At 59.7% G+C, this 57,671-nt stretch carries 52 protein-coding genes (1 of these 52 running past the window's edge); 34 read left to right on the plus strand and 18 right to left on the minus strand.

Going from position 1 to position 57,671, the window contains the following annotated elements; genetic code table 11:
* The coding region (locus RFA01S_RS19985; protein WP_072692152.1) for an MBL fold metallo-hydrolase at window positions 1-475 on the plus strand (475 nt) is incomplete at its 5' end.
* A gap of 603 nt (window positions 476-1,078) precedes the next feature.
* Here RFA01S_RS19985 and RFA01S_RS19990 read toward each other — a convergent pair.
* The gene (locus tag RFA01S_RS19990; protein WP_072692171.1) at window positions 1,079-1,786 is read right to left on the minus strand and encodes a FadR/GntR family transcriptional regulator; all 708 of its coding nucleotides are present in this window, start codon (window positions 1,784-1,786) and stop codon (window positions 1,079-1,081) included.
* Between the two features lie 309 nt (window positions 1,787-2,095).
* On the opposite strand from RFA01S_RS19990, the gene RFA01S_RS19995 reads away from it, so the two are divergent.
* Window positions 2,096-3,145 (plus strand): zinc-binding dehydrogenase, encoded by a 1,050-nt coding sequence (locus RFA01S_RS19995; RefSeq protein WP_230597395.1) that lies wholly within the window; start codon window positions 2,096-2,098, stop codon window positions 3,143-3,145.
* Window positions 3,146-3,594: 449 nt separating this feature from the next.
* Entirely contained in the window at window positions 3,595-4,539 is a 945-nt protein-coding gene (locus tag RFA01S_RS20000) for a DMT family transporter (protein ID WP_032389333.1), read from the plus strand.
* 570 nt (window positions 4,540-5,109) lie between these two features.
* Here the strand turns inward: RFA01S_RS20000 and RFA01S_RS20005 are convergent.
* The 3 genes from RFA01S_RS20005 to RFA01S_RS20015 all read right to left on the minus strand — a co-directional run bounded on the left by RFA01S_RS20005 (window position 5,110) and on the right by RFA01S_RS20015 (window position 7,817).
* Window positions 5,110-5,430, minus strand: coding sequence for a WhiB family transcriptional regulator (locus tag RFA01S_RS20005; RefSeq protein WP_307718874.1), 321 nt, complete (start codon window positions 5,428-5,430; stop codon window positions 5,110-5,112).
* A gap of 673 nt (window positions 5,431-6,103) precedes the next feature.
* On the minus strand, window positions 6,104-6,940 hold the full coding sequence (locus RFA01S_RS20010; protein WP_032389332.1) for a fumarylacetoacetate hydrolase family protein: 837 nt from the start codon (window positions 6,938-6,940) through the stop codon (window positions 6,104-6,106).
* Window positions 6,941-6,986: 46 nt separating this feature from the next.
* Complete coding sequence (locus RFA01S_RS20015; RefSeq protein WP_032406810.1) at window positions 6,987-7,817, minus strand: alpha/beta hydrolase; 831 nt, start codon at window positions 7,815-7,817, stop codon at window positions 6,987-6,989.
* A 981-nt stretch (window positions 7,818-8,798) separates the two neighbouring features.
* Here RFA01S_RS20015 and RFA01S_RS20020 point away from each other — a divergent pair.
* Together RFA01S_RS20020 and RFA01S_RS20030 are read left to right on the plus strand one after the other, a co-directional pair.
* Window positions 8,799-9,236, plus strand: a complete 438-nt coding sequence (locus tag RFA01S_RS20020; protein ID WP_139278478.1) for a nuclear transport factor 2 family protein — start codon at window positions 8,799-8,801, stop codon at window positions 9,234-9,236.
* A gap of 93 nt (window positions 9,237-9,329) precedes the next feature.
* On the plus strand, window positions 9,330-10,292 hold the full coding sequence (locus RFA01S_RS20030) for a cyclase family protein (RefSeq protein WP_080731111.1): 963 nt from the start codon (window positions 9,330-9,332) through the stop codon (window positions 10,290-10,292).
* 814 nt (window positions 10,293-11,106) lie between these two features.
* Here RFA01S_RS20030 and RFA01S_RS20040 read toward each other — a convergent pair.
* A complete protein-coding gene (locus RFA01S_RS20040; protein WP_032389592.1) occupies window positions 11,107-11,793 on the minus strand; it encodes a FadR/GntR family transcriptional regulator in 687 nt (228 codons plus the stop codon).
* Between the two features lie 382 nt (window positions 11,794-12,175).
* Here RFA01S_RS20040 and RFA01S_RS20045 point away from each other — a divergent pair, with 382 nt between their 5' ends.
* The 9 genes from RFA01S_RS20045 (at window position 12,176) to RFA01S_RS20085 (ending at window position 22,992) form a co-directional block, all read left to right on the plus strand.
* Window positions 12,176-13,753 carry a bifunctional 3-(3-hydroxy-phenyl)propionate/3-hydroxycinnamic acid hydroxylase gene (locus RFA01S_RS20045; RefSeq protein WP_032389326.1) on the plus strand — a complete coding sequence of 526 codons (1,578 nt, stop codon included), beginning with the start codon at window positions 12,176-12,178 and terminating at the stop codon, window positions 13,751-13,753.
* Between the two features lie 46 nt (window positions 13,754-13,799).
* Window positions 13,800-14,969: a CaiB/BaiF CoA transferase family protein gene (locus RFA01S_RS20050; RefSeq protein ID WP_032389325.1), complete on the plus strand. Its 1,170-nt coding sequence runs from the start codon at window positions 13,800-13,802 to the stop codon at window positions 14,967-14,969.
* Window positions 14,930-16,621, plus strand: coding sequence for an aldehyde dehydrogenase family protein (locus tag RFA01S_RS20055; RefSeq protein ID WP_230597394.1), 1,692 nt, complete (start codon window positions 14,930-14,932; stop codon window positions 16,619-16,621). Before RFA01S_RS20050 ends, RFA01S_RS20055 begins: the two co-directional genes overlap by 40 nt.
* 158 nt (window positions 16,622-16,779) lie before the next feature.
* Window positions 16,780-17,115 carry a cupin domain-containing protein gene (locus tag RFA01S_RS20060; protein ID WP_072692155.1) on the plus strand — a complete coding sequence of 112 codons (336 nt, stop codon included), beginning with the start codon at window positions 16,780-16,782 and terminating at the stop codon, window positions 17,113-17,115.
* A 63-nt stretch (window positions 17,116-17,178) separates the two neighbouring features.
* Window positions 17,179-17,979: an enoyl-CoA hydratase/isomerase family protein gene (locus RFA01S_RS20065; protein ID WP_080731110.1), complete on the plus strand. Its 801-nt coding sequence runs from the start codon at window positions 17,179-17,181 to the stop codon at window positions 17,977-17,979.
* A gap of 137 nt (window positions 17,980-18,116) precedes the next feature.
* On the plus strand, window positions 18,117-19,292 hold the full coding sequence (locus tag RFA01S_RS20070) for a DUF3500 domain-containing protein (protein ID WP_230597393.1): 1,176 nt from the start codon (window positions 18,117-18,119) through the stop codon (window positions 19,290-19,292).
* 343 nt (window positions 19,293-19,635) lie between these two features.
* Window positions 19,636-20,832 carry a CaiB/BaiF CoA transferase family protein gene (locus tag RFA01S_RS20075; protein WP_032389591.1) on the plus strand — a complete coding sequence of 399 codons (1,197 nt, stop codon included), beginning with the start codon at window positions 19,636-19,638 and terminating at the stop codon, window positions 20,830-20,832.
* On the plus strand, window positions 20,832-22,334 hold the full coding sequence (locus RFA01S_RS20080) for a carboxyl transferase domain-containing protein (protein WP_032389320.1): 1,503 nt from the start codon (window positions 20,832-20,834) through the stop codon (window positions 22,332-22,334). The genes RFA01S_RS20075 and RFA01S_RS20080 overlap by 1 nt, the downstream gene beginning before the upstream one ends.
* A gap of 145 nt (window positions 22,335-22,479) precedes the next feature.
* A complete protein-coding gene (locus RFA01S_RS20085; RefSeq protein ID WP_032389319.1) occupies window positions 22,480-22,992 on the plus strand; it encodes a MarR family winged helix-turn-helix transcriptional regulator in 513 nt (170 codons plus the stop codon).
* 251 nt (window positions 22,993-23,243) lie between these two features.
* Here RFA01S_RS20085 and RFA01S_RS20090 read toward each other — a convergent pair whose 3' ends face one another.
* A complete protein-coding gene (locus RFA01S_RS20090; protein WP_080731109.1) occupies window positions 23,244-23,966 on the minus strand; it encodes a TetR/AcrR family transcriptional regulator in 723 nt (240 codons plus the stop codon).
* Window positions 23,967-24,042: 76 nt separating this feature from the next.
* On the opposite strand from RFA01S_RS20090, the gene RFA01S_RS20095 reads away from it, so the two are divergent.
* Entirely contained in the window at window positions 24,043-24,357 is a 315-nt protein-coding gene (locus tag RFA01S_RS20095) for a DUF1330 domain-containing protein (protein ID WP_032389318.1), read from the plus strand.
* Between the two features lie 159 nt (window positions 24,358-24,516).
* Here RFA01S_RS20095 and RFA01S_RS20100 read toward each other — a convergent pair whose 3' ends face one another.
* Together RFA01S_RS20100 and RFA01S_RS20105 are read right to left on the minus strand one after the other, a co-directional pair.
* Window positions 24,517-25,851 (minus strand): HupE/UreJ family protein, encoded by a 1,335-nt coding sequence (locus RFA01S_RS20100; protein WP_032389317.1) that lies wholly within the window; start codon window positions 25,849-25,851, stop codon window positions 24,517-24,519.
* A 1-nt stretch (window position 25,852) separates the two neighbouring features.
* A complete protein-coding gene (locus RFA01S_RS20105; protein WP_202902197.1) occupies window positions 25,853-27,037 on the minus strand; it encodes a DUF3500 domain-containing protein in 1,185 nt (394 codons plus the stop codon).
* Window positions 27,038-27,445: 408 nt separating this feature from the next.
* Here RFA01S_RS20105 and RFA01S_RS20110 point away from each other — a divergent pair, with 408 nt between their 5' ends.
* A complete protein-coding gene (locus tag RFA01S_RS20110) occupies window positions 27,446-27,706 on the plus strand; it encodes a hypothetical protein (protein WP_072692158.1) in 261 nt (86 codons plus the stop codon).
* A 184-nt stretch (window positions 27,707-27,890) separates the two neighbouring features.
* Here RFA01S_RS20110 and RFA01S_RS20115 read toward each other — a convergent pair whose 3' ends face one another.
* Window positions 27,891-29,024 carry a hypothetical protein gene (locus tag RFA01S_RS20115; protein ID WP_032389315.1) on the minus strand — a complete coding sequence of 378 codons (1,134 nt, stop codon included), beginning with the start codon at window positions 29,022-29,024 and terminating at the stop codon, window positions 27,891-27,893.
* 528 nt (window positions 29,025-29,552) lie between these two features.
* On the opposite strand from RFA01S_RS20115, the gene RFA01S_RS20120 reads away from it, so the two are divergent.
* Window positions 29,553-30,080, plus strand: coding sequence for an Lrp/AsnC family transcriptional regulator (locus RFA01S_RS20120; protein WP_052060591.1), 528 nt, complete (start codon window positions 29,553-29,555; stop codon window positions 30,078-30,080).
* Complete coding sequence (locus RFA01S_RS20125) at window positions 30,080-30,712, plus strand: LysE family translocator (RefSeq protein ID WP_032389314.1); 633 nt, start codon at window positions 30,080-30,082, stop codon at window positions 30,710-30,712. The genes RFA01S_RS20120 and RFA01S_RS20125 overlap by 1 nt, the downstream gene beginning before the upstream one ends.
* A 240-nt stretch (window positions 30,713-30,952) precedes the next feature.
* Here the strand turns inward: RFA01S_RS20125 and RFA01S_RS20130 are convergent, their stop codons facing one another.
* Window positions 30,953-31,945: an NADPH:quinone oxidoreductase family protein gene (locus RFA01S_RS20130; protein ID WP_032389313.1), complete on the minus strand. Its 993-nt coding sequence runs from the start codon at window positions 31,943-31,945 to the stop codon at window positions 30,953-30,955.
* Between the two features lie 52 nt (window positions 31,946-31,997).
* Complete coding sequence (gene ccrA / locus RFA01S_RS20135; RefSeq protein WP_230597391.1) at window positions 31,998-33,281, minus strand: crotonyl-CoA carboxylase/reductase; 1,284 nt, start codon at window positions 33,279-33,281, stop codon at window positions 31,998-32,000.
* A 341-nt stretch (window positions 33,282-33,622) separates the two neighbouring features.
* On the opposite strand from ccrA, the gene RFA01S_RS20140 reads away from it, so the two are divergent.
* The 15 genes from RFA01S_RS20140 to RFA01S_RS20210 all read left to right on the plus strand — a co-directional run bounded on the left by RFA01S_RS20140 (window position 33,623) and on the right by RFA01S_RS20210 (window position 48,707).
* The gene (locus RFA01S_RS20140; protein WP_032389312.1) at window positions 33,623-33,913 is read left to right on the plus strand and encodes an ArsR/SmtB family transcription factor; all 291 of its coding nucleotides are present in this window, start codon (window positions 33,623-33,625) and stop codon (window positions 33,911-33,913) included.
* Between the two features lie 275 nt (window positions 33,914-34,188).
* Window positions 34,189-35,475 (plus strand): PucR family transcriptional regulator, encoded by a 1,287-nt coding sequence (locus tag RFA01S_RS20145; protein WP_032389311.1) that lies wholly within the window; start codon window positions 34,189-34,191, stop codon window positions 35,473-35,475.
* Between the two features lie 224 nt (window positions 35,476-35,699).
* Window positions 35,700-35,981: a DUF3311 domain-containing protein gene (locus RFA01S_RS28555; RefSeq protein WP_080731107.1), complete on the plus strand. Its 282-nt coding sequence runs from the start codon at window positions 35,700-35,702 to the stop codon at window positions 35,979-35,981.
* The gene (locus RFA01S_RS20155; RefSeq protein WP_032389310.1) at window positions 35,978-37,588 is read left to right on the plus strand and encodes a sodium:solute symporter family protein; all 1,611 of its coding nucleotides are present in this window, start codon (window positions 35,978-35,980) and stop codon (window positions 37,586-37,588) included. The genes RFA01S_RS28555 and RFA01S_RS20155 overlap by 4 nt, the downstream gene beginning before the upstream one ends.
* A gap of 34 nt (window positions 37,589-37,622) precedes the next feature.
* A complete protein-coding gene (locus RFA01S_RS20160; protein WP_032389309.1) occupies window positions 37,623-38,429 on the plus strand; it encodes an enoyl-CoA hydratase/isomerase family protein in 807 nt (268 codons plus the stop codon).
* Window positions 38,426-40,534 carry an acetate--CoA ligase family protein gene (locus RFA01S_RS20165; RefSeq protein WP_230597390.1) on the plus strand — a complete coding sequence of 703 codons (2,109 nt, stop codon included), beginning with the start codon at window positions 38,426-38,428 and terminating at the stop codon, window positions 40,532-40,534. The genes RFA01S_RS20160 and RFA01S_RS20165 overlap by 4 nt, the downstream gene beginning before the upstream one ends.
* 101 nt (window positions 40,535-40,635) lie before the next feature.
* Window positions 40,636-41,856 (plus strand): MFS transporter, encoded by a 1,221-nt coding sequence (locus RFA01S_RS20170; protein ID WP_032389308.1) that lies wholly within the window; start codon window positions 40,636-40,638, stop codon window positions 41,854-41,856.
* Window positions 41,857-42,621: 765 nt separating this feature from the next.
* Window positions 42,622-44,163: an amidase gene (locus RFA01S_RS20175; protein ID WP_032389307.1), complete on the plus strand. Its 1,542-nt coding sequence runs from the start codon at window positions 42,622-42,624 to the stop codon at window positions 44,161-44,163.
* Window positions 44,160-44,858, plus strand: a complete 699-nt coding sequence (gene nthB / locus RFA01S_RS20180) for a nitrile hydratase subunit beta (protein WP_032389306.1) — start codon at window positions 44,160-44,162, stop codon at window positions 44,856-44,858. Before RFA01S_RS20175 ends, nthB begins: the two co-directional genes overlap by 4 nt.
* Window positions 44,855-45,454, plus strand: a complete 600-nt coding sequence (nthA, locus tag RFA01S_RS20185) for a nitrile hydratase subunit alpha (RefSeq protein WP_032389305.1) — start codon at window positions 44,855-44,857, stop codon at window positions 45,452-45,454. Before nthB ends, nthA begins: the two co-directional genes overlap by 4 nt.
* Window positions 45,451-45,876, plus strand: a complete 426-nt coding sequence (locus RFA01S_RS20190) for a nitrile hydratase accessory protein (protein WP_032389304.1) — start codon at window positions 45,451-45,453, stop codon at window positions 45,874-45,876. The genes nthA and RFA01S_RS20190 overlap by 4 nt, the downstream gene beginning before the upstream one ends.
* 63 nt (window positions 45,877-45,939) lie before the next feature.
* On the plus strand, window positions 45,940-46,653 hold the full coding sequence (locus RFA01S_RS20195; protein ID WP_052060589.1) for an energy-coupling factor ABC transporter permease: 714 nt from the start codon (window positions 45,940-45,942) through the stop codon (window positions 46,651-46,653).
* Window positions 46,650-47,009 (plus strand): energy-coupling factor ABC transporter substrate-binding protein, encoded by a 360-nt coding sequence (locus RFA01S_RS20200; protein ID WP_052060588.1) that lies wholly within the window; start codon window positions 46,650-46,652, stop codon window positions 47,007-47,009. The genes RFA01S_RS20195 and RFA01S_RS20200 overlap by 4 nt, the downstream gene beginning before the upstream one ends.
* 4 nt (window positions 47,010-47,013) lie before the next feature.
* On the plus strand, window positions 47,014-47,769 hold the full coding sequence (gene cbiQ, locus RFA01S_RS20205; protein WP_032389303.1) for a cobalt ECF transporter T component CbiQ: 756 nt from the start codon (window positions 47,014-47,016) through the stop codon (window positions 47,767-47,769).
* Window positions 47,766-48,707, plus strand: coding sequence for an energy-coupling factor ABC transporter ATP-binding protein (locus tag RFA01S_RS20210; RefSeq protein WP_072692159.1), 942 nt, complete (start codon window positions 47,766-47,768; stop codon window positions 48,705-48,707). The genes cbiQ and RFA01S_RS20210 overlap by 4 nt, the downstream gene beginning before the upstream one ends.
* A gap of 586 nt (window positions 48,708-49,293) precedes the next feature.
* Here the strand turns inward: RFA01S_RS20210 and RFA01S_RS20215 are convergent.
* From RFA01S_RS20215 to RFA01S_RS20230, 3 genes are all read right to left on the minus strand, one after another.
* Complete coding sequence (locus RFA01S_RS20215) at window positions 49,294-50,520, minus strand: carbon-nitrogen hydrolase family protein (protein ID WP_230597389.1); 1,227 nt, start codon at window positions 50,518-50,520, stop codon at window positions 49,294-49,296.
* A gap of 399 nt (window positions 50,521-50,919) precedes the next feature.
* On the minus strand, window positions 50,920-51,732 hold the full coding sequence (locus RFA01S_RS20220; RefSeq protein ID WP_052060586.1) for a TrmB family transcriptional regulator: 813 nt from the start codon (window positions 51,730-51,732) through the stop codon (window positions 50,920-50,922).
* 614 nt (window positions 51,733-52,346) lie between these two features.
* On the minus strand, window positions 52,347-52,793 hold the full coding sequence (locus RFA01S_RS20230) for a hypothetical protein (protein ID WP_139278479.1): 447 nt from the start codon (window positions 52,791-52,793) through the stop codon (window positions 52,347-52,349).
* A gap of 972 nt (window positions 52,794-53,765) precedes the next feature.
* On the opposite strand from RFA01S_RS20230, the gene RFA01S_RS20235 reads away from it, so the two are divergent.
* A complete protein-coding gene (locus RFA01S_RS20235; RefSeq protein WP_032389300.1) occupies window positions 53,766-54,689 on the plus strand; it encodes an alpha/beta hydrolase in 924 nt (307 codons plus the stop codon).
* Window positions 54,690-54,701: 12 nt separating this feature from the next.
* On the opposite strand, the gene RFA01S_RS20240 is transcribed toward RFA01S_RS20235, so the two are convergent.
* From RFA01S_RS20240 to RFA01S_RS20255, 4 genes are all read right to left on the minus strand, one after another.
* On the minus strand, window positions 54,702-55,361 hold the full coding sequence (locus RFA01S_RS20240; protein ID WP_032389299.1) for a GntR family transcriptional regulator: 660 nt from the start codon (window positions 55,359-55,361) through the stop codon (window positions 54,702-54,704).
* Between the two features lie 119 nt (window positions 55,362-55,480).
* On the minus strand, window positions 55,481-56,470 hold the full coding sequence (locus tag RFA01S_RS20245) for a transketolase family protein (RefSeq protein ID WP_032389298.1): 990 nt from the start codon (window positions 56,468-56,470) through the stop codon (window positions 55,481-55,483).
* On the minus strand, window positions 56,467-57,297 hold the full coding sequence (locus tag RFA01S_RS20250) for a transketolase (protein ID WP_230597428.1): 831 nt from the start codon (window positions 57,295-57,297) through the stop codon (window positions 56,467-56,469). The genes RFA01S_RS20245 and RFA01S_RS20250 overlap by 4 nt, the downstream gene beginning before the upstream one ends.
* Before the next feature lie 71 nt (window positions 57,298-57,368).
* Window positions 57,369-57,671, minus strand: partial view of an MFS transporter gene (locus RFA01S_RS20255; protein ID WP_032389297.1) — the 3' end only. The gene runs 1,056 nt beyond the window's last position; 303 of the gene's 1,359 nt are visible here — the last part of the coding sequence; its start codon lies off the right edge, out of view; it ends in the stop codon at window positions 57,369-57,371.

Here is a 57,671-nt window from a genome sequence, read left to right on the forward strand (position 1 = left end):
TGTCGCGGGTCGGCAGGTGCGGGCGATTGTGTGTACGCATGGTCACAACGATCATGTGACGGTTGCGCCGCAGTTGTCGGGGGAGTTGGATGCGCCGATTCTGTTGCATCCGGCCGATGATGTGTTGTGGGAGCAGACGCATCCGGGCGTCGGGCATTCGGTGCTCGAGGACGGTCAGCGGATCACCGTCGCGGGGACGGAGATCGTGGCGTTGCATACTCCTGGTCATTCGCCGGGGTCGAGTTGTCTGTATCTGCCCGAGGCCGGGCAGCTGTTCTCCGGCGACACCCTGTTCTCCGGCGGCCCCGGAGCCACGGGCCGCTCCTACTCGGACTTCCCGACGATCATCGGGTCGATCCGGGACCGGTTGTTCACGCTGCCGGCGGAGACAAGGGTGAACACCGGCCATGGGGACGGGACCAGCATCGGCGACGAGTCACCGCACTTGGAGGAATGGATTCAACGGCAAAGCTGACGCGGTTGCAGTCGAAGGGCTGAGGATGTCGGAAACATCGATGGGCGGCGACTGACAGTAATCCGACTCACCCAGCTATGGGCAAAATTCAACTGCGCCAACATCATCGATGCAAGTTGCCAGACTTGACCTACCTAACCACCGCACCGCCGCGCAGGCCGATGAGGATTGAGCGCGGGGGAACTCGAGCTCGAGGCGTGGGAAGCGAGGGCTTCGCCCCTCACACGGTTTTGGACACGGAGGAAGACAACGTCCGCGCCCACGACGCCCAGATCTGTAGCGCAGTTTCGCAGATCACATGACGATTCGCCGACATGATCGTCGCCCACGCATGAGAGCGCGTTCACAACGCCCCTGAGGGTGCGGCTGTGAGCCGTTCTTCCACCTTCGAGAACGAAAACTTGCGTCTGGAGTTTTCGCACAGTCCAGGAGACTTCGCTCTGCCCAAGACTGCAAGTCACATCGCAGTGTGGCTCGCGCGAATGGGCCGGGCCACGTGGTCCAGATATCAAGGTGCAACGCCCTCAATCGATCACCGCAGCGTTTCCATGCGGATGAACGCACTCCAGATTCGTCAGCGCGATAGCTGTCGCGCCGTCGAGTTCACTCGACGCTGGCCTCGAGTGGTCTTAGTAAAGCGACATCGGAAACAAGGCGGATGTGCTCGGCCATTGCTCGACCGGCCGCCATCGAATCTCTTTGGCGCACTGCTTCGGCGATGCGGCGGTGGCCTTCGAGCGACGCTTTGGGGCGTTCGGACTGGGACAGTGATTCGATTCGTGTTTCTCGGATTAGTTCGGCGATTTCGCCCATCAGCCGTGCAAGGAGTGGGGAGTGCGCGGCTTCGGTAATTGCACGATGGAAAAGTTCATCACCAGACACACCCCGGTCGCCTTCGGTAATCTCGGACTCCATCACGGTGAGGGCACGATCGATTGCAGCCATTTCAGCGTCACTTCTCCGAGTCGCAGCCAGTTCGGCAAGTTTGACCTCGAGAGCCTCACGCGCCTCGATAACTTCCGGCAGCCTGTCCGCGTGTTCCCGAAGCGCGCGAATCGCCGTATCTCCTACGGGGCGGCGAACGAGGACAGCACCGTCGCCGTGGCGGACGGACAGTATGCCTTGAACCTCGAGAGCAACGAGCGCTTGACTCAGGGACGCGCGGCTGACTCCGAGTTGACCGGCGAGTTCGCGCTCGGCCGGCAAGCGTTCACCGGGCCTCATGTCGCGGTCGGCTATGTGTGCGCACAATTGTTCGACAATCATCTCATACAGTCGCGGCCGTGCTACCCGACGTATGTGCTCAGCCACTGTGTCACTCGCTCTCTGATCCTCTGATTCCACGAGCCTATCGCGTCGACGCACAAAGTCGCCGACACTTCATGGTTGACAAGCAATCCACTTCACTGATTAGGTTCTTACTGACTCAGTGACTAGTCCATTTTGCCACGTGTTGCTCGTGGCAACGCTCAGTGAAGTTCGCACCGGGCAGCAGGCGGTTGCTGTCAGGTTCAGTGGTGCAACATCAGCCGACCGACGTCGCCTCGGAGGGAGGACTAGCGTCGGCTCGAAATTAATTCTCGTGCAAGCTGATCCAGATCCGACGTCCACGATCGTTCAGTGAGGTACACAGTGCATGCGGTTTTGCTCACCCAGATCGACGGGGTTATCACCCCATCGTTGTCCGTGATCGACAGACCTGAGCTCGTCGCGGGGAGCGTGCGTGTCCTAGTTCGCGCCGCTTCAGTCAATCGCGCCGATCTGTTGATCCGTGCTGGCAAGTACATCTCAGCGGCGGGAGGTGGCGAAACCCCTGCCGTTGCTGGTATCGACGCATGCGGTGACGTCATCGAAGTCGCGCCGGATGTCAGCGGCATAGCCGTCGGCGACCGGGTGATGGCAATGGTGCCCGGTGGCCTCGCCGAGGAAGTCGTGGTTCCGGCCGCTGCTCTGGTGCCGGTGCCGAGGTCGTGGTCCTACGCCGAGGGAGCCGCTGCGGTTGTGGCATTGATGACGGAGCATAATGCCCTCGTCACTGCAGGTCGGCTCCAACCCGGTGAGAGCGTGCTCGTACACGCAGCGCCGGCAGGCGTTGCAACGCAAGCGATCTCGCTTGCGAGAGTACTCGGAGCCGGGCGCGTGTACGGCACCGCCCGGTCGGGACTGCACCGAGAGTCGTTGCTGCGACACGGTATCGACGAATTGATCGACGTCACCAAGACCGATTTCGCGGATCGTACCGACGAGTTGACGGGTGGGCGGGGAATCGATGTAGTGCTGGACCATGTCGGTGGTCCATATCTCGAGCAGAACTTGCGGGCGGCCGCCATCGGTGGTCGGATCGTTGGTGTAGGCCGATTGGGTGGCTCCAACGGATCGCTCGATATGGAAGAGCTCGCTCGTAAACGCGTCGAACTCATCGGAGTGACGTTTCGAACGCGCACCGACACGGACAAGTTCGATATCGCTCGCGCGTTGCGAACGGTCGATCTCGAAGGAAACGCCGACGCACTCCGCCCCGTGGTCCACGGCATATATCCCTGGCATGAGGTTGCCGAGGTACAGAATCAGTTAGCGGACAACAAGCACGTCGGAAAGCTGGTTCTGGAGGTGCAGAGAGCCGTCGGGCACCGAGACAGGACAGACTCCGTCCCGACGGCTCGTTCTTAGACAAACCCGCTAGCTCGATCTTCCGTCCAGCCCACCCATGTGTGCTCCACGCCAGATCTGCAATTTCTTGTCGAGGCGAGGTCTCACTTGATGAGCTGCGCACCCAGCTGCAGGACCTCGCGAAGGCCGCTCACTGAGCACGAGGCCTCGGCCGCGCAGCCCCTGTCGACAGGTCTTGATGAGCTCAACCCAATCTGACTGCAAACGGTTCGATCGATTCGACTGGACCTCGGCACCGGCCGATCAGATCATCGGTATTCACTGCTCGAGGAAGTATTCGGTGCAATGCCGATCCATCAAGAGAGAAATTGGAGCTGACGTACGAGCATCTGCGTGAGGTTTGCCGTGCACTTGCGGCAACAAGCCACCGCGGGCTCGACCCAGGCTGGCAAACCCTCACGTCACGGCCGTATATATCCCTACCTTCTAATCTAGAGAATTGAGGACACGTGGCTGACAAAGCTCGCTCGACCGCGTCTGGATCCGACCAACGCGCATACCTCAATTTACTTGTCGCCATGGCGCTCTTCGGCACTGGGTTCGTCAGCTCGAAACAAGTGGTGGGTGAGATCCCGCATCAAGTAGCGGCCGTCCTACGTTTTGGCGGCGGGGCTTTGATCCTGCTCCTCATAGTTCTTGCCATGTCTCGGCGTGGCTTCACCCTCAGTCGTGGCGCGGCAATCCGTGCCGGCGCAGTCGGACTGTTAGGGGTATTCGCTTACAACGTCTTCTTTTTCTGGGGGTTATCGCTCGCGCCCGCGCTCGACGGCACGGTGATCGTCCCGGTCATGAGCCCCGTGATAACAACCACCTTCATGGTGATCACTGGCCGTGAACAAGCTTCAGGGATGCGAATTACGGGGCTGATACTGGCGGTGTGTGGGGCGATCCTGTTCTTCGTCTGCGTCGGAGGTGCCAACGCTGGGCTCAGCGACTCGCGGCTGGGAGGTGATGCGGTCTTCCTTGCAGCAGCGGCCTGCTGGGCCGCCTACACGATTACGTCCAAGAACGTCTTGAAGGGAACCGACCCACTTCAGGCTACGGCGGTGGGCACGGCGGTAGGAGCTCTCGCGCTGGCAGTTCTCGCTGCACCCGCCATTCCGGATGTTGAATGGAGCGCTGTGTCCTCGACATCATGGTTGAATATCGCCTACCTTGCGATCGGACCGACCGTCTTGGCATACCTGTTCTACTTTCGAGGATTGCGTCACGTCAGACCGACCACCGCGACTATCTTGATGTTCGCTACACCTATCTTCGGATCTGTCTGTGCCGTGGTGTTTTTGGGCGAGACATTTACGGGCCCGCAGTTATGCGCCGCGATAGTAACTGTGGCTGGCGCTCTTTTGGCGGTCACCGATCGACGCCTCCCGTCTATTCGTCGGCGGCGTTGATCGTCTGGAATTGGTTGTTAAGCTCTCGTACGCCTGGGGTGTGCCTCCATTCGTCGATGAGCAGATGTGGGAGCAAATCTAGGATGTAGCCAATCCTGCGGTTTCAGCGCGAGCCAGCACTGATGCCTGCGGTATGAGAGCGCCCTAAGGCCCTGTCCCCGTGCGCCACCGTGGACAAGGGCAGCTGGAGACTGGGTGTCTCACGGACAATCAGGCACTTCTGTAAAGGCGAGCATTGACACGCTACGAGAAGAGACAGAAACATGCACAGAGAATCGATGTCAGACAAACGTCAGCTGAGCCTCATCGACACGAACTCCAGTGGCCCGCACCCTGCGCGGAGACTGAGCTACCTTCGTGTGCAGTAGCGGCGGGGGAGTGGGGTCGACCATCACGAGGCTAGCACCCGCGCGGCGCACCAATTGAGCTCGAACCCAAGACCGCTCGACGGCGGGGGCTCGGCCGATCGTCGAATCGGCCTCGCGCCATTGCGATTTCCAGCCAGTCGACCCCGGTGTCGGAGCGCCCAACGCCCGGTCGGTCAACCGATCCAGAAGCTGGTCGAGCGTTTCAGATTCCGTCGTCCGAGCTACTTTGACGGCTACCCAACAGACGCAAACGCTCCTGGGCAGTCATTCCGCCCCAAACTCCGTGCGCCTCGTGCGTGTTGAGTGCATACTGACGACAACGGCCGATAACCGGACATACAGAACAAATCCGTTTCGCATCGCGCTCACGTAGCGCGCGGGCGTACCCGCCGATACCGGTGGGCGGGAAGAACATGCTGGCGGGCATCGCGTGACACGCCGCATCCATTTGCCATTCCCATTCTTCGCATTTCGGAGGTGGGAGTACGAGTGTGGGAAAGACCTTTCGCATCTTCAGTGTCATCCTTCGTTCGTAAACATCAACCCGACGTTCAGCAATTGGTTACGTTTGTACGGCGGCTACCCGCGGAGACTGTTGGTCCAGTACTGCATCCAAGTGGTTTGAATTGCGGTGATGCAACGGTATTCGTCTCGTGAGATTTTGATCAAGGAGCAGGTTACTAGCGTCATTTTCAGCGCGGTCCACTCCGCAGCACGTTCTCTGCCGGTGACGTGCATCAGCGGCTTCGGCACCGTGGAGCGGCGAGCTGTCCGCCGCCGAGCGCATGGGTGAGTCGCTGGACGGTATCCGCAGCCACAGTAAGAACGGCCTGGCTCGCCGCCGACGGTTCTGCGCGGGCTCATATCAATGTTTGGCCACGGCACGGTTTCTTCGGCGACTCTGTGGAAGCATCCCACGCCAACGGCTGACTCGCACTCCGAAATCAATGCGGGTAACGGGCCGCGGGGACGCAACGCCGAGCAGAGAAAGGGGACTACAGACTACGTTTCTCACCCCCGGGTTACCTGCCACCGAGAAGCGTTGTGGTGCAACAGGTATCAACTTTGCGATCCGCCAGAGAGTCGATACTCACTCGGGTTAATTCGCGGTGCAGTGGGATACTCCAATTGCCATCCCGATGAGGCGCGAACAGGAGGTTCGCTATCGGAATGACGACCTGGCTGATGGCTCCGCCTCAACGCGCGGACGAGCCCACGATAGGAGTCACAAGAGTTCCGAGTCTGTCGATTTCGACCTCGACGGTGTCGCCGTCGTTCAAAAGCCACGGGGGGTTTCTCACGTAGCCAACTCCCGCGGGCGTACCAGTGGCGATTACGTCACCAGGGTTGAGGGTCAAGGTACGGCTGATAAGAGACAGAACGTCGCCCAGCTCGAAAATGTGGTCTCGCGTATTGCCGTCTTGCACGATGGATCCGTTGACACGGGTCATAACCCGGAGTCCGTCGCGGAGGTCTCCAACCTCGTCCGAAGTGACCAGTGGGCCCATCGGACCGGTTCTGTCACCATTCTTGCCCAAGGTCCACTGAGCAGTGAGTTTTTGAGCTTTCCTGGCAGTCAGGTCGTTGAATGTCGAGTAGCCCAGAACAGCAGCACGAGCGGTATCCGCGTCGACGTCACACAAAGTGGAACCCACGTACGCGGCGACCTCGCCCTCCCAGTCGAGGCCGGCTTCGTCGGCCGGCACCGGGGCGGACACTCCACCGGCCGTCAACGACGAGGTCCATCGTCCGAACAAAGTCGGGTAGTCGGGTACGTTGAATGATCCTTCCGCGGCATGTTCGCGGTAGTTGAGACCGATGCAGACGACACGAGCTGATTCGGGTACTGGCGGCACCAGTTGGACCGAGTTGAGAGGTAGGCGTACATCGGTGACGTCATGCGCCTTGGCTGTCCACGCGCGCGGGTTGGTCCAAAAGGTTTTGAGATCCGTGATGGGTTGAACACTGTCGTCATCCAGTCGCCCCACCGTGACGCCGACGTCCCCTGTCAACCTGAAGCCCACAATTTTCATGACTCTGCTTCCGTTTTGTGATGAGTAGCTTTGCCGGGTGTGACGGTCAGACGGCTGTTTGGAGATGGGAAGAAAGGAAAGCCGACGTCAGTGCAAGGTGATCAGGTCGGTCGAAATTAGGGTCTTCATGCCCGCATCCTCCAAGGAGGACGAGCGTCGATTCGGCACCGGCTCGAACGAGCGCGTCGTGCAGCGCAATACTTTCGCTCGCTGGAAGGACGCGGTCGCGGTCGCCGTGCGCGATGAGAAAAGGCGGTGCGTCTGCCGTAACTCGAGCCAGAGGACTGGCGGCTCGCACCGTCTCCGCAATCGATTCGACGTCCTCCACACCGAATAGAGCCCCCTCGACAGGTGGGTTGAGAATCTCCTTCTCGAGCCAAGTTAGGCGCGAGTTCACCACGAGATCGGACTGTCCGAACCAGTGCACCGCGGCGTCGACGGCAGTCGACTGGTCGAGGTGGTCACCTACACGACCTTCGAAGGCGGGGTCATTTGGTGTCAACGCTGCCAGGCTTGTGAGGTACGCACCGGCAGATGCTCCCCAGACTCCGATCTTGTCGGTCGACAGTCCTAGTTCCGACCCGCGAGCACGCAACCAACGAATGGCTGCTTTCGTGTCGTGAATCTGAGCGGGGTAAATCTGGTCAGTGACTAGACGATAGTTCGCCGAGGCCACCGCTACCCCGCGAGCGGCGAAGGCGCGCAATCGCTCGTCTGCACCGTCGGATTTGTCTCCAACCCGCCAGCCACCACCGTGGAGGTACAGCACAACTGGAACAGATTCCGATTCGGATTCGGGTCTGTACAGGTCGAGACTCAAGGCTAAGCCGTCGACGACGGCGTAGGTGATATCTAGCGTTACGTGCACAGTCTTCATGTGTATCCCTTTCGACGTGGACAAACAGGTCACGATCCAGAGTCCGCAGGCGCAGCCGCAGGAGCGTCGATGGACTTCGACACTGCCACGCGTCCTACGGCCTGCTATCTGGAAACTTGAGCAGGTTGCAGAAGATGCATCACAGTTCGCGCCACTCAGCAATCCACGATGAAACCGTTACGGTGAGGTGTGAGGACTGTTCTACGGGCCTGGGACGTCACTGACTGCTGAATCTCCGATGCTTCCCGCGGAGAGCCACGGTCCGCTCGTCACCCAACGTGCCGCGTTCCCCTGCCGGCTTTTGCAACCTGCCTCAAGGCTACATCAAACCTACTAACCCTTCGACTGTTTAGGCATTTAAGCCGGTTCAGCGATCCGATGGTCGTAGTCATAGGTCAGCTGCAGGGCGCCCGCCTACCCGCCCCGTCGATTTTCGACGCGTCGGCAGTCCGCTACCCGCGGACCGCGGATTCAACGGTGCAGAAGGACCCTGTGCTGGCCAGCGACCTTGAACCGGTGAACCGGCCTGCCCGTCGAGTATGCGCCTTGGCAACCGCATCCCTAGGTCGATCGAACGAGGCCTTGACGTTTTCTGCCGTAAGGGTGAAGCTGTCTATGCGAAAGGTTCGCCTGTTTACTCGCCGTGCAATCGAAAGCCTGTTCCAGCCGATGGAAGTGAGACCTGCAATGACATGTTTCGCCCGACCCCGTTCCATGGCACCGATGCAGCACAGTCGTCTCTTTGCTGCCGCGCGGGACAGCTGCACTAGTCAGGCCAAAAAGCCGCGCTTACAGGCGCATTGATGTACTTCTCGGGTGTCATCGCCAACGCAACCGTTCGTCAGCTGACGCTCAGCAGGCGGGGCTGCGTGGCAATGACAGCCGAATCGATCAGTGTCAGTGCTTCACCTCGACCTTGTTAGGTCCGAAACATTGAAAGTTCGCGTATTGCCACCCATCATCACAAAGGAGATTGAGCCAGTGAACGACACCAGCCTGAACGACGCGCGAGTCGAGGATCGCTGTCTGATTACTGCCGTTATGCATCGGTATTGCAACCTGGCCAGAGAAAATGCCGACTTCGCGGGGATGAGCGTTCTGTATACGGAGAACGCACGAATTCGCCTTCCAGACGGGACAGTGGTGGGGCCGACACAAATGGGTGAGGTGGTCAAGGGTGATGAAGCCAAGTACATCCGCCATCACGCGACCACTCTCGATATCGAATTCGCCAACGCTACCGAAGCCGTCGTGACGACGATGTTTCTCGCAATCACGAACGAGGCGGTACCCGACCACTGGGGCCGGTGGGACGACAAGTTCGTCAAGCAGGACGACGGTCGCTGGCTCATCGACGAGCGCGCGCTCATGGTTGAGGGCGCGAACCCCGATGGTTGGCTAGCTCGCGTTTACCAGTAACGGATTGCACCCTGAGATTTTCCAATCTCGGTTCTTTTCAGCCAGCTTCTCGTGTCAACAGACCAAGCAATACCAACCAAAGAGTGAGAGATAATGACCCCGAGTGACCTACCCAAGTACCACGAGCTTCCAGAATTGCCGGGAGGTGGCCGCAGTGGTTGGGGCCAGTTCGGCGATGCGGATGAAATCGGTCGCGTCAACCTCGCGACTCCCGACCGGATAGTTGAAGCCGCCCGGTTGGTTCAACGCGGCGTCGCTTTCCCGATGGATCTGCCATGGGGAACTTTCGATCCACCCCTGAACGCCGCGCGTGGAAATCCACGTCAGCACGTGATCGAGCAACCCGGTGGTATCGGCCTGGACGACGTGTGGGACAACTTTTTCGCTCAGGCCGGCAGCCAATGGGACGGCCTCGCGCACATTGGCCTGACACGCGACGTCTACTACAACGGTGCCACTCACGAACAAGTCCGCGACACGGAGCGCAATGGCGTCCATCGTTTGGCTGAGCATGGAATCAGCGGCCGGGGCGTCCTCCTGGATATGCCAGAGGTGTTTGCCCGGAGCGGGCGTGACCACGAGTCGGGAACTGCGATCGAATACTCCGTCGAGGATCTCGAGGCTGCTCGCGAAATTGCAGGCGTGGAGTGGGAGAAGGGTGATATTCCTCTGTTGTATACGGGATTCACACAGTGGTACCGGCAGCTTTCGCTTCAAGAACGTAAGCGTCTACCGAATAATTACCAGTCCCCGGGTCTGGAACATTCCGAAGAAATTTGCGCCTATTTGTGGGACTCCCAGGTATGCGCCTTCGCTGGTGACGCCGCGGGCGTGGAGGCGTGGCCCGCAAATTTGTCTCCCGACCAGGCGCCGTTCGCGTTCATCCACCAAATTTTGATTGGTAGTTTCGGACTTCCGCTTGGGGAGCTTTGGTGGCTACACGACTTGGCAATGGATTCCCGCGCCACCGGGACGTACACCGGACTACTGGTCAGTACCCCTGCACCAGCACCCGGTGGCATTTCGTCACCTGCCAACGCAGTAGTCCTGAGGTAACAGGGTGTCGGCGTACCTATAAGACTTCGGGCTGCGCGGCGATTTCGCTTCTCGAGATTGGAGCGTGGGAGTGCAACGATGCGATGAGGATCAACAATGACGATGGAAGTTCGCCGGGCAACACAAGCCATAGCGATCGATGCGCCGGCCCACCGCAATGTCCAACCTATGGTCGTGGTGGGCCCTCCCGTCTCGAGGGCCGAGAACTTCACCGTCATGTACTCGCACTACTTGCCGGGCGGTAGAGCGGAAATATCCGAAGTTCCCGCAGACACCGTATACATCGTCACTGTCGGACAGTTGACGTTCGAAGCAGACGGCGAGGTGGCTCGCCTAGGTCCGATGGATACAGTCCGGATGAAGGCACAAACCGTTCGATCAGTCGTCAACGAAACAACTTTTCCAGCCAGCATGATTGTGATCCGCGCAGTCACCGAATCGCCAACATACGCGGATTCAGCGTTGTCATGCGGCGATGGCCCACGGAAGAAATAGAACAAGGAACAAAGGTTTGGGCCTCCCACGTCAGGCGTCGAACGCCCTGTTGTGGCGCGTTTCGACGTGGGAGGATCCAAACTGTTGGCAATGCATGGCCCGCCGCAAACCCAAATCGATCCGCGGTTGTTCGTTCGATACCGGCATGGTTTCCGAATGCGCGGATCCATATGAACGATCATGGCTGGCAGCACTAGTTGTTCGGGCCGGGCAGGTCGTCAAAGTCAAAGCGCCGAAGCTTGTTTCATCTCCATGGCTGCCGGCATCGTGACAGAGCGTGGCAGCATCCGGCACCATTCAACGAGCTCCCGTGGAAATCTTATGAGGACCTCAAGCCGCGGTGGAGATGCACAACGCGAACCGTCTCGTCTCGATCGCCCGCAGTTATGGCCGCCACCAGATCGGCGTGGACGTCAACTCGGTGCGAGGTGTAAGCACGTTCATCGACATCGATTGCGCTGTCGGCGTGGCTCGCAAGTCCGCTTACGTACTTCAAGGTACCCAGGTAAACACCCCTTGCCATCTGATTCGGTGTAATTTGCGCTATCCGTTCGTGCAAGAGCCAGTTGACGCGCATGAACGCATCTCGAGTTACCGCCTCAGCGCGCATCCGTCCGATGATCTGGTTGAGATCGGCAATATCGTGTGTAGTTCGATGCAAAGCGGCGTCGACATCGATCAGCTCCTCCAACGAATCACGTACGGCGATTGCATCGGCGACAGTCGCGCCTTCGTTATCGACGGCAAGGAGTGTGTGACGAAGACGGACCACCGGGCCGACCTCGGCAACGAAGAGACCGCCACCGCGGCCCGGCCTGATGTCCACGGTTCCCCGCTCAGCAAGTAGCCGAGCGGCTTCGCTGATCGTGGCCCTACCAAGCCCAGTCTGCTCGCGCAATCCATCCATCGTGTCGATGCGCTCACCCGGATGCAGGCCCCTGTCGACAATCAGACGCTCGATGTCGTGAACCAGAGATTGCGCCCGGGTTTGGGGTGAAGTGAACATGCGAAACATTATAGGGGTTATTTACTCGCGCTAGCAGCCCCGCGGGCAAATCGATCTGGGCTTGACGTTCAGGATATCGACGCAGCTCATGGATCACGGTCTGTGGCCACCGCCAGTCAGCCATCGAACAGGACCGCCATCGCATCAACCCCACACAGAACTACAGGCTCACAACGCGCTCGTCGCGTGGGTCACGGTTCCAGCTCGAAACCGGTGAAGGGATGTCAGGCGGCCAGTGTTTCGACTTGACGGCGCAGGACGGGCAGTGGTCGCGCAGGAGCCGTCTCGGCCAAAACCTTGCGCTGGAATGTGACGAGCAATACTATCTAGCGTAAAGGTTCGGGTGGTTTACCGAGCTCCGATCACTACTCAGGGAGAAACTATGTCGATTGAATACGACGTGGCCGTTGTGGGCTACGGCCCCTCAGGTGAGGTCACCGCGTCCACGATCGGAGGTGCTGGCCACCGCGTCGCCGTATTCGAACGGCACGAGGTTGCGTACCCGCTGCCCCGGCTTGGACACATCGACGGGGAGACGTGTCGAACGATTCAAGCGACCGGGACAGATGTGGACCACGCTCTACGCAACGCTTCGCCGATTGCCAGCCTGAATTTCGGTGATGCAGAGGAAGATCCGTTGATCTCCCTGGACTGGAGCACCAGAGAATGCGGATTCGACGCGCACTACGCCGTCTTTCAACCGGACTTCGAGGCTCATCTACAGGAGTGCGTAGCCGGCATGACGAACGTGGATGTCTTCAGAGGCACAGAAGTCGTCGGCCTGGAGCAGTACGACGATCACGTGCAGTTGACCGTCCGCCCGAAAGGATCGACGGACGAAGCAGATCACCGGACCGTTCGCGTCCGATACGTCGTCGGAGCAGACGGGACGAACAGCGTCGTGCGGCAGCTTGCCGGAATCACTATGCGCGACTACGGCATGCACGAACGCTGGATCAACTACGACATGAACAAACTGGTAGAGCTACCCGACCAGTATCGGGACAAAGCCATGATGGTTATGGACCCCAAGCGGCCACGGATGTACATGCCACTAGGGGGTAACCGATACCGGTTCGAGGCGAGGGTAGACGACTCCGAAACAGACGAGGAAATGCTCGCCCCCGGTAAGGTTTGGGAGTTCTTGGAAGAGCATCACGGCCTCGGCTCGCAGGAGCTCTCGGTTTGCCGTCAAGCCGTCTATCACTACCACACTCGCGTCGCCGATCGCTGGCGCAACGGGCGAGTCTTCATTGTCGGCGATGCCGCACACACAATGCCGCCCTACATGGGCCAAGGCGGTTGCTCGGCAATGAGGGACGCACGCAACATCGGTTGGAAACTAGCCCTGGTACTCGACGGTGCTGCCGGTGAAAGTCTGTTGGACGAGTACCAAACGGAGCGAGAACCGCACGTCTCCACACTCGTCTTCGTCAGCCATGAACTGGCGAAAATGGTCAACATCACTGATCGGGCGCTCGCAGAAGAACGCAATGCGAAGCTGCGCAGCCCCCTGACAGCCCCGCTGCCCAATTTCCCAAAACTCGAGCACGGCGTACTTCATCGGGAGGCCGACGGGACTATCGCCGCGGTTACCGGTTCTCTGTCGCCTCAGGGGCGCTTGCGCAGTGCTGACCGTGAGGGCAGGGGAGACGACGTCCTCGGCCACAATCTGCAACTGATCAGTCGTCGAACTCCTGACCTCAGTGACAAGCAGCGAGAATTGCTGGATTCGATCGGATGCGCTGTGGCTGTTCTTGATGACCCCACGGATCCGAACGCCGTCGAGGATATCGAAGGTGTTTATCACGACTTCCTCACCAAACACGATGTCGACGCATACATCACCCGACCGGACTGGTACGTCTTCGGCGTCGCACAAGCCGTGGATCTACCCGCTCTGGTCGACGAGCTCGGTCACTTGCTGAAGGCCACGGCTGGCTCTGTCGCGAGCTATTGACCTCCGAAATGCCAGATGACCAACAGTTCATAGCAAAGGTAATTGCATGAGTACAAAACCGTCAGATGGCCCGCTCAGTGGGCTCGTCGTAGCTGACTTCTCGAGAGTTCTCGCAGGTCCCTACGCCACTATGCTGATGGCCGATCTGGGAGCGGACGTCATCAAGGTGGAAGCACCCGAAGGCGACGACAGTCGCAGTTGGTCACACCCCGCTCGCGACGGGGTTGGCACTTACTACCTGGCAATCAACCGGAACAAGCGATCTGTTTCCCTGGACTTGAACAATCCGTCCGACCTCGAACTCGCTCATGAGCTGTCTGCGAGGGCAGACGTCTTCATACAGAATTTCAAACCCGGCGGCCTCACTCGCTTCGGGCTGGATTTCGAGGCAGTTCAAGCCCGTAATGACGCGGTCATTTATTGTTCGATCAGCGGATTTGGAGCCGCCGGCGGTGCGCGTTTACCGGGCTACGATCTTTTGGTTCAGGGAATGTCGGGGCTCATGAGTCTGACCGGAGACCCTGACGGTCAACCCCTGCGGACGGGGATGTCCGTCTTCGACGTCACCACGGGAATGCACTCCGTCATCGGTATTCTATCTGCGCTTTACCATCGTCAACTTACCGGCGAAGGCCAACACGTCGAAACAAATCTCTTGTCGACAGCAATGTCCACACTGGTCAACCAAGCATCTTCTTATGTAGCCGGCGACGTGGTGCCGCACAGGATGGGAAATTCACACCCCAGTATTTTCCCTTACGAACCATTCGCGACCGGTGACGGGGATCTGATTGTGGTGGCTGGTAACGACGGACAGTTCCGCCGACTCGCCGCGGCCATCGGCCGCCCTGAACTCGCCAGTGATCCGAGTTTCGCTACGGCAGGTAAACGGAGTGCTAATCGCGAACAGCTGCGGCCACTCCTACTCGATGCGTTATCGACGAAGAGCGCGCGAACCTGGTTCGAAGTTCTGACTGAAGCAGGTCTACCTTGCGCACCGATCAACACTGTCGCTGGAGGTATTCAGCTTGCTGAGGAATTGGGATTGGCCCCGGTGGTCGAGGTAGGTCGCCACGCAGTTCCGACAGTGCGCAATCCAATTCGGATGTCGCGTACTCCACCAAGTTACCGGCTCGCCCCTCCATCCCTGGACGAACACGGCGTTTGGATTCGCCAATGGCTCACAGCGGCACGTGGGGGACGCGACCATGTCTGACGTACTGGGATGTTGACTATCGACGGGAAATCGACAGAAAGTACACCTGCGGAACCAACTACTGGACGCATGCACTGATCACACGATCCCAAAAAGGATTTCAAGATGCACCAGCACAACGAACACGCGACCAATTTCACGGCGAAGGGTATGCGCTTCGCCCAGCGGGTACGGAAAGAGACAAAATGCACGTAATTGATGGTGAACCGCAGGTATGGAAGATGTTCATCAACGGCGAGTGGGTAGACTCCACGGACGGAGAGACCATCGATGTCATTACCCCTATCGACCGGAACCTCGTAATCGCGACGGTTCCTCGAGGACGAGCAGTGGACGCCGACAGAGCTGTCCAGGCCGCACGCACGGCATTCACCGACTGGTCGCAGCTGACTTTTCCACATCGCCAGAAGGTGCTGTTGAACATTGCGAACCTGCTCGAAGAGAAAATCGAAGACTTAGCGCAGCTCACCGCACTCGACACGGGCAACGCAATCCGGACACAGGCTCGACCTGAGGCGAAAGCGCTGGTCGACTGCTTCCGTTACTTTGCTGGGCTGGCAGGAGAAGTCAAGGGACTGACCCTACCTGGACCCACAGAACAGCTCCAGTACACGCGACGACAGCCGCTCGGTGTGGTAGCGGCAATCCTCCCGTGGAACAGCCCTTTGATGATCGCCGCATTCAAGGTCCCCGCCGCTCTCGTCACCGGGAATACAGTCGTCGTCAAAGCCGCCGAAGACGCACCCCTCACAATTCTGAAGATGATGGAGATCTGCGCGTCGGTACTTCCACCGGGAGTCCTCAACGTCGTGACAGGTTACGGTGCAGAGGTTGGTGAGGCTCTAGTTGTCCATGAAGATGTAAACAAGGTGTCCTTTACGGGCTCGACCCCTGTGGGGAGGGGGGTTGGGGCTAAAGCTGGTGGTCGCCTCGCGCACTTCTCACTCGAACTAGGCGGAAAATCACCGACCATCGTTTTCCCGGACTCGTGCACGGATGACGTGGTCGACCAAGTCCTGCTCGCAACCCGATTTGCCCGCCAAAGCCAGTCCTGCACGACCGGCTCCCGCCTCTTTTTGCATCGGGACATTTCTGAAGAATTTTTGGACAAACTCGCTCTGCGAGTTGCACAACTCAAAATAGGTGACCCGCGAGACGAAGATACGGACATCGGCTGCATCATCAACGACAAGCAATGGCGTCGTGTCCAGGAATACATCGACGAAGGAACGAGCCATGCAGGAGCGCGGATCGTTTACGACGGGCGTCCTTCCATGAAAGTTCCTTCGTCTGGTTTTTACCATGCACCCATGATCTTGGCGGGGGTCGATAACACTTGGCGTGTCGCGCAAGAAGAGATCTTCGGCCCAGTTCTATCCGTTATCGAGTGGAGCGACGACGCTGAAGTCATTGGCATGGCGAATGACTCCGACTATGGGCTTGCTGCGTTCGTCTTCTGCCAGAACCTGGGCAGGGCACTTCGGACCGCCCACAGCCTCGACGCCGGTTGGGTGCAAGTAAATCAAGGCGGGGGACAGGTGATCGGGCAGTCGTACGGTGGCATGAAGCAAAGTGGCGTAGGCCGTGAGCTTTCGCTAGAAGGAATGCTGGAAGGTTTCACGCAAATCAAACAAATAAACGTCAAGCTGTAATCCGGACATTATCCATTCGGCATCAACCCGGCGCAATAGACCAGATGCATGCCGACAAACCCGTCGACAGTGGTCAAAAGTTCATTTAAGTGAATTTCGTTTCGAGTAATATCTGGCACTGCCCACTGAAACCGACATACGTAAAGGATTTTTAGAAGATGAATATTGTTCTTCGTAAGGACGCAATACCGTACAAGCCGATTAATCATCTGACAATATCGCCTGTCAGGCTTCAGGGTGAAGAAGCAGGCGGCCCAGACCGGATGAGCGTCGGACTTTCCCATTACCCTCCTGGTGCTACTGGAGAATTGGACGCAGCCAGCACCGAGATCATCTACATCGTCACCGTGGGCGTTCTCGACGTCGACTTCGAAGGCGACACCTGCACTCTCGGCGTAGGCGACTCCGTCTACATCGAAGCCGGCGAGAAACGGTGCGCTGTGAACAGATCCGGCCACGATGCAGAGTTGCTGGTAATTCGACGTTGGGATTAGCGTCCTGATTGAGTGGTTATTTCGTCTCGCCCCGCCGAATGCACAGCAAGGAAATTGAACAATATGAAGTCTGATCGAGCCGTCGATACCAATGTGAACAATGGTACGGTAACGGTACAATTTGAAGACGAGATTGCAATTGTCGAAATAAGTAATCCACGTTCCCGCAATTCCATTACTAGCTCGATGCGTAGGCAGCTGGTGGAAATCTTCGACAAGTTGTCGACCGACCGGATCGCCTTGGCTGTGGTCCTTACTGGGTCTGGCGCACATTTCAGCTCAGGGATGGACATCAAGGAGATCACTGCATCAAATGCAAACGCCATAGCGGACGATCTGGCTCTCGTGGAGCGCCGAATTTCAGCGGCCCCGATGCCAACCATTGCTGCAATTGACGGCTATTGCTTGGGAGGCGGCGCACAGCTGGCGTTAGCATGTGATATACGGATTGCGAGCGCCAGGAGTTTTGTTGCTATAACTCCTGGCAAACTAGGAATAGTATATCCTGCTGAATCCATCAGTCGGCTGACATCCCTGGTTGGGGCCTCTGCAGCAAAATGGATGTTGTTCTCCGGCGACCCCGTTACGCCTGAAGTAGCACTTCGGCTCGGTCTCGTCCAACAAGTCACTTCGGATGAGGATTTGCGACCGGCAGCTATGGAGTTGGCTCGCACAATCTGCTCGAGGTCTCCAATTTCGGTCACCGCCGCTAAAGCCATGATCACTGCTTCCACCAGGTCTCTAGGAGAAGTCCAAGAAGTTGAGCGTTTCTGGCGTAGCCTCCCAAATGCCGATGTCGAGATTGGAATAAATTCTTTCATCAACAAAGTGCGACCCGCGTTTCCTCGCAACAAACTGCCGTAAACAAGAGTATTTTCTACTTCACGTTCAACCCACGATCAGTAGTTTCTACGTCTACGAAAGGACTTCTGTAGATGGTCGGCGAATTTCGCAGATATTTATTCCCTCACAATCATCCGCGCCTAAGCGAGATTCGGGGCATGGATGCATACTCCTATCGCGACAAAGCCCGCGAAGAGGGAACTTTCACCGGAAATCTCATCGCGGGATGGCGTCCTTTATACCTAAACGAGTTTCGAGGAATCACTGAAGATGGTCGTCTTCGAAACGATGTTCATCGATATGACCCACCGTTGGAAGGTGAGCAAGCACCCGTAGCAGCGATGGTTGCTGCTGCCAACGAGCTGCTCGTTTCGCTTGACCAGGAGAGCCGAACCAGATTTCGGTACTCGGTTGATGCCAGAGAGTGGCAGACCTGGGCCAACCCCGAATTTATGCAATTCGACACCGGTATTCGTCTCGAATTTCAGCCGCAAGAGGTTCGAGACAATGCACTTGCATTGGTAGCTGCATCACTCAGTTCCGATGGGTATCGACTTGTACGCGATACAATGCTGATTAACGGATTCCTCGGTGACATCCTTGATTTGCAAGGTGTATTGAACCAATACAGCTATAACATGGCTTTGTATGGTGACCCCCATGAGACGGAACCGTGGGGATGGCAGTTGTACGGGCATCATCTCGCAGTGAATTGCCTGGTGATCGGTGGAAGGATGGTCATCGGACCGGTTTTCTTCGGTGCTGAACCCAATGAGATTGACGAAGGACCACACCGGGGAGTCGAATCCCTTTCGCGAAGAATTGATCTCGGAAGACAATTGATGTCCGAGCTGACACCGGAACAGCGTGTTTCGGCAACCGTGTACGACCAGATGGTGGACCCGGCTATGCCCGAGGGGAGGGTCCATTCCGGTGACGAGCGTCATCTCGCAGGAGCCTTTCAGGACAATCGAATTATTCCTTTCGAGGGCGTTTCGGTTTCGTCGCTTTCCGCACGCGCGCAAGGGTTGGTTCTCGACATAGTCGAGCAATTTTATGCCCTGTTGCCAGATGGCCCACGATCTGGTCGACTGAGGGAGGTGAGGCGATTTCTCGACGAAACGTGGTTGTCATGGATAGGCGGTCATGGCCCTGGAGATGTTTTCTACTACCGAATTCAGTCACCGAGTGTGGTTATTGAGCTAGATCACCATTGTGGGGTGTTTCTCGACTACGCCAGTCCGCAGCCGTTTCACATTCATACTGTTCTCCGCACTCCGCATGGAAATGATTACGGTAGGGCATATCTTCGGCAATGGCAGGCGCTGCAATAGCTTCAGGGGCGGATCACATTCGAGCGATACTCCTTGCCTGTCACCGGCGTGAACCCAGGAGCTGATGCACATACAACCACTGCGGCGCGATCTGTCGAGGAGGCTGCTACACAACACACGGTCGCTCCCGGGCCTTCGCGTGCAACTACTTGCGCTCTGTCCCATTCCATTCCTGGGCCCCCGGATCAACGAGGCCCAGCCATCGAGCTGGTTGCGGCCCTGATAGTTCGATGAACGCTTGACAATCCAACACGAGGCTGGTCCAATCTAATGGCTAGGCCACTGGCTCACTAGCCCACTGCGGACTTATGTGCCGCACTCCAGCAGAAGGATCGTGATGTGGATGCCTCTCAACACCTCAGGCAGAACCGGGCCGCTGGAAGGAACTGTGGTGGTCGATCTGACACGCGCACTCGCGGGACCGCACGCGGCGATGATGTTGGGGGATCTTGGTGCGGACATCATCAAGGTTGAGACGCCGAACGGTGGAGACGATACCCGCGGGTGGGGCCCACCTTTCGTGACTCCCGAAGCAGCGGAACGGGAGTCGACCTACTTCCTGTCTGCTAACCGGAACAAGAGGTCGATTGCGCTCGATCTAAAGAATGACGACGGCAAGCAAGCTTTGCGCGCAATTATCGAACGCGCTGATGTGCTGCTGGAGAACTTTCGCACCGGGGTGCTGGACCGGCTCGGGTTCTCACCTGCACGCTTAGCCGAAATCAATCCTCGTCTCGTCGTATTGTCCATCAGTGGTTTCGGGCACGACGGACCTGAAGGCGGCCGATCCGGATACGATCAAATCGCACAAGGCGAGGCGGGCTTGATGTCCGTCACGGGGTCCGGTCCCGACGATGTTCAACGCGTCGGTGTTCCCATCGCGGACCTTCTCGCAGGTATGTACGGAGCGTTCGGCGTCCTGGCTGCGCTACGAGAGCGAGACCGGACCGGGCGCGGCAAGGTCGTGCGTACATCGCTGCTGGCCAGTGTCGTCGGTGTACATGCGTTTCAGGGAACGAAGTGGACAGTCGCAGGCCAGGTCGGACAGGCTCAGGGCAACCACCACCCGTCGATCTGTCCGTACGGGCTGTTCCCCACCTCGGACGGCGCAGTCCAGATCTCGGTAGGAAGCGAGGGTCTGTGGCACCGGTTCTGTGATGGCTTCGGAATCGACCCCCTCCGGGAAGGCATGGCAACCAACCCGCAACGCGTCGATTCGCGTCTCGAGGTGATCGAACTCGTATCCGAAATATTTCGCACCTACGCTACCGAACCTCTCCTGGCACTGCTCGCCGAAATCGGCGTTCCTGCAGGGAAAGTGCGCAATATCAAGGAAGTATACGAGTGGGAGCAAACGAAGTCGCAGGGCTTGCTCGTGGACGTCGAGCACGAAACGTTGGGTACGGTGACTCTTCCCGGCCCGCCTTTGCGGTTTTTCGAGTCCGACGGCACCGAGGTCACCGAAACCCGGCATCTCGCACCTCCCGTTCTCGGCGCCGACGACGAACTCGTCCGTGCCTGGTTGAAGGAGGTGATCTGATGCCCAGGATGACAGCGTACGAGTTGCTCGACATCGTGGTCGATATTGGCAGTTTCGTTTCCTGGGACTCGACAGCTGCTGAGTACCTCGTCGACGAGGCATACGCCACCGAACTGGCAGCAGCCCGTGATCGGACCGGACTCGACGAAGCTGTGATCACCGGGTTCGCCACCATCCGAGGACGCAAAGTCGTAGTTCTGGTGTGCGAATTTTCCTTCATGGCCGGCTCGATCGGCGTCGCAGCAGGCGAGCGGTTGGTAACGGCAATCCGCCGCGCTACCAACGAGGGCCTACCGCTCCTTGCACTGCCGACGTCGGGTGGAACCCGGATGCAGGAGGGAACGGTCGCGTTTTTGCAGATGGTCAAGATCACCGCTGCGATCACCGCACACAAGGCCGCGCACCTGCCATATATCGTTTACTTGAGAAATCCCACCACGGGCGGAGTTTTTGCGTCCTGGGGATCTCTCGGCCATGTCACCGTTGCCGAGCCTCAGGCTCTGGTGGGCTTTCTGGGGCCTCGGGTATACGAGGCGCTGTACAACGCAAAATTCCCGGCAGACGTACAGACCTCGGAGAACCTCCAGGCTCATGGGTTGATCGATGCCATCAGAGCTCCTGAACAGCTCGGCGAGATCGTCGATCGCGCACTGCGCATCATGACCGACAAGCCGCCCTGTCGGACCCGCCCGACAGAACCGTTGGCCTGGGAGATCGAGGACGTGCCGGCTTGGATTTCGGTTCTGCTGTCACGTCGACCGGACCGTCCGGGAGTCCGGGAATTGCTGTTCAATACTGCTGCGGACGTGTTGCCGCTCAACGGAACCGGACAAGGCGAAGCGGACCCGGGTTTACTTCTCGCATTGGTTCGGTTCGGTGACATGCCGTGTGTTTTGTTGGGTCAAGACCGGCGATCGCAGACGACTCAAACACCGCTGGGGCCCGCTGCACTACGCGAAGCGCGACGCGGCATGCGGCTTGCGCAAGACTTGAAACTGCCACTCGTTACTGTTATTGACACCGCCGGAGCCGCGCTGTCCAAGGAGGCAGAGGAAGGTGGGTTGGCGGGGGAGATCGCGCGGTGCATCGCGGATATGGTCGACCTCGATACCCCGACCGTATCGCTGCTACTGGGACAGGGAACCGGCGGAGGCGCTCTCGCACTCGTACCGGCGGACAGAGTTCTCGCAGCACAGCATGCTTGGCTCTCGCCGTTACCGCCGGAGGGAGCCAGCGCTATCATCCACCGCGATACCGACCATGCCTCGGAAATGGCCACCAAGCAGGGGGTGCGGTCCCTGGATTTACTTCGCGCCGGAATCGTAGATGTCATTATCCCGGAGTTGCCCAACGCTGCAGATGAATCGCAACAGTTCTGCGACCGAGTAGTGACAGCGCTGCATCGTGAGCTGGCGAATCTGATCAGCCAAGACTCGAGCGAGAGGCGCACCGCGAGGGGAAAGCGGTTTGACCGTATCGGGTGGGCTCCAACCAACGCCTGATTCAGGACGACCCCCAAAGGTTTTGTGCCACCAAGGGGCAATTCGATCGGCCTGACCGAAGAAGTCTCGATCTGATCGACCGTCCTGATCAAGTCGTGATCATCGAACTGCCTGTCCGCGTGACGTCAGAGAAGAGTGAAAGCGCATGGTGATCGACAACCGGCCACGGAGGTCGGCGGGCAGTCAAGCAGCTCACGAGGGTCCTCTGATCCCCCAGACCGAACCCAGCGGCATCCACACCTCCACCGAGTTCGAGATAACGGCAAACGTGTTGCGGCTGGCATCGTCCTTGCGGGTACGCCTCACGGAGGTTCTCGGACCGACTGGTCTTACATGGGCACAGTACGAAGTATTGGCTCAGCTCTCAGGCAGAGGGCCGCTGTCTTACCGCGAGCTGGGGCACGACCTCTACCGGCACCGCACCAGCATCAAAGCCACTGTGTCGAAGTTACATTCGGCCAACTACGTGGAGCGGTACACCGATTGGCGCAATCGTCAAAGACAAATGGTCGAACTCACCGACGCCGGTTCCGCGGCAGTGGTGGCGGCTGCTCGTGTGTTGGACCGCAGTCGTGGATCTTTTGCCGTCACCGATGCCGAGTCCGCTCTCGAGGTCCTGGGCCGAATGGACCGCAGCTGGACTCGGAAGATGTCTTAACGCGTGTCTCCACGAACCTATGGGTTCAACGAGCCGGGATGCTGTATTACTGAATGCACTCCAACCGAGTGCCACCGTATGAGCGACACCGCATGTGTGATTAGCAGCTATTCATGGGCAAGCAGTGGCTGCAGGTCACCAACCTACGTCTCACGGTCACAATGTTCCCGAAGCAAAACAGGGTCTGTCAGGGCCTCAAGAGCCTGGATGACCCCGATTCTTCCTCAGCAGGCCGAGCGGAACGGATTCGGTCAGTCCAGTCCGAGCGTCCGCACCAGGTCGAGCATATCGGCACGATGTAGGGCAGCTGGATTACCTGCTACGGGGTGAATGTGACCGTCGACTTCCAGCGCAACCAGACCGTGAATCCGGCCCCAAACCCGCAACGCGAGCGCTGCTGCAGCGGGCGTGACATCAGGAAGGTCGGCCTGAATCTTTGCCACGAATTCCGGGTGGAGATCGGACCAGGATGTGTCCTGCGGCTGCTGGTGTTGCACGTGAGGCCAGGCCACGGCAACGAGTCGGGTGAGCTCACGGCATACGCGGCGAGCCGTCTGGTCCACTGGGCCATTGTCTGGAGGCTGATAGCCGGGTATCGGGAATCCGTAGAAGAGTCGGAAGCTCTCGGGGTGGGCGAGCGACCATTCTCTGAGAGTCTGACCCCAGGCCAGTAGCCGTCCGCCCGGGTCGGTCTCCGGCACCGCGTGCACGGCCGTTTCCAACGCAGTGCCGAGCGACATTGCGATTCCGCTGATGAGCTCGGTGATCAGGTCGTTTCGAGTGGGAAAGTAACTGTAAATAGCGCGTGCAGTCATTCCCATGTCACGGGCGATACCCCTCAACGAAATTGCCCCTGCACCTCCCTCCGCCAACTGACGCAGTGCGATGGCTGTGATCTCTCGGGTCGTTTCGGTCCGGATCCGCTCTCTCCGGCTGGTCAGCTCTCGGGGGTCAAATTCCTGGTCGTTGCTCACCCTTGGAAGTTACAGGGATACGCTACTATCCGTTGTGTCATTAGTACACGCCGTGTCCAAAGATGGAGAAACCGCTATGCCCTCGTACGTCATCGTCAACTTCGACGTTCTCGACCAGGAGGCCGGTGCCGCCTATGCAGCCGCTGCACAACAGTCCATACTCCTGTACGGAGGTCACCACCTGGTGGCAGGACCAGTGCCCGAGCCGACAGAAGGAGCCTGGCCCGCTTCGGGCTTCGCGGTCATTGAATTCCCCGACATGGACACCATCCGAGCCTGGTACGACTCTCCTGAATACCGGCGTGCCAGAAGTATTCGAGAAGGCAAAGCACGAGTGAGCATGCTGTTCGTCGACGGAATCGCAGCGGACGGCTTTTCGCAGCCCACCTGAGAGTTCGCGACAGTTGCGGTAGCCGCTGGAGGCGGCTGGGCGTCGACTGCTCGGAGCCCACACCGAGCTGTCGGCACCCAGTAGGGGCGTCGCTGAGACGCAATACCCTTCGAGCCCTTCGGCGGAGCTGACCGGGTGTGCCCCTTCTCGGGTTCGGAGTCAGGCTTCGACCTGGGTCGACACGTCGGCTGACACCGACTGTTGCAGCCGTCGTCGACCCGCCGCATTCACCATTGCCGTAATCGCGAGAGCTCCGATCACCCATGGTCCTGCCGCGCCCAGACGGTCAGCTTGCACTGCAACAGTGTTCGGCGTTCCAAGTCGGTCGAACAGCCACCCCAGTGCCGCGACGCCGGCAACCACTGCCCCGCACACTCGCACCGGTGTGTATGCGCGCGTGGACGCAAGCACGATCAGAGACGGCAACACCACTGCGACAATCGCCACCTGCATGAGCTCGATGCCGAGGTTGAAACCCAACAAGCTCAACAACATTTGCGTTGTACCCAGGTTCAGCTCGGCCAACACCACCGAAAACGCAGCACCGTGAATCAATCCGAAGAACCCGGCGACGAACACCTCTTTGCCGACAAAGATCGGCCGAATTGCGTGCGCCGCGCTGATAGCGATACTGACCGCTATCAAGGCCTCGACTGTGCCCGTCCACGGTGCCCAGTGTCCGAGCGAGGCCACGATCAGGGTTGCTGAATGCCCGATCGTGAAGGCAAGGGTGATCTTGGCGATCGATGAGGTAGAGGCACGTACTCCGGAGAATCCACCCCACCGTCTGCCCGAGACGACGAGGGGTGCCGGTAATAGGAGGGTCAGTAGGAATAACAAGTGGTCCGTGCCTTCACGGATGTGGCTCATGCCCAGCTCGACCATCGCGATGAAGCCACGCCACGTGCTTCCTGCGCCGAGATCTATCGTCACTGGCAGCACGCGACCGGTCGCTGTGTCGATTCGTACGACACCGACCTCCGATGGTGCGGTCTCGCCGGCCGAGCCCGACTTCCAGTCCTGGCTGACCGATATCAGTGCGGTGTGTGTGACTACCTGGTGCACCACGGCGTCGTAACCGAGGTGGAAATGGCGGGTGTCGCCACCGGCTGGCGGGGTGAGAACAGCGTCGACTTGCACTTCCTGGTAGCGGCCGGTGGACGTCTGCTCTGCAGCGGTGACTGTTGCCGGTCGGAATTCGACGATCCAGGCTCGACCGTCGAGGGTCATGGGTGCGAAGTGTGCACTCAGGTAGTTGATCATCGCGCCTTGTTGTTGCGCGACAGTGCCTTCCGGGTCGTTTCTGAGATCGATGCCCATGGCCAGGCTCAGGTCGGCGATAGGCAGTTCCAAGTGGGCGGTCACCTTGTCGTTGTCGACGTCGAGCAGCACTACCGAATGTGGCATCGGATGAGCCTGTGCGGTCCCGGCAACCAGGGCCGGAACCGCAACAGCACCTATTACCACCAGTACGGACATAAGGAGCGTTTTCATGTCAAAACGAGAATTCGCCACCGTAGTCGCGCGTGTGATCGCGCCAAATGGTGTGGTAGTGAATCTGATCGGAATAGACAACGCCGTTCTGGCAGACGAATTCGATCCATACGCTGGGGCCGTCGATGCGAACGTAGTCTCCCTGTGATTCCAACGCCGTGCCGCCCGAGTAAGAGACGTATGTTTGATCCAGTTCGTCTTCGTACGTGGCCATCAGAGATTCCTGTGTGTTGGCATCGGCGACCGACACCCATGGCACCATCGCTGCGAGCACAAGCGCCTTCTGATCCTCACTGAGCTCCGAGACAGCAACGCCGGTCTTGGTGTCGGGGAAACCACCGTCTTGATCAGGCCCGAGCAGCACATCTGTGAACGATTCGGTAAGTTTTGCCGACGCCAACTGCGTTTCGTCGAGACTGCTCAACACCGCCAACATCGCCTCCCGGCCCGCGTCCAGCGGAGCGTAGGTGACGCCGTCGGTCTCCCAGGTCTTCGGCTCCACTCCGATGAAGTACGGCGTCGCTCCGGCAACGACGCCGCCGGCGTAGGTCAGATTCACTGCGAGGTGGTGGCCGCCGAAGTGCACCTGCCAGCTGCCGTCGTCGCTGGGGGTGCCCAGAATGGCGAGGTAGTAGTTGCCACTGGAGTACGCACCGCCGCCGCCACCACCGCCGCCATCGGTGGATTCGCCATCGCCGGGCGGCACGCCTGCGGCGTCGCTCGGTGCTCCCGAGGGAGCAGTGCCGGCAACACTGGGACCGCCGACCGGAGGAGTGCCACCTCCTTCTCCGCCGGAGCCAGAGCGGGTGGTCTGAGCGGTGCCGAGAACATCGTCGGCTGCAAGGATCTGCATGGCTTGGTCATATCCTTGGCCCTTGGCAGTGCCCATCGCAGCCTGCAAGAGGGCTTTGGCCGAGGTCAGCTGATCTTCATCCAACGTGCTGAATTCGATCCCGACGCGGCAATCAGCTCCGCACGGCAAATTCGACCACGCGGTGGCGTTATCCTCGGTGAACTCGAGTCGAGCCTCGGTCTGCTGTGTGTCGTCGAGAGTGTCCAAGAATGCGTTCGCCGCTGTCGTCACTGCCTCGACGGATGAGTCGGTCGACGCCGCGGTGGACGTGGCCGGTGTTGCACCTGAAGAATCCGAGTTGCTGGTGTCGGACGAGCATGATGACAATGCCACCGCGGCTCCCACCAGTAACACTGCAGTCCGCACCGCGGAATGCCGTTCCAGCATCGTAGTAAAAGTCATAACGTGCGCCCCCTTTTTTGGTTTCGAGAAACGTAATCTGCGCATAGATAACACTAGTTGTTGCCATTTTGCACATTCGTCGACTCACAGCAAATTCGGATGAAATTTACATTATTGACGTTGAAGGATAAAGCGCCGATCAGCGAATCGACTGTACTCATTTCTCAGCCGTTGGCGGCGGCACAAGATTGCCTGCCACCACCTGCATGGGACGACACGTGCGTGACAAGCAATCCGGCGTTGCCATTCGATTGAAAGGCTCCGGACAGCTGATCCCAAGCTTTGCGACATAGCGTTTGCCTGGCACCAACAACGACAACAAGTACCCAGGAGTCCCTCATGAAAAACCATCTCGTAAAAATTGCAGCTGTGTCCGGAATTGCGCTGGCCGGGCTGGGAATAGGTGCCGGTGTCGCATCGGCAAGTCCCGTAGCGCAGGCGAACCCTGCGCCCGCTCAGCAGCAGGCACCCGCACCCCAGTCAGCCGCATCACAGCAGCAGGCACCCGCTCCGCAACCAGCCGCACCACAGCAGCAAGCACCGGGACCCGTCGGCCACGGCTTCTGGTTCTTCTCCCAGTGGATTCCACTGCCTTTCTGATACCTCGGAGAATGATTGATGCCCCTGCGGCCTGCTCACGATCGAACAAACCGCAGGGGCGTCGCCGTCCTCACCGACCGAAAAGCGAATGCCTGAAAGGCTTGCGTCCACGCTCTACGCTGTTTCTAAGCTCGACGTCAGCGGCAGCGCGAGACCACCGCGTTGCTGTGTGGGCGGTTCTTTGTCATGGCTTGAGCTTTCCGAGGCCGGGACTTTCGAAGCACAGTGCGTAGATCATCATCCAGATCAGCCACCAATCGAACCATCCCAGCGCGTTGCCATTCATTCGGTCGGTGACAGCCGGTTCGTGTAGCACTACGTCGGCGACGAAATAGTAGTACGCGAGGAAAGTCAGTACACCGAGAATGAACGTTATGAGTATCCGTGCCACAACGTTCTGCGCGACCGATCCGTTCGTAGGCTTGTTACCGAAGCAGTTTGCCCAGAAAAGCATGCAAAAAACCCAACAGATGCCGATTTGGGCTGAGTAGCTCGGCAGGGTTGCACCGAGCTGGCCGACGTCGGATCCCAGCGTCACACGGGCAACTGCCTGCAGGAAAAAGTACAAGCCGATTCCGAGTACCGCATTACCGACCGTGGCCGCGAGTGCCGTTCGTGTCGCGGACCCGGCCAGCTTCCATGGCCAGTTCTCTGCGAGGACTCCGGTCATCAGGATGGAAACGACAATGCTGAAGAAAACTCCGATGACGGTGCTGGTATCGAGCAGTGCCGAGCCCGGTTCGACCCAAGTGGCCACGCTGGGCAGACCGAAGATGAGATACAACGCCGTGGTCGGGATAATGAGCACGACGATTTGTGCTGCCCCGAGCCACGGTTGCGCCAACCCGGTCAGCGAACTCGGCCAGTGGGCCCAATTGACGACGCTCATCAGATATACGACGAACCCGAACAGAACCCACAGCCCTCCGGTGAAGTAGCCGAGGCCGTCTTCACGGCCCCCAGCGAAAGACGGGTCGATAGAACCCCAGAAATGGGAGAGGCCGTATGTCACGACGACCGCGAATACGATTGCGGCAGCTACGGTGAACAATCCTTTGACGGGTTGTCTGAACCTCGCGAATGCCGTGAATTCCTGGTTGGAGCCAAGACCCACGAGCCCGAGAACACTCCAGAACAACAGTGCGGTGTAGGGCTGCGGGTACCCGGACAGTGGGCTCCACTCTGGATCCACAAGCAAGTACCACGACGCCACTGCCAGTGCCGTGATCAGAATAAGGTTGCCGAGTCCGAACAGGACCCAACGGCTCCGTCGGTCCGGCACGGTTTCGACTGTGGGATGTGAGTCAGTTGTCGTCATGAGTGACGTCCATTCAGGGAGGCGGACGTGGCAATTGCCACGGGAATCGGCAAGGTGCACCTTCAGTCAATTGTTCTGCCTCACAGCTAAAGTCAATTGTGATGTGCATCACTCTGTTGGTTTTCGGTCGCAGTACTTGCCGCACACGTTCTGAAGCCCGGAAGATGCATCTGCCACCCCATGTACACCACCCGGCATCAACCCCGCTCCGCGCCGACTCGGTGGAGCGACTTCGGAGAACGGACACTCGAACCGTCTCGAACGGAACGCTCAAACGTTCTGCGCCAGAACCGATCGCACCGCACTATCTGTGCCGATAGGTCAGCAGTAGGGCATCCATCGGACTCGCAGCAGGAGGGCGACGAACCCACGCGAAAAGCTTGCAAGTCACATCGCTGGCGAAGCGGTCATCGCAACCGAGGACTTCGCAAGTGAACCAACGTTTGGTATCCATTTAGTTCGTAACACCTTACTTTTGTAGTTAAGTTTTAGCTTGTGACTACAACTCATAGGCGCTATGGTATCCACATGACAGTGAACGAGGAGAGCGTAGAAGCGCGAATTCGTCTGGACGACACAGATTTTGAACTACTCAAGCTGCTGCAAGAGGACGGCAGGGCGACACAGGCGCATTTGGGCAAGACAGTGGGACTCAGCGGACCGTCAGTATTCGCACGCATCAAACGGATGGAAAAGGCGGGGGTCATCTCCGGGTACACCGCGGTGGTCCACGGCTCATTCGTCGGTCAGGGCTTAACGGCGTTCATTCGCGTGGTGACCGTTGCCGCGGCAAGCGAAAAGGATGAGTTCGAGGATTTCGTTCATTCCTCACCCATGGTTCACGAGTGCCACGACGTCGACGGCGAAGACAGCTATCTGTTGAAAGTAAAAGTTTCCGGACCTGCTCAGTTGCGCGTCTTGCTTGCCGATATTCGGTCGATCGAGCATGTCGCACGAACGGTCAGCACCATTGCGCTCGAGACGGTGAAAGAACATGGCGCGGGTGCCTTCCTGGCATTCGCCCGTGTCCCGACCGCCGGTTCGGACGCCGAGTAATGGGGGAGGTCGTTTTACTGGCTGCGTTGCTCGGGCTCGGTGCCGCGGTTTCCGTAGGGCCGATCTTCGTCACGATCGTGCAGGAGTCAGCCACGCGCGGGTTTTCCGCTGGGTTTCGTGTGATCTTGGGATCGGCTGTCGCGGATCTGCTTTTGATGGTGCCCGCCTTGGCGTTCGTCGGTGTGATCGCCGCTATCGACGGCGCACGCTTGTGGATAGCCATCATCGGTGCTGCTGTACTCGCTGGATTTGCTGTGCAAGCACTGCGAGACGGGTGGCGAATGTGGACGGTGCCGACCGATAGGAAGGGGCTGAAGCCGACCCGGTGGGCGTTCTGGAAGGGAGCTATTAGTAACCTCGCAAACCCCCTGACATGGGCATTCTGGCTTGCAACCGGCGTCCCGGCCCTGGCACGAGCCAGCGATCAAGCAGGTGTCGTCGGGTTACTCGTGTTCACCGCCGTATGGCTGGGCATCGCGATCGCCGTAGAATCATCGGTCGCAGTTGCGGTGTCGGCGACTGGTCGACGGATCGGCCCGAAAGGTCAAGCCGGGCTTTCGATCGCCTCCGGCATCTTGTTTTTCGTCTTCGGCATGGTCATAGTGATCGCAGAGGTAATGACGACGAGATGAAGTGTAGATGTCGGAGCCACCGATGCATGACATGGTTGTTTGGCGGGCACCGTACGACGTCGGCGAACGGTGCCCGCCAAGCATTCGCCTCGACCTGGGGGACGGGAACCAGGCATGACGCGCTTCTGTAAGCCTGGCGGACAATCGATCTCAGCCGTAGTTACCCTTTACACACGGCAGAAACTCCAGCGGGCGTCGCGGCGGTAGATCGCGAGACGTGCAACTTAACCGATGATTCGGTCACCGACCAGTCAACGTCATGACCGACTTACCGAGGATGCGTCCGCTGGCGAGGTCATGCAGCGTCTCCGCGACTTGTTCGATGGAAACGGTGCGGGAGATGAGCGGTACGATCTTCTGCTGTTCATACAGCTCGAAGACTTTGGTCTGCGCGAACTGCACGATATCAGGACGATATTTCCAGTACAGCGACCAATGCAGACCGGCAATAGTGTAGTTCTTGACCAACGCGTGGTTGAGGCGCGGTTGTGGGGTCGTACCGCTCGCAAACCCTACGATGATTATACGACCTTCGAAGCTGATGTACTTCGTTGCTTCTTCGTACGAATCACCACCGACGGACTCGAATACGATGTCGGCCAGTCCATGGGGAGAAGCCTCTTTGACCCGAGTGATCACGTCGCCTTCCAGGCGATCGATCACGAACGGTACACCGTGAGACTCGACCAAGGCTTTCTTCTCTTTGCCGGAGACGATACCGATGACAGTCGCACCGCCGGCCATGGCGATCTGTGCAGCGGCGAGCCCGACACCGCCCGCAGCCGAGGTTACGACGACGACATCACCAGAGCACATTCGACCGCGGCGATGCAGTCCGAGCCATGCGGTCAGATACGTCAAATGCAGTGTGGCGGCGGAGGAATCAGGTATGCCGGTCGGAACAGCGAGCGCAGTTCGACTGTCCAACAACGTGTATTCGGCAAAGCCCCCACGGGGTAGCAGCGGCTGTCCCACAACCCTGGTCCCGACCAAGCTGGACGGGGCGTCGTCGCCGACCGCTTCGACGACGCCGCATGTTTCCAGTCCTGGAGTAAAGGGAAGGTCAGGTTTGACCTGATACTTACCACGGCACAGCAGCACGTCGGCGAAATTGAAGGCTGTTGCCCCGACCCGCACCAAAATCTCTCCGGGTGCCGGATGGGGCGCTTCGATTTCCAGCATCGAAAGGGCTTCTCGAGGCTCGCCGTGCTGCATTACGTGCCATGATTTCATTTGCTGCTACCACCGTTCTCGGCTGTTGTTCACATCGGACAGTCGCGAATATTTAAGCGCGCTTGCCTGCTTGCGGATCGGCTGCACCGACGAGGATGACGGTGTTACCGAAAACTTCCTCGCCTCGCCCCATCTCCGCGTGCGCGCGCGGAATGTCGTCGATGGTCAGAACTCGGCCGACGCACGGATCGATGCGCCCGTCGACGACGAGCTGATTGTAAGCTCTAGCTTGCTCGCCGTTAGTGCCGTGTGAGCCCTGCAGACGCTTCTGTCGGGTCCAGTGGTAACGGAGGTCGACCATTGCATCGAATCCGGTAGTTCCAGCACAGATCGTGACCATTCCGCCCGGGCGGCACACGAAGATGCTGGTGGGTACCGTGGCAGCACCGGGGTGCTCGAACACGATCGCGGGGTCCTCTTTTGCCCCCGCGATCTCCCAGATTTTCTTGCCGAAGGCCCGGGCACCGGCCGTCCACACCTTCTGACCTTCTTTGTCGTCGACGAGAGGCGGAATTCCCCAGTGATCGAAATCGCGACGATTGATGTACCCGATCGCGCCGTGCTTCATGGCGTACTGACCCCGCTCGTCGTCGGAAACGACCGCGATCGCGCGGCCACCTGCTTCGCGGACGAGCTGCGATGCCTGTGTCCCCAGTCCGCCGGATCCGCCCCATACCAGGACGAGATCACCGTCTTGGACGGTGTTGCCCGCCCACCCGTGCAGCATCCGATACGCGGTGGTGCCCACGAGGGTGGGGGCAGCAGCTTCTGCCCATGACAGGTGCGGGGCCTTGGGCAGTACCTGATGTGCCTGCACCCGCGCGAACTGTCCGAACGATCCGTAATTGGTGTCGTAACCCCAGATACGCGCGCTCGGCGCGATCATCTCGTCCCGGCCTGCGGCGATCCATGGGTCCTTCTCATCCCAAACTCCCGGATGTATGACCACTTCGTCTCCGATGGCGATGTTGTCGACGCCGTCGCCGACCGCATACACAATGCCCGAGGCATCCGAGCCGCCGATGTGGAAGTCCTCGGTTTCGCCGCGCTTGTTGCGCGTCGCGACCTGATCTACTGGATAGCCCTGTGCCGCCCACACATTGTTGTAGTTGATGCCGGCAGCCATCACTGCGATCAAGACCTCGCCCGGTCCGATCTTCGGTGTGGGCACCACTTCGTGCTGAAAGGCGGTGGCCGGGTCGCCGTAGCGGTCCGGCCGAATAACCTGCGCGTGCATCTTCGGTGGCACTGCGCCCAGCGGCGGAACTTGCCCCACATCGGGAACTTCGAGATGCGGATCGGAGACGGTTTGACGTTGATCGTCGAGAAGGATCACGAGGAACTCCCAGATAGTTCGAAATATGTAAAACTATAGAACCATACGAAAGTCCTTCGCTGCAAGCATTTTTCAGCATCGACGTACCAATGCAACACCACTTGAACATATTGCGGCGTAAGCACGTTCGTCGTTGCGGAATCTACGAACCGCACCGAGTCCGCCCTATCTGAGTCACCTCCTACGGATTCGGTCGTCGGCAGCGACCCCGATCGGCGCGGTGCTGTGTCGAGGGCTGCGCGTGGAATGGTGATCGACTCGCATCTAGACCCGTGAAATGTGTACGCTGAAAGTTCGTAAGTGACTGAACTATGAAACGATCAGGACAAAGGGGCACAGCAATGGTGCACGGCGCTCCGGCCACGTTCGATGCTCACGTGGAGATTCTCAAGGCCATCGCCGATCCGGTCCGATTGGACCTGCTCAGGCGGGTGGCGGCGGTTCCCGAGATGGCATGCACCGACCTGGTGGAAGCTACCAACGTCGCGAAGTCGACGGTGTCCTACCACATGAAAATGCTGCGCATGGCCGGGCTCATCGAAGTTCGCAAAGTAGGCCGCAACTTTTTCTACACCTACCAGCCCGATTCGATCCAGGCTGTCGCTGCTGTTCTAGACGACCTCGGACACTAACGCCGCAACCGCGCGGTATCAGGAAGTGCGATGAGACTTACTCATCTCGGGTTACGAACCCACCGCGCTCACCCGTCCTCGCGCGCGCTACTCGCGCCTCGAGAAGCTGCCCTGCGTGTTCTGTACGCGCTGACAGCGAGTCCGCGGTCGATCCCTCCGCGGCGATGGACAACGCTGCTCTCGCGGCAATCAGAGGCAAGATGCGCCTTTACTGAGAGTGCCGAACCGATCAGCATCGTGAACGATCATCTGGCTTCCGCCGGCGGGTCCCTGTCGTGAACGACGATGCTGCGCAGTCGGATGCAACCGCTGGTGATCCGTACGCCGCCCGCCGACGATCCCTGATGCAACGAATGCACGAACGTCGCCACGAACTCGCGAGCCGACTCGTCGACGAATTCCGACAGGCCATGCCCGAATATCAGCAGCTCTCAGAGGCAGTGCTCAGTGACGTAGCCGAAATGTCGGTACACAACATCGACCATCTCGCACGTACCTTCGCCGACGGGTTCACTGGCGCGGACGATGATGTCGAGTGGTTAAGACGCAGCGCGGCACGTCGTGTTCACCAACATGTCAGTTTGCCCTCCCTACTCAGAACCTACCGGTTGTCCGGCACAGTGCTGTGGCGGGCGATCTGCCAGGACGCCGGCGACGACCCCATCGGCAGACAACTCGCCCTCGACTGCGCGGACGCCATGATGCGGTACACGGACAGCGTCTCGTCGGCGATCGCGCAGGCCTATCTCCGAGAGTCGACTGCAGGACCGACGAGTGGGAGCGCCCTCCGTGCGGACGTGATCGAGACCATCTTGACCGGCAAACCGGTCAACGAAGCGGCGCGACGCCAGGCCGCCGCGTTGTCGATGACACTCCGCGAACGTGCACTGTTCGTGGTCCTTCTACGCGTGAAAGATCTAGACGATTCATCTGCAGGTGTGCAAGTCGGTTTGCGACGGATGCGTGAGCAACTGACGCCCAGGACCGGCACCATTCTCGTGGGCGTGTGGGACACAGAAGTCATCGCCGTGTGTTGCCCCAGTGACGACGCAGATCATCGCGAGTTGGAGGCTGCGTGCCACAGACTCGTTGACGCGAACGCCGGTTGGACAGTTGGTCTCGGTCGGCTGTCCGAGGGAATGGCAGGGGTACGCCGGTCGTACAAAGAAGCAAGCGAGGCAATCGAGCTCGGACTTTCGGCCGGCTGGAACGGCCGAGTAATACGCTTCGCCGACGTGCTGCTCGACCAGATCCTTCGCTCGACCCAGCATCTCGATGCTCTCCTCGAGGAAACAGTGCAGCCGCTTGCGGACTACGACAGCCGCAAGGGCACCGACCTGGTCCTGACGCTGAGGGCGTACGTCGCGTCCAACTTCAACCTGACCAAGGCCGCGTCGAGTCTCGGCGTCAATCCGAACACAGTCGTCTATCGCTTGCGTCGGATCCGCGACCTCACCCACCGCGATCCGGCGGTCTCGGACGACCTCCTTCTGCTCGCACTTGGACTCCGGCTGTTCGACTCCGCGCCACTTACAGCCCGATCCGCTTCACGCAGACTGTAGAAAACGCGAGAAACCCGCCGAAAACTCCTCAGTTCTTCTGATGACAGTGCGGACCTGAAGACCCAATACTTTGCAGTGTGTCCCACGACACGGTCTTATCTGAACCGCATCTGAACCGAATCTGAACTGATCCCGCCGTAGTGATCTCCCGCCCCGGAACAGTCGGCTGATGCCTGGATTGGTCAGAGCTCCTGGCCAATCGTTTCGTCACATAGGAGTCCTTGATGGGCAACACCCCAGGATCGAACAGATCCGAGACGCGTGTGCTCCGCCGCAAAGATCCCGCGTGGATTGCAGTGAGCGCAGCCATACTCGCGGTGCCGCTTTGCTTATCGTTGGCCACCCCGCTTTACGATCGCGTGACCCCCACGCTGATCGGAATTCCATTTTTCTACTGGTTCCAGCTGCTGCTCCCTCTCATGACAGCTCTAGCAACCGGAATCGTCTATCGGCTTCTGTTCACAGGAGACGGAGCCGACGAAGACGGAGAGGAGCTCCAGGTATGAATGCTCAGCCACTGTCCATCGCCGTTTTTATCGCTCTGTTCCTGTTCATCACCGCAATGGGCTTCGGAGCCACCAAATGGCGCAGTAAGGGCAAGATAAACAACCTTGACGAATGGGCGCTTGGTGGCCGCACGTTCGGGCCGTTCATCACGTGGTTTCTTCTGGGTGGAGAAATTTACACCGCGTACACGATCATCGCCTTGCCTGCCGCGGTTTTCAGCGTGGGAGCGTTCGGTTTCTACGCAATGCCCTACGCCGCCATAGCCTATATTCTCGGCTTTCTGTTCCTGCCAAAACTTGTCACACTGTCGCGCCAGAACGGCTACGTGACACTGACCGACTTCGTGAACGACCGCTTCAAATCCAAGTGGCTCGGACTTGCTGTCACTGTGACCGGATTGCTTGCAATACTTCCGTACCTCGCACTCCAGTTGATCGGTCTCGAAGTAGTGTTCGGATCGCTAGGAATCGGCGGTAGCTCGAGCAGCTGGCTGGTCAACCACATGCCGTTGTTCGTCGCGTTCGGCATCCTGGCGGCCTACACGTACTCGGCCGGTTTGCGAGCGCCTGCGCTGATTGCATTCGTCAAAGACATCTTGACGTATTTGGTCTTGATTGCGGCAGTGATCTTCATCCCGATCAAACTGGGTGGATTCGAGACCATCTTCGATCGCGCTGCGGATGCGACAGCGGCCAAGGGCGCTGCCGAGTCGCTTTCCACCATAGATCCCGGGGTATACCTGACGGTGGCGTTCGGTTCGGGATTGGCGCTGTTTCTGTACCCGCACGCTATTACCGGACTGTTTGCCGCAAAGGGCGCGAAGACAGTGCGACGCAATATGTCGATGCTGCCCATCAATGCGGTGTTCATGGGAATTGCTGCTCTGCTCGGAGTGATGGCGCTAGCAGCAGGAATCGTGCCTAAAGACGGCAATCCTCAGTACGCGGTACCTCAACTTCTGATCGAGTCCTTTCCATCGTGGTTCGTCGGGATCGCATTCGCAGCCATCGCGATGTGCGCTCTCGTTCCGGCAGCCATTATGGCCATTGCGGCCGGCAATCTTGTCAGCCGGAATCTTTATCGAGAATTTGCGCGCCGCCCAGTGACGTCGGCATCGGAGACGTTGGTTTCGAAGATTGTCTCGGTGCTGATCAAAGTCGGCGCTCTGGTGTTTGTACTCACCCTCGATCCGAAGATTGCGGTGAACTTCCAACTTCTGGCTGGCATTTGGATTCTTCAGATTCTCCCCACGATCTTGATCGGGCTGTTCGTACCCCGTTTCGTCGTGCCGCGCGCCCTTCTCAGTGGGCTTGTCGTCTCCATCGTGTACGGAACGTGGGCCGTCTACGAGATCAAGACGCCGACTGGCGCACCTTTTGGCGGATCGACGGCAACGCCGTTCTTCCTCAGTTCCCCAGTGTATGTCGCAGTCTCCGCGCTGGTCGTCAATTTAGTGGTCGCCGCGGTCATAAGCCTGATCACCTGGGCTGTCCGCGCGAATACTCGACGCGGCCGAGGGAACGAGGGCGACACACCGGTCGACAGCGCGCTCAGCACTAGCCAGTCCGAGAGTCCCTCCGGCGCGATTGCAACACCCAAGATCTGACTTGAACTTTTTGCACGAGAAGGAGCTCGAAAGAATGACACCCGGTATACGCACCGATGACGAGGGCCCCATCAGGGTCCTGACGATCGACAATCCCTCCAAACGCAACGCATTCTCCGGCGATATGGCAACCACTCTGCTCACGGAACTCGATCGAGCCGATGCGGATCCCACGGTTCGTGCCATCGTGGTGACCGGAGCGAACGGCTACTTTTCGGCCGGACACGACCTCACAGAGGTTCTGGAAAACCCGGATACCGGTGGTGACCCGGTCGCCAACGCCGCATTCTCACGGCCGTCGGAGATTCTCACCCCCGTCATCGGGGCGGTGGACGGCCCTGCGTATGCCGCAGGCTTTTTGCTCACTCTCAATTGTGATCTGCGAGTGGCAACTCCGGACGCACGCTTCTGCGGAGTCGGCGCGGCAATCGGAATCGTGCCGATCGCTGGTGCACTGAGTCGACTTCTCGACCTGGTGGGCTACCCGACGGCGTACCGATGGCTCGCGACGGCAAAGCCGTTCGGAGCCGAAGAAGCAGAGCGGCGCGGCTACGTCTCGTCCGTACACCGCGGCGAAAGAGCGCTCGACGGTGCACTCGAACTTGCTCATTCGATCGCCGCCGTGTCTCCGGCCGTGGTCACCGCGATCAAGGCCGGGCTCACCCACAGCATGCGATACGGGGTCGACGCCGGCCGGGCGGCGGAGACCCAGCTGTCCGAGCTTGTCCGCGCCCTGCCGGACGGCGATGAGGGCGTCCGATCGTTCCTCGAACGTCGCGCCGCTGTTTTCCCTGATGTTCCCGAAGGGCTGAACGCCCGAGTTTTGGAGGTTTTGTCGTGACTGCCGTGGAAATGGTGCCTGGAGTACGTCTGCGTGACGATGTAATTCGCAATCTCGCAATCGATTACGGGATTCCGGCCAACCCGGTTACTTTCGCTACTACTGCGGCGGAGGCAGCGTCGTTCGCCGCAGTTCATGGCCGCCCGGTGGCAGTCAAGCTCGTCGCGCACGGTGTCGTGCACAAGTCCAAGTCCGGCGGCGTTCTACTTGGGCTCGAACCGGACGAAGTGGGCGGGGCCGTGGAACGGTTGTTCACGGAGCAAGAAGCACGAGGCGTTTCGGTCATCGGAGTCACGGTGGAACCGATGATTGCGCCCGGCCTCGAAGTAGTGGTCGGCGCTCTTCATGATCCCAATTTCGGGCCGATCGTCATGGTCGGCACGGGTGGAGTCGACGTCGAAACAGTCGGTGATTTCGCATTCGCACCGGCACCGCTCGACCGTGATGGAGCCTTCCGATTGCTCGATCGAACTCGAGTGGGTGCGGTATTGCGTCAGCGATTCGCAGCGAGCCATTCCGCGCTCGCCGATCTCCTGGTTCGGGTGGGCGGATCGACGGGCCTACTCCTCTCCGAGCCGATCGATCAGATCGACTTCAACCCCATTGTCGTTGGACCCGACGAGATTGTTGCCGTCGATGCCAGGGCGATCACTCGCGACCACAACCTTCCCCGTCACGCAGACCTACCTGTTCCCTACGACGTGTTCGGACAGCTCAGACCCGCCATCTACCCTTCGTCGCTGGCGATCGTGGGAGCATCTGCGGATCCGGCCAAGATGGGCCATCGCGCGGTCAAGAGCGCGATCGAACAAGGCTTCGAGGGTGCGCTGTATCCGGTCAGTAGGTCCTCGAGTGAGATACTCGGCCGGCCGGCCGTCGGCACCATCGCCGAGCTTCCCGAAGGCGTCGACCGAGCAGTTGTCACACTTCCGGCCGCAGCTGTACCCGACGCGTTGCGTGAACTGGCTAAGCGGGGCACCAAGAGTGCGCACGTGTACACCTCGGACACGGAAGACCTTAGCGATGTCGCTGCCGGAACAGGCATGCGAGTGCTCGGCCCGAACGCGCTCGGTCTGTACACCCCGTATTCGCGGCTGACGATGATCGGCAGCGCCGCATCGTCCAACGAAGTGGGATCGATTGCCGTGATCTCCCAGTCCGGCACCTACGCAGGCGATGTCATCCGACGTGGACAAGAGCTCGGGATCAAATACAGCTTCGTCGCCTCGATCGGCAACTGCGACGACGTCACTCCGTCCGAGTACTTGGCGTTTTGTGAGGCCGATCCTGCTACCACGCTCGCGGCCTTCTACCTCGAGGACGACAGCGATGCCCACCGGTTCTTCGCACTTGCAAAACGCGTGACGAAGCCCGTGGTGCTGTTCAAGGGTGGACGCAGCGTTGCCGGCGGTGCCGCAGCGTCATCCCATACAGGTGCGCTCGCGTCGGACCCACGACTCCTGCGCGATGCGGCAGCTGCCTCTGGAGTCGTTCTCGTCGAAAGTATCGAAGAGCTGCTCGACACGTTGATGGTGGCTCAGTACACGGACACATTCGTGGGCAAGCAGCTCGGAATCGTCGGTGGGGGCGGCGGTGTGGCAGTCGTGGGAGCGGACACAGCACACGAAAATGGTCTGACACTGCCGCCCGTGTCGACCGCGACACAGGACGCACTCTCAAGGTTCAGAGCCCCAGGCGTGAACTTGAGCAACCCAGTCGATATCTCCATCTGGTCGTTGTACGACGAGACCGGCCCGTTCACCGGATCCTTGGTCGAGGCGCTGGCGCTGGACCCCGCGATCGACTGCCTGTGCGCGTACCTCGACCTCGGCACCGCCTGGGATATTCAAGGGGGAACAGAAGCCGCCGAACTGATCACGATGCTCACGCGCGACATGCTCACAGCCAACCGCGGCGATGTGACCATGGTGATGTCCCTACGGAGCAGCCTCAGCGTGGACCAGGACTCCCTGGTGCGGCATCTGAGAACGGTAGCCGCCGAGCACGGTGTCGCCCTGCTCGAATCGGTCGATCGTGCGATCGCGGCGCTGGGCCGAGTGCGAGCAATGAACCTCTACCGCGCTCAGCGCTCGACGCACAGCTAGTCAAAGTCGCGGACACCGACCGCAGCTGAAAGAGCAACGTCGACTCTGCTCTGCGACAACACATTCGATCACGACTTCGGCCATTACGAGAGGCATATTGCATGAGAACGCTGTCAGACGATCCGCAGGAGAAGGCCAACTCCGTGGCGGCAGTCCGAACCGTGTTCGGCAGCTTCGTCGTAATGGCCGTAGTCGGTTCGATGTACGGGATGAGCGCATTATTGGTGCTGATTCCCGGTGCTGCACCATCGAGGTTGCCGCTGTCGGTACTCGGATTCGGCGCGGCAAGTGCCGGTCTAGCGGCCGGAACGGTGATTGCAGGCAAGCTCTTGATCAAACTAAGCCCCCGTACGGTGGGTGTGGTCGGCGCGATCACATGGTCTACCACCGCAATGATCTCCGGCGGGTTGGTCGCCGCAGGGCAGTGGAGATTCGCTCTCGCCCCTCTCGCGCTGGGGGGAATCGGTATCGGACTCACCTACCTGACGGTCGTGGTGAACCTCGGCCCACGATTCCCGAACCGCCCAGTTCTGGGCGCCTCCATCGGCCCCGCCGGCTTTTCGGCAGGAACTGTGGTCATCAGCCTGACCAGCCTTGTCACTCTCGGATCCAGTTCCACGCCAGCTCAAGTCGGATCGATCATCGTCGTGCTCGGCGTCGTCGGCTTCGTACTCAGTCTCACTGGTCGATGGCTGCCCGGGACCAGGCCAACCGAAGCCTCGACCGGAGTAGGCCGAGCAGCACAAGCTCCCCGACTATCTGCGACCCAGACTCTCCGGCTGGCCGTGCTTCTAGGTGTCAACGCGCTACCCGGCATGTTGCTGTTGAGCTTCGCGTTCCCCATTTTGGAATCTTGGACTTCTCTGTCGTACCAACAGATTGCGACTGTTCTGGCGGCAAGCATGGTCATGCTCTTCGCCGGCGGTCTCATTTCGCCCACGTTGACCCGACGCGTCGGTACACGGGGAGCGTTCGTCGCTCTCCTGGCTTTTCGCGGAGTCCTTCTTGTCGTGACCGCCTTTTCGCACAATCCCGTTATCCTGTTCGTGCTCCTCGCGTGCGTCCTGATTGGGCACGGTAGCGGGTTTGCCATACTTCCGGGAGTCACACGCAAGCTCTCGGGCCCTCGAACGTTCGCCAGCGATTACGGGCTGGTCCTCGGATCTTGGGGCCTTTCCGGCGTCCTGGCCACACTGTTGGGGTTGGCCTCCTGGTACCGGAATGATTCGGTGACAGGTGCCCTGCTTGTCACTGGCGCACTGGTACTTCTCACTGCGGTCGGCCTCTCTCGGCAAGGCGTGCGACATCCGCTCCTCAGTTGAACCGGGTTTCGCAGTTCTGTTGCAGGCATTCTCCGGTGCAAAGATTTCAGTGATCTATCAGCACAAAAGATGTCAGGCGCTATTACAGCACCTGACAGCCCAAGAAAAGCTCCTTCAGGTCAGACTGCTTGATTGAGGAAACGATCATGAAAATCGAGGACAATTCGACCCATAGAACGGTCGGATCATGCACATCACGTCTGACCGTCGACTATAGATTCCGGGAAAAGGCATGGACCCAGGAACGAGAAGTCGAGCGCCTCAAATACTCGAGCGAAGCTGCACAGATCGTGCGAATGGCCGTGAGCTGGGCACCATACGGAGGTCCACCTCCGGAAGATGTCTTCCAGCAATTCGGCTTGACCACAGTCGAATTCACAAAGAGGCTCTGGTTGGCAGTGAAGGAGCTCGACTGCGGCATCGATACCATTGCCCGTTTATCAACGGTATATCCACGTCGGCCGTGCGCTTGATATAAGACACATCGCCGACGTGCAAAAATTCAATGAACGAATCCGTGTACACACATCCAACTTTTCTAGTATTTTCTGTACATGAGAGACGGAGCGTGCACCGGAACCCTGATTGAGAACAGATTCGGCATTGTGGATGTATTTCTTATGGGAGTACTTTACCAATGACGTAAATTTCCCGCAAACTCGACTGCCGTTCACCCAGCGACTTACGGCTGTCGATGGCAGAATGGCAAGCTGAGCTCTTAATTTTATCAGTGGGCACGATCGATGCCCGCATGAGGAGGGTCGTATGGCGATCAACATTCCCGACAATGCGTCACTGACACACATCTCGGACCGTTACGGTTTTCGCATCGCACCCGACGACATGGCCATATACCAGGCCGGTACAGCGGCGCTGCTGCAGTCATGGAACAGAGTGGAGGAACTGTACGAACAGTCCAAGGCCGATTCTCCTGTGCGTCAGTGGGTCTCGCCGGACACCACCGAAAACAAGTACAACGCATGGTACGTGACCACCGACATTCAGGAGGTCACCGAGGGCCCACTCGCCGGCCGGCGTGTTGCAATCAAGGACAACACGGCAGTCGCGGGAGTTCCGATGATGAACGGCTCGCGTGTGTTGGAAGGTTTCGTGCCGGCAACGGACGCAACGGTCGTTCGTCGACTTCTCGACGCAGGAGCGGTCATCGCCGGAAAATCGACATGCGAGGACTTGTGTTTCTCCGGAGGGTCACACACCAGTAAGCCGCATGCAGTCCTCAACCCTTGGGACCAGACCCGTTCTGCAGGTGGCTCTTCGAGCGGCAGCGCGGTGTTGGTGGCCACTGGCGAGGTCGACATGGCGGTCGGCGGCGATCAGGGCGGATCGATCCGCATGCCCGCGGCATGGTGCGGGGTCGTCGGGCACAAGCCGACATTCGGTCTCGTACCCTATACCGGAGCCTTCCCGATCGAGCAGTCGATCGATCACCTGGGACCGATCGCTAGGACAGTGTCCGATGCTGCGTTGATGCTCACCGTGATGTCGGGTGCCGACGGTCTGGATCCACGGCAGCTCAAGGCTGTGGAGAACATCGATTATGTTTCCGCTTTGAGCGAGTCGGCGTCCGGTCTTCGGGTGGGAGTCCTCTCCGAGGGCTTCGGCCGGGATGAATCCGATTCGGAGTCCGACACCGTCGTTCGGCAGGCGATCGAGGAACTCGTGAAAGCGGGCCTACAGGCCGAGACAGTCTCCATCCCCTGGCACAACGACGCGTTTCCTCTCTGGGACGTCATCGCGACCGAGGGTGCCACATGGCAGATGATCGAAGGCAACGGATACGGCATGAACTGGAAGGGCGCGTACGACCCCGAACTCATCGCGCACTACGGGGCCAAGTCCAGGAGCGACGGGTCCCTGTTTCCGGAGACCGTCAAGATCACCGCTCTCGCCGGTCGTCATGCCCTCGACACGGAGTTCGGGCGACACTATGCGATGGCCCGCAATCTGGAAGAGCAGCTCACGGCGGCGTACGACGAGGCTCTGAGCCGCTTCGACGTCCTGGTCATGCCGACGATGCCGATGCTGCCCACCCCTCTCCCATCCGCCGACGCACCCGTCGACGAAGTGCTGAGCAGGGCTTTCGGATACATCGGAAACTGTTGTCCGTTCGACATCACCGGGCACCCCGCGTGCACTGTTCCCGCCGGAACGTTCGAGGGAATTCCGGTCGGCCTGATGATCGTGGGCCGTCGCTTCGACGACGCCACCGTGCTGCGCGTCGCGCACACCTTCGAAAAGGCAGTGGGCGGTTTCCCCTCGCCCGGCTTGATGAGGAGCATGGCATGAACGTTTCGTTCGATCTAGGCGGTGCCGACGGCTTCGGACCGATCGAACCGCCCGCAGAAGAGCCGGTCTTCCATGAAGACTGGGAAAAAGTGGTCATGACCATGTACCCGATCCTGTACCGCGCCGGATGGTACGGCCTCGATTCGTTCCGACACGGAGTCGAATTGATGGATCCGGACATGTACTTCGCGACCCCGTACTACGAGCACTGGCTGCATTCGATGGAACACCATGGACAGCGCGTCGGCGAACTGGACATCGAAGAACTCGATCGTCGCACTACCTTCTACCTCGAGAACCCGGACGCACCGTTGCCCGACCACGAGCAGGACGACGAGATGGTTGCCTTCATCGTCGCCTCTCGTGGGGGCTTCTCTCCGAAACGCCCCTCCGACAACCCGATCCGCTTCGCAGTCGGCGACACGGTTCGGCTCGCCGTCGATGCGCCCCGAGGCCCCGGCCACACCAGACTCGCACGCTACGTGCGCGGCAAGGTGGGGACCGTCATTGCGCACCGGGGCGCACACATCTATCCCGATTCCGCCGGCAACAACCTCGACGAGGACCCTCAGCACGTCTACACGGTGAAGTTCGACTCGGTCGAACTGTGGGGAACGGGCGCTGAGGCCAACACCACCATGACCATCGATGTCTGGGATCCCTACATCGAACACACTGCAGGAGGGAAGTCATGACTGCGATACCCCGCACCCCCGCCGAGATTGCTGCCCGGGTCAAAGCGCTGGAATCGATGTTGATCGAGAAGGGTCTGTTGACAACCCAGATGGTCGACCGCATGGTCGAGTTCTACGAGAGCGATGTCGGCCCTCAATTGGGTGCGAAGGTGATCGCCAAAGCATGGTCGGATCCGGAGTTCAAGGCGCGGCTCGTCGAGGATGCCTCCGAAGCCTGTAAGGAGCTGGGAATCGGCGGCACGCAGGGTGAGCACATGGTTGCGCTCGAGGACACGGCAGAGGTTCACCACGCCGTGGTGTGCACACTGTGCTCCTGCTATCCGTGGCCGATCTTGGGGCTTCCACCGAACTGGTACAAGGACCCCCAGTACCGAGCACGTATGGTCCGTGAGCCTCGCAAAGTCTTGTCCGAAGACTTCGGGTACACCGTTCCGGAGACCACCGAAATTCGAGTCTGGGACTCGAGCTCCGAAATCCGTTACTGGGTCTTGCCTCCGCGGCCTGCAGGTACCGACGGTTGGTCCCAGGAGCAACTAGCCGAACTGGTCACCCGGGACTCGATGATCGGTGTAGCCCCGATCAGAGCCACGTCATGAACACCTCACAAGACGACACCACGCTCGATGCTCATCGAGCCGAAATCGACGCCCTGGTGCGCGGCCTTCCAGAACCACGCCACGGTGATCAAGCCTTCGACGAGCCCTGGCAGATCAGGGCGTTCGCGCTCGCGGTGGGCGCGTACGAAGCGGGCGAGTTCGAGTGGCCGACCTTTCAACGTGCACTGATCGAGTCGATCGAAGACTGGGAGACACACGGCGGCACACCGTCGGACTGGTCCTACTACGAGCACTGGGTCAAAGCCCTCGAGACTGTGCTCGGTTCTGCGGGAAAGCTGGACCGAGCCGCGCTCGAGACAAAGACTCGTGAGGTTCTGGCCACTCCCGCAGACCGAGGACATCACCAACCGCGTTTCGATCCGATCGCGATCGACCCTGGAACGCGTTCGTCCACACACTGAGTTCCCCGGTTCACGGTGCGGGCGTGCCGAAACCACTCTCACACTGTCGAATCCAGGAGAAGCATGCACATCGCTGAAGGATTTCTGCCACCGGTCCAAGCTGCGGCGTGGACAGCTGCAGCGGCCCCGTTCGTTGCTCATGGGGCATATTGCGTTGTCCGCCAGATGCGGGAACATCCTGAAACCAAGCTGCTTCTCGGGGCGGCCGGCGCGTTCACGTTTGTCTTGTCCGCGATCAAACTGCCGTCTGTAACGGGCAGTTCGAGTCATCCGACGGGTACAGGCCTGGGTGCCGTCCTGTTCAGACCGCCCGTCATGGCGTTCCTCGGCGTCGTGGTCCTTCTGTTCCAGGCTCTGCTCCTCGCTCATGGGGGAATAACGACCCTAGGGGCAAATACCTTCTCGATGGCCATTGTTGGTCCATGGGTCGGGTATTTCGGATACCGCAGCGTCGTGAAACTGTCCAGGAACGTCTCCGCTGCGATCTTCATGGCGATGTTCCTGGCCGACATCTCCACGTACTGCGTGACTTCCGGGCAGTTGGCTCTTGCCTTTCCTGACCCCGCATCGGGTTTCGCCGGTGCGTTCGGCAAATTTCTCGGTGTGTTTGCTCTGACCCAGATCCCACTCGCCGTTGCCGAGGGTCTTCTCGGCGTGTTGGTCTTTCGGGTCCTTCGAAGCGTAGCTGCGCCGGAACTGCGACGCCTGAAGGTTCTCCCGTCAGAGAAAACTGACCTCAGGGGCAAACCGTCTACCGATCAAGGAGTCGTGCGATGAAACGGAACATCGTCGTCAATCTCCTCATTGCCGTAGCCATCGTGCTCATCGTGGTCTCGGCACTGGTTATCGATTCGCAACGGTCGGGCAATCACGAGCGGTTCGTGGGCTCCGACTCAGCCGCAACCGAACTCGTCGAGCAGGAGAACCCGGACTACAAGCCCTGGTTTTCGTCGATCTTCGCTCCCTCATCAGGTGAGGTCGAGTCCGGACTGTTTGCAATGCAGGCGGCGCTCGGGGGTGTGATTCTCGGCTATTGCGTTGGTGCACTGCGGCATCGGCGGCGCGAGGAAGCTGAGGTGCCACGCACATCGAGTGTCGGCACGTCCGTCGACTTCCCTCACCTCGAGAACTGACTCGATGCAAGGTCTCGCGATCGACAACGCCGCGTGGTCCAGCCCGTGGCGAGACAAAGGCCTGGGCGGCAAAGCTCTTGCGAGCTTCGGGCTGTTGACACTGGCACTAGCGCTTCCGGTCTGGCCGACGTCGTTGACAATCGCCGTCATCACCACCTGGCTGATCCTAGGTCCCGCCAGAACCGATCTCCGTGTATTCCGTCGTGCCTTTACAACACCGCTCGGCTTCATTGTCCTGAGCTCGATGACTGTGGCGGTGTCCATACAAATTGATCCATCGTGGTCGATCACCGTCACTGCTGACACGCTCATGCGCGCCCTCGCCCTTGCAGTTCGAGCGACTGCCGGAACGCTTGCTGTCCTTCTTTTGTCGCTCACAACCCCGATGACCGATATCCTCGCCGGACTGCGTCGCCTCGGGGTGCCAGCCGGATGTGTCGAGGTTGCGGCGTTGATCTACCGCATGCTGTTCATACTGCTGGAAACCACGCGAACGGTTCGACACAGCCAAATTGCTCGACTGGGGAACGCTACGGTGGCGCAGACCCTACGGTCCAGTGGTGATTTGATGTCCTGCATCTTGATTCGCTCGTGGGACCAGGCTCGCCGTCTGGAGATAGGTCTGGCCGGACGTGGCTACACCAACGAACTGACCACTGTCGACGACCTGCCGAGTACTCGGAAGTCCGACGCCTTCATGGTCGTCGGGTTGCTGATCGCTGTCACAGCCTCGACCGTCGTCATCAGGAACGCGTCATGAGTCATCGAGTTCTGCAGTGTGTCGAACTGTCTGCGAGCTATACAGCCGACCTCCCGGTTCTGCGATCTGCGACGCTGCGCATCGCGCCGGCCAAGCGGCTCGCCTTGTTGGGTGCCAACGGATCCGGCAAGTCGACGCTTCTCTCGTGTCTGGCCGGGAGCACTCAACCGATATCGGGCCAGATCTCGGTCGACGGTGAAGTGCTCCGCTACACTCGCAGGGGCCTCCGATCCCATCGCCAGGCGGTTCAACTGGTCCTGCAGGACCCCAACGATCAGCTGTTCTCAGCCGATGTGACGCAGGATGTTTCATTCGGTCCGGCGAATCTCGGACTCACTATCACCGAAGTCAAAGAGCGAGTCGCTGAGGCTCTCGATCTTCTCGGACTTCAACATTTGCACCGGGTGCCCACTCATCACCTGTCCTTCGGTGAGAAGAAGCGCGTCGCCATTGCGGGTGCCGTAGCAATGAGGCCCTGCGTGCTGTTGCTCGACGAGCCGACTGCGGGACTGGACCCGCAGGGTGTCGAGGAGATGCTCGAAGCGGTTGCCCGGTTGGAGCAACATGACACCACGATTGTGATTGCGACCCATGACGTCGCGTTCGCCCTCGAATGGGCTGACACCACAGCGGTGATGCTCGACGGCGCGGTAGTCACGGGTAAACCCACGGACCTGCTGGCCGACGAAGCGTTGTTGAGGGCAGCGCGGCTCAAGCGGCCCTGGTCCCTGAGGCTGGCCGATGCCCTCGTCGGTGCAGGTCTTCTTTCTGACGGCGCGCGCCCGCGCACCGTCGAAGACGTCACTCGACTACTGCTCGATAGGCCTGTCGCTGACGGCATTGCGGCAAAGTCGCACCAGGATGGCGGTCCACCAACAGCAGTGTCAGTACCGTTTCCCGCACGTGACAGTGAGCTCAGTCATCACACCTGCCGGTGAGCATCCTGGATATTGAGCTGCCCGGGCCTCGTGAAATGACCGAGAGCTCGCAATCCGGCAGTGCGACAATTGATCCGGGGACCGGACTAACTCGCAGACCTTGGTTTCGATACCGCCGAATAGATGAGAGTTCGAGCGATCGGTGATCGTGACTGATCGATTGAATAGATCGAGTGCTGCACCTTCGCGTGCAGCTATGTTGCTACAGACTCTTCGGCTGAGAATCTCGAAAATCGAGCTCGAGCATCGACCATGTCCCAGGTGGCTGACGACCGAAACCAAGACATCGCAGTTCGAGGACTCTGCGAGGCTAGGACACGTCAGCGGACGGTACGTACGGAAGGACGCACCGTCCGCTGACATGAAGAAGGATGCCTTGCGGCGGTGGCGGCGGCGGGGGCCCGCACCATGAATCGGCAGCTTGCCTCAGCGTGGCCGTTCGTTGTTGAAAGGCAGGGGATCGACCTATCGGAGAACGGTGAGCTTTGGCAGCCGGAGAGCTCAGTGCCCTTGGGTCTGTGTCAATGGACTGGGCCGGACCCCGACGTGACGCGGCCGCGAGTGCCTTCCGGCCCGCCGCGCGGGCTCAGGAAGTGTGTTTGAGATGTGACAGATTCTGAACTTCGGACTGGGACAAATGGTGCGACTCGACCTCGTCTTGTGCACTGTGGTGAACGTGTCGAGGGTCGGTTCGGTCATCGTTGGCCGACCCGTTGGCCGACCCGTTGGCTACCCGGTCGCCGTGTCCTCGAGATTGAAAGATTGTGTGCCGCTGCATGTCGACCGACAGATTGAAGATATCCGCACGGTTGTAGGTGCCAACGATGTCGTGTGCACGCTTGGCGATGACCTCTTTTTGCAGATCGACTTCCGCATAGAGGATTCCCTCCGGCTCCCGCAGAGGCCCAGCGACGAACTGGCCGTCCGGACCGATCACCATCGACACCGGAGGAGATGCCGTGAGCGCCTTCTCGATTCTGGAGTCGCCCTGCGCTACTTCACGAATCGCCACGTCGTCCAACGTCGTGGCAGCGACGATCACGAACACCTTTCCCTCGAAAGCGTGTGCAGCACTGCGAAGTCTGATATTTTCGGCCAGGTCGTAGTCGAAATTTTCGGTCCGCCCGTCGAATGGCCATGCAGGCGGATAAGTCGCAATATGCAGACGCTCGCTCTGGGCCAATAGCGTGAAACGCGCAAGCGTGTTGGTGTTTTCGCCGCAGATGAGTGCGCCGAGGTTCCAGCCGCCGAGTTCGGCGGGCTTGAGATCATGAGCGTCCCCGTGCGACCACGTCAGACGCTCGTAGTACGTAGCCACAAGCTTGCGGCGGTGGTTGACCAGACGTCCAGTCGCATCGAAGATCAGGTTGGAGTTCCAGAGTTGTCCGAAACTGTTCGGATTGCGCTCGTTCACCCCCACGGACAACACCACTCCGTGATCACGGGCGATACGACCCAGTCGCTCCGTTTCGGCACCTGGAACGACGATCGACTCTGCGACCAGCCGTTCGTGTAGGTCGTGTTGGTCGATAGGAGCCAACACTGCATTCCATACGGGGAAGCCCGCCAGGAACGCTTCGCCGAAGACAACCAGTTCCGCTCCGCCCTTCGCGGCCTCGCTGACCAAGGATTCGAGCTTATCGAGGCTTGCCTTGAGGTCGAGGAAGACCGGCGAAGCTTGAACAGCCGCGACAGATACTTTGGGGAGAGCAGTCATGGACATCGAAAGTGATCCTGTCTCGTTGTTGCGCTTTCGGAGTGTGTCAACTCGACTCGACGTTTTATCGAGCATAGATGCGCGCTGTTCACTCACTATAAGTGCTGCTCAAGGTGTGTCAACCGTGGTTGGAGTCAGATTCACTCGAGCACACTGTCGACCGAAATTGACAACAGTGCGGACCACTGTATCTAGCTACTTCGAGCGATTTTTATCTATTTCGCACCAAGAGTGAGCGATCACTTCGTTGACCGGCTTCAGGCATCGGCCGGCTGCCGAGTCGACACGATCCACCCTTGCGGAGATCACAGTGACCTACATTCACCATCATGAGGGATACGTTTGCTGACGGCGTCGACGCGCATCGCAACGTAGACGATGAACGACCCCGGTTGCCCGGCAATCAGGCCACCGATTCGGCCCACACTGGTTGGATCGCCCGACCTACGCCTCATTCTGCTGGCGGTCGGCCACAGAACGACAGCGCCTATGGGGTCATCGAGAATCGCCGCCGGCCGTTCCGTTCTCCGACTGCGGCGACGCCGGTGGCTCTTCGGCGGCTGCCGCCCACATCACCTCGAAGAGATTCCGTTGCATCTCGACGTATTCATCGCTTTCGATGACCAGCGCAAAATTCTCCCGCGTCGACGAAATCATCGCTACAGCCTCATCGCCAATGATCATTGTCATGGTGAAGATGTACTCCGCCGGCACGTATCGAGCCTTGCGCAGATCTACTTCACTGGTTGGCCACCCCTGCGGGTAGTCCTTTTCCGGCGATCTCAACACATGTAGCCAGAGCCCGCGCTCGCGGCGAGCAGCGACGTATTCACTCATAGCTTCTTCGCCGGGCACGGCCATCAGGTCTCGCATCGACAACACTCCTCGCAACGGAGAAGGCCACTCGAGCGTCTCGAACAGTGCCGTCCTGATGCCGCTCAATCCCTCCAGATGGCGAACGCGAGGCGCAAGTCCACCTTTGGCATGCAGGGCCCGTAGCTGCGGAACGAGGGATTCCAGAACACGCTTCTTCTGAGCCCACTCGTCCAAGAGCCGTTGCGGATCCACAGTACGAACGACAAGTCGGGGCCGACTACCGACCTGCGAGTCACCGCTGTGGCCGCCACCTTCGATCAATGACAGCAACCCGCGATGGGCCAGGCGCTTGGCGATGTCGTATGCATTGGTCCGACTGATCTGTGACACCTCTGCAACCTGGGCCACTGTTGGTGTATCCATACTGAGTGCGGCCAAGTAGAAGCGAGCTTCTTTGGGCTCCAACCCGGCTTCGACCAGCTCCGCCCACATCGACTGCCTCCACTCTTTGTCGGGCAACGGGTGACGACGCCCTGACTCGTATCTTGCCAGCTCCTCAGACCCCGAAGCGTCCGGCGATATCGCGGGAGAGAAGCACCACTGTGGAAAACGCTGCCCGACGCCTCGACGGTTCTCATCTTCGTCTCGCGCGTCTCGATGACCTCGATCTCGAAGTGTTGAAACTTGTCTCCGACGTACCGAAGTTTGGACTTCTACGGCATCCCCACGGCCAAGCCGCGGCGAACAAGATTCCCGGGCCGCCCACCTCAAGCTTCGAAGTCCATGACGTGACTGCAGTTGTTCGAGGGCAGCCGCCGAAGTTCGGATCGCAAGCCAGAACCGGGCGTTGGATCGCCCGAGATCCGGTGTCGTCGAGACGCACGGCGGCGGTTTACCGTTGAGTTCGGCGACATCAGACGATGTGAGTCTTGCAGAAGCGCTGCAGTGCGTCGTTACTGCGGTAGCGCTGCAGTGCGTCGTTACTGCGGTCCGTTACCGTCGAGCCTCGAGCCTCGAGTTTTCTTGTTCCGCAGCCGTTCACAATTGTGTCACCACGCCGCGGGCAGTCATGAGTGCGGCCCCGCGAGGCATGGTAATGGCAGAGTTCAATTTGCGGGCTCGATCACGTCGGCATGAAAGTTGCGGTCCGCTGTCGATAGGGTGCCGTCATTGAGAAGCTCGACCACGATCGAGGCTGCTTGGTTGGCCAACTCGATGGCATCGTGTTCATCTTCGGTACGCGCGGTGACGGCTAAGTCAGCTACACCGTCTTCGGAGGGCGTGATCCGCAATTCGTCGGAGTAGTCCGCGGCCGATCCTCCGTGTTGCAGTGCGAGTCGCTCGCTGACTTGGGGCAGAAGGTCGTGGTTTTGCAGGTCGGTATTGGTAATCCTCAAACTGGCATTTCCAGCGTTTGGACTGTCCGAAGCCGCTGTTACACCGACCGTCGCGGTACTTGTGTGTGTCGCTGCGATCGCCCACCACGTTGTAGCGATGATGGCAACCCAGGCAACTGCGAGGGAAACGTATAGGCGCTTCTGAGTTCCAGCCACAGGTGCTCCTCTGTGATGAACGGGCGGAACGCATTTCGCATCTCGCATCTGGAAGTAAAAAATCAGTGTGCCAGACAAGTCCAGCGGCACGAGGCGCAAGGGGGCAACGCTTCTTGGCCTTCGCGCCACCCACTCGCTTACGAGAACATGATGCATTCGCCGTGACGCAACCTACCGTCGAGCAGGTTTGTTCCCGACCGTTCTAATCGAATGTCAGTCGGCCGCGCGTGCGGGCACCGGACCTCCGTCGGCGACAGCTACCACTCACGATAGCTGCATACCCATCACTTCGGCAGGTGACGTTGGTGACGACCGCCTAGCTGACCGACAGAATGCCCTGTGCGCTAGATGCTCTGCTCGGCACTGGGAGAGCGAATGGCGATATCTGGCCCGATGGACGCGATTGTCATCGCGGGGTCAGATTGGTCGAGCTAGGCAGCTCGATAATGCTGTCGAAGCCGTTGACACCGTGGTCCCCGAACCGGAGGGCGATGCAGTACGTCACGACGAATTGCTCGTCCAGGCCCGCCAACTCGCATGTACCTCACAGTCGGCGATTCATCCCTGCATCACTGGCGGATCGTGTTCGTGGTGCTGCACCAGGCTCTCCCAGCCGGCCCGCTTGTCATAACTTCATAAGGCAGGCGGCTGTGCAGCATAGCGCGTGACCGCACTGGTCTTGTCTGTTACTTGTCGGGCTCTTCGGGCCATGTGACAGAACGTGAGTCCTCGAGCTCATGTGTCGGCGATAAGTCGCGAAAATTTCCGGCACTGAAAGATTCTGCAAAAGAGTATGTTCGAGTCGCCGTCAATTTGTCCGAGGACCCTTTTCCTGACCAGGATGAGCGCACGTGGGTCGTGTGCGCTCATGTGTCGTGCGTTCGATACGTGTACTCATGATCAACCACCTACCGCGCCGACGATGAACGTCGTCTGCAATGGATGTCGCCCACGGTATCTACTGTGGAATGTATGCATATCGACGACCTCGATCCCGAACTGTTACAGGTGGTGTCCGCGGTGCCGGCCGTGGACTTTCACGACATCACCGCTGCTCGGGCTGCGACGACGAGCAGCCCGGTCCGCTCGTCTGCGGATGTCGTTGTCACGGACTCGGTTGCCGAGTTCGACGGGCACACTGTCAGTGTTCGCATCACCGGTCCAGCAACAGTGACAAGCGGTCCGTTGCCGATCGTGGTCGAAATGCACGGCGGCGGTTTCGCTCTGGGTTCGGCGGCTTCGAACGATGCGAGTAACGCGGGCCTGGCGACTGCGTTGCCGTGCGTCGTAGTTGCGGTCGACTACCGGTTGGCCCCTGAGTTCCCCTATCCCGCATCGGTTCGCGATTGTGTCACCGCAGTGCGGTGGGCGGTCGATGCGGCCGGCAGCATTGGCGGTGACCCGGGGCGGATCGGTCTGTTGGGAACCAGTGCCGGAGCGTGTCTGGCCGCGTGCACGGCCTTGGAACTTCGCGACAGCGGCGGTCCGAGACTGGCAATGCAGGCTTTGATCGAACCCGCACTCGACGACAGAGCCGACTCGCCGTCGATGCAACAAGGCGTTGACGCCGTGTTCTGGAACACCGGCAATGCGATTCTGAGCTGGCAGCACTATCTCGGAGGCCGAGTTCCTGACGGACACACATCTCCGGCGCGACGACAAGACCTCGAGAGCCTGCCGCCGACCTACCTCACAGTCAACGAACTCGACCCTTTGCGCGATCAGGGTATCGATTACGCCCGCAGACTTTTGGCAGCCGGCACCAGAGTCGAATTCCATTGCTGGCCCGGCGCATTCCACGGATTCACCATGTTCGACACGGCACTGTCTCGTCGCACCCGAGCCAGCGATCTTGCCGCGATGGATCGCCTACTGAACGGTCCCGTCCGCGGCTGAGCCCGTCAGCGGTTACGCGACGAGATTGCCGACGGCCCACATCATGTGTTTACGCACCGCTGCCGTTGCATCGTCGGGAATACCAGACTCGATGGCGTCGACCATGTCGTGGTGACGGTCGGCGTCCATGTTGCCCAGGGCGCGATCGCGTCCGGCGTACATGATGGACATGCGGATCGAACCTTCGAGGCTGGTCCACGAGTGCAGCAGGGTCTCGTTGTCGGCGGATCGGCACAGCAGGCGGTGAAAGTCGAGATCTGCCTCTATGCGGTCGTCGAGGGTCTCGTCCTTGGGAGCCTGATTCAGCAGTTCAAGTGCAGCCCGCAATTCCGCGACGATGCGGAGGCGTTCGGAATGTCGAGCGATCTCCGCCGCGGCCAAGCCCTCGAGCGCGCCTCGCACCGAGAAGATGTCCTGGATCTCCTTGGTGTCGAGGTGCCGTACATGCAGCCGGCCGCGAGCGCCGGTGACGACGAGGCCTTCCTGCTGCAATTGCCGCAGTGCCTCGCGCAGGGTTCCTCGACTGATCTGCAGTCGCTCGGACAGTTCGGTCTCAACCAGGGCACTGCGTGGACGAAGCTCACCGCTGGTGATGGCGGAACGTAGGGCGGTGACCGCCTGCTGACGCAGATTGGTTTTCTGCAGTCCGAGAAGTGCGCCGGGTTGCCCCATGGCGGGGGCTCCTTTCGTCGATGACGTCCCACTGCAGACAGTCGACTGATAGCTGTCGACAGTAAGTCTACGGTGCTGCGTCCCGTCGGTTCGTGGCGACTTCTCGGACCGCACGTCCGTCAGAGCTCGGCCATGATGCGAGATTCGATGCTCGACGTCGACAGGCCGTAGCGATCGTGCAGTGTGGGCAACGCACCTGCAGCGAGGAACTCGTCGGGCAACGAGATGGCACCTACCTTCTTGCCGAGTCCGCGCTCCACGATCGCCGAGGCGACGGTCTCGAACAGTCCGCCGATCTTCGTGTGGTTCTCGCAGGTGAACGCCAATCGTGGCGTATCCAGTTGCGCCAGAACGGTATCGGTGTCGAACGGCTTGATGGTCGGGGTGTGGACCACTGCGACATCGATGTTGTGCTTTTCCAGGTTCTTCGCTGCCTGCAACGCGCGCATCGTCATCAGTCCGCTCGACACCAGCACCACATCGTTGCCCGGACGGATGACCTTGGCTTTGCCGAGCTCGAAGGTGTAGTCGTACTCGTCGAGCACGGTCGCCACCTTCCCTCGGAGCAAACGCAGGTAGGTCGGCCCGTCGGAGGCAGCAAGTTGAGGCACGGCCTGGCTGATGTCGACCGAGTCGCACGGATCGACGATGGTCAGATTCGGCATCCCGCGAAAGATGGCGATGTCCTCGGTGGCCTGGTGGCTCGGCCCATACCCGGTGGTGAGGCCGGGCAGGCCGCCGATGATGTTGACGTTCAGATTGGGTTCGGCGATATCGAGGCACAGGAAGTCGTATGCCCGACGGGCCGCGAACACCGAGTACGTCGATGCGAACGGGATCAGTCCGGTCTCGGCCATGCCGGCGGAGGCTCCGAGAAGCAACTGCTCGGCCATGCCCATCTGGAAGAAGCGATCGGGAAACGCCTGGGCGAAGATGTGCATGTCGGTGTACTTGGCGAGATCGGCGCTGAGGCCGACGATCTTGTCGTTGTTCTGCGCGGCCTGGACCAGGGCGTGACCGAAGGGGGCGTCGGCGGTGCGTTGGCCGGGGTCGACGAACGAGGCGATCATCGCCGATGTCTTGAGCTTCGGGGGCGTGGTGGTGGTCATGCCTGAACCTCGTTTTCCTGCAGGTAGGTCGGGTCGGAGAAACGCTCGGTCAACTGATCGCGGCAGATGCTCCACTCGCTCTCGTCGATGCGCATGAAATGTGCCTTCTCCCTGTTCTCGAGCAAGGGAACACCGAATCCGATCTTGGTGTCGCAGACGATGATCGACGGTGTCCCGACGGGCTCGGCTGCGGCACAAGCGGAATCGAAGGCTTCCGAGAGAGCAGCGGGATCGTTACCGTTCACGCGGTAGACGTTCCACCCCATCGCCGCCCACTTCTCGTGGACGGGCTCGATACCGAGCACACCTGCTGTCGGGCCGTCCGCCTGAAGTGCGTTCATGTCGACCATCGCGATGAGGTTGCCGAGTCGATGGTGATGGGCTCCCATCGCGGCCTCCCACGTCGAACCCTCGTCGAGTTCGCCGTCGGAGAGAAAGTTGAACACTCGGGACGCGGAATTCTGGTGGCGGAGTCCGAGGGCCATCCCCACTGCGACGGTCAGTCCGTGGCCGAGCGATCCGCCAGAGATCTCCATACCCGGTGTGTAGGTGGCCATTCCGGACATCGGGAGTCGGGACTCATCCGAGCCGTACGTCTCGAGCTCGTCGACCGCCACGATGTTCGCTGCGGCCAGGGCGGCGTAGAGGCCGATGGCGTAGTGGCCGGTGGAGAGCAGGAAGCGATCACGTTCGGACCATTCCGGGTCGTCGGCCCGGTACTTCAACCGGTCGGCGTAGACAGCGGCGAAGATGTCGGCAGCTCCGAGGGCCTGCCCTACGTAGCCCTGTCCCTGAGCCTCGCCCATATCGATGACGTGGTGTCGCATGGCGTATGCGAACTCGGCTGCGCGTTGGATCTTGGCCGTCGAGTCATCAAGTGTTGCTTCGGTTATCGTGCTCACAGTAGTTCCTTTGCGCGAGTGGAGGCCGGGAAATCCGCCGGGGTGTCGAGTTCTGCCTGTGCTGCGAGACGTCGCTCGGTGGGACCCCAGGTTTCCTTGGTGGCGAGAGCGGAGCCGAGCCCGATCAGGGCGTAAGCGATGAACAGCAGGGCCGGCCCGAGCCACCCGAGCCACACGAACAGCAACGTCGTGATGAACGGAGTGAAGCCGGAGACCATGGCCGAGATCTGGTACGCCAAGGAAGCTCCCGATGCACGGCGGGAGGCGTCGAACAATTCGGGGAACCAGGCACCCTGTGA

The organism is Rhodococcoides fascians NBRC 12155 = LMG 3623, from assembly GCF_001894785.1.
GTDB classification, from domain to species: Bacteria; Actinomycetota; Actinomycetes; order Mycobacteriales; family Mycobacteriaceae; genus Rhodococcoides; species Rhodococcoides fascians.

Coding starts and splice junctions, on each gene's coding strand:
- RFA01S_RS28555 (WP_080731107.1), top strand. CDS start 35,700: ATGGGCAACACCCCAGGATCGAACAGATCCGAGACGCGTGTGCTCCGC.
- RFA01S_RS20130 (WP_032389313.1), bottom strand. CDS start 31,945: ATGAAATCATGGCACGTAATGCAGCACGGCGAGCCTCGAGAAGCCCTT.
- RFA01S_RS20195 (WP_052060589.1), top strand. CDS start 45,940: ATGCACATCGCTGAAGGATTTCTGCCACCGGTCCAAGCTGCGGCGTGG.
- RFA01S_RS20140 (WP_032389312.1), top strand. CDS start 33,623: ATGGTGCACGGCGCTCCGGCCACGTTCGATGCTCACGTGGAGATTCTC.
- nthA (WP_032389305.1), top strand. CDS start 44,855: ATGACTGCGATACCCCGCACCCCCGCCGAGATTGCTGCCCGGGTCAAA.
- RFA01S_RS20010 (WP_032389332.1), bottom strand. CDS start 6,940: ATGAAAATTGTGGGCTTCAGGTTGACAGGGGACGTCGGCGTCACGGTG.
- RFA01S_RS20065 (WP_080731110.1), top strand. CDS start 17,179: ATGAAGTCTGATCGAGCCGTCGATACCAATGTGAACAATGGTACGGTA.
- RFA01S_RS20095 (WP_032389318.1), top strand. CDS start 24,043: ATGCCCTCGTACGTCATCGTCAACTTCGACGTTCTCGACCAGGAGGCC.
- RFA01S_RS20245 (WP_032389298.1), bottom strand. CDS start 56,470: ATGACCACCACCACGCCCCCGAAGCTCAAGACATCGGCGATGATCGCC.
- RFA01S_RS20250 (WP_230597428.1), bottom strand. CDS start 57,297: ATGCGACACCACGTCATCGATATGGGCGAGGCTCAGGGACAGGGCTAC.
- RFA01S_RS20005 (WP_307718874.1), bottom strand. CDS start 5,430: ATGACACTGAAGATGCGAAAGGTCTTTCCCACACTCGTACTCCCACCT.
- RFA01S_RS20040 (WP_032389592.1), bottom strand. CDS start 11,793: ATGTTCACTTCACCCCAAACCCGGGCGCAATCTCTGGTTCACGACATC.
- RFA01S_RS20220 (WP_052060586.1), bottom strand. CDS start 51,732: ATGTGGGCGGAGCTGGTCGAAGCCGGGTTGGAGCCCAAAGAAGCTCGC.
- RFA01S_RS20015 (WP_032406810.1), bottom strand. CDS start 7,817: ATGAAGACTGTGCACGTAACGCTAGATATCACCTACGCCGTCGTCGAC.
- RFA01S_RS20110 (WP_072692158.1), top strand. CDS start 27,446: ATGAAAAACCATCTCGTAAAAATTGCAGCTGTGTCCGGAATTGCGCTG.
- RFA01S_RS20235 (WP_032389300.1), top strand. CDS start 53,766: ATGCATATCGACGACCTCGATCCCGAACTGTTACAGGTGGTGTCCGCG.
- RFA01S_RS20160 (WP_032389309.1), top strand. CDS start 37,623: ATGACACCCGGTATACGCACCGATGACGAGGGCCCCATCAGGGTCCTG.
- RFA01S_RS20155 (WP_032389310.1), top strand. CDS start 35,978: ATGAATGCTCAGCCACTGTCCATCGCCGTTTTTATCGCTCTGTTCCTG.
- RFA01S_RS20030 (WP_080731111.1), top strand. CDS start 9,330: ATGACCCCGAGTGACCTACCCAAGTACCACGAGCTTCCAGAATTGCCG.
- RFA01S_RS20060 (WP_072692155.1), top strand. CDS start 16,780: ATGAATATTGTTCTTCGTAAGGACGCAATACCGTACAAGCCGATTAAT.
- RFA01S_RS20120 (WP_052060591.1), top strand. CDS start 29,553: ATGACAGTGAACGAGGAGAGCGTAGAAGCGCGAATTCGTCTGGACGAC.
- RFA01S_RS20240 (WP_032389299.1), bottom strand. CDS start 55,361: ATGGGGCAACCCGGCGCACTTCTCGGACTGCAGAAAACCAATCTGCGT.
- cbiQ (WP_032389303.1), top strand. CDS start 47,014: ATGCAAGGTCTCGCGATCGACAACGCCGCGTGGTCCAGCCCGTGGCGA.
- RFA01S_RS20080 (WP_032389320.1), top strand. CDS start 20,832: ATGCCCAGGATGACAGCGTACGAGTTGCTCGACATCGTGGTCGATATT.
- RFA01S_RS20170 (WP_032389308.1), top strand. CDS start 40,636: ATGAGAACGCTGTCAGACGATCCGCAGGAGAAGGCCAACTCCGTGGCG.
- RFA01S_RS20175 (WP_032389307.1), top strand. CDS start 42,622: ATGGCGATCAACATTCCCGACAATGCGTCACTGACACACATCTCGGAC.
- RFA01S_RS20200 (WP_052060588.1), top strand. CDS start 46,650: ATGAAACGGAACATCGTCGTCAATCTCCTCATTGCCGTAGCCATCGTG.
- RFA01S_RS20055 (WP_230597394.1), top strand. CDS start 14,930: ATGGCTCACAGCGGCACGTGGGGGACGCGACCATGTCTGACGTACTGG.
- RFA01S_RS20190 (WP_032389304.1), top strand. CDS start 45,451: ATGAACACCTCACAAGACGACACCACGCTCGATGCTCATCGAGCCGAA.
- RFA01S_RS20125 (WP_032389314.1), top strand. CDS start 30,080: ATGGGGGAGGTCGTTTTACTGGCTGCGTTGCTCGGGCTCGGTGCCGCG.
- RFA01S_RS20115 (WP_032389315.1), bottom strand. CDS start 29,024: ATGACGACAACTGACTCACATCCCACAGTCGAAACCGTGCCGGACCGA.
- RFA01S_RS20075 (WP_032389591.1), top strand. CDS start 19,636: ATGCCTCTCAACACCTCAGGCAGAACCGGGCCGCTGGAAGGAACTGTG.
- RFA01S_RS20070 (WP_230597393.1), top strand. CDS start 18,117: ATGGATGCATACTCCTATCGCGACAAAGCCCGCGAAGAGGGAACTTTC.
- RFA01S_RS20210 (WP_072692159.1), top strand. CDS start 47,766: ATGAGTCATCGAGTTCTGCAGTGTGTCGAACTGTCTGCGAGCTATACA.
- nthB (WP_032389306.1), top strand. CDS start 44,160: ATGAACGTTTCGTTCGATCTAGGCGGTGCCGACGGCTTCGGACCGATC.
- RFA01S_RS20045 (WP_032389326.1), top strand. CDS start 12,176: ATGTCGATTGAATACGACGTGGCCGTTGTGGGCTACGGCCCCTCAGGT.
- RFA01S_RS20050 (WP_032389325.1), top strand. CDS start 13,800: ATGAGTACAAAACCGTCAGATGGCCCGCTCAGTGGGCTCGTCGTAGCT.
- RFA01S_RS20100 (WP_032389317.1), bottom strand. CDS start 25,851: ATGAAAACGCTCCTTATGTCCGTACTGGTGGTAATAGGTGCTGTTGCG.
- RFA01S_RS20085 (WP_032389319.1), top strand. CDS start 22,480: ATGGTGATCGACAACCGGCCACGGAGGTCGGCGGGCAGTCAAGCAGCT.